Source organism: Sporosarcina sp. FSL K6-5500 (assembly GCF_038005665.1).
GTDB lineage: Bacteria > Bacillota > Bacilli > Bacillales_A > Planococcaceae > Sporosarcina > Sporosarcina psychrophila.
Genome location: NZ_JBBOTP010000001.1, coordinates 4,583,270 through 4,640,940, shown reverse-complemented (window position 1 = coordinate 4,640,940; position 57,671 = coordinate 4,583,270). Strand labels below are relative to the sequence as shown.

Annotated in this window: 51 protein-coding genes (2 of these 51 running past the window's edge); 41 read left to right on the top strand and 10 right to left on the bottom strand. The window is 40.2% G+C overall.

The genetic code is table 11. From position 1 onward, the window contains the following. On the top strand, window positions 1–813 hold the 3' portion of the coding sequence (locus MKX62_RS22395) for an IS256 family transposase (RefSeq protein ID WP_340741403.1). The gene continues 372 nt to the left of window position 1, outside the view; the window shows 813 of its 1,185 coding nt (coding positions 373–1,185); the start codon falls outside the window, past its left edge; the stop codon is at window positions 811–813. Window positions 814–1,470: 657 nt separating this feature from the next. Here the strand turns inward: MKX62_RS22395 and MKX62_RS22390 are convergent. Then, the gene (locus MKX62_RS22390; protein ID WP_067210690.1) at window positions 1,471–1,695 is read right to left on the bottom strand and encodes a small, acid-soluble spore protein tlp; all 225 of its coding nucleotides are present in this window, start codon (window positions 1,693–1,695) and stop codon (window positions 1,471–1,473) included. Window positions 1,696–1,983: 288 nt separating this feature from the next. Next, complete coding sequence (locus MKX62_RS22385; protein ID WP_067210688.1) at window positions 1,984–2,553, bottom strand: biotin transporter BioY; 570 nt, start codon at window positions 2,551–2,553, stop codon at window positions 1,984–1,986. Window positions 2,554–2,896: 343 nt separating this feature from the next. On the opposite strand from MKX62_RS22385, the gene MKX62_RS22380 reads away from it, so the two are divergent. Beyond that, window positions 2,897–3,823, top strand: coding sequence for a dipeptidase (locus MKX62_RS22380; RefSeq protein ID WP_340742384.1), 927 nt, complete (start codon window positions 2,897–2,899; stop codon window positions 3,821–3,823). On the opposite strand, the gene MKX62_RS22375 is transcribed toward MKX62_RS22380, so the two are convergent. Further along, on the bottom strand, window positions 3,808–4,185 hold the full coding sequence (locus MKX62_RS22375; RefSeq protein ID WP_067210682.1) for a DUF3899 domain-containing protein: 378 nt from the start codon (window positions 4,183–4,185) through the stop codon (window positions 3,808–3,810). The genes MKX62_RS22380 and MKX62_RS22375 overlap by 16 nt on opposite strands. Window positions 4,186–4,319: 134 nt before the next feature. On the opposite strand from MKX62_RS22375, the gene MKX62_RS22370 reads away from it, so the two are divergent. The 6 genes from MKX62_RS22370 to MKX62_RS22345 all read left to right on the top strand — a co-directional run bounded on the left by MKX62_RS22370 (window position 4,320) and on the right by MKX62_RS22345 (window position 11,820). Beyond that, window positions 4,320–5,969, top strand: a complete 1,650-nt coding sequence (locus tag MKX62_RS22370; protein ID WP_340742383.1) for a peptide ABC transporter substrate-binding protein — start codon at window positions 4,320–4,322, stop codon at window positions 5,967–5,969. Window positions 5,970–6,178: 209 nt separating this feature from the next. Beyond that, window positions 6,179–7,111 carry an ABC transporter permease gene (locus MKX62_RS22365; protein ID WP_067210678.1) on the top strand — a complete coding sequence of 311 codons (933 nt, stop codon included), beginning with the start codon at window positions 6,179–6,181 and terminating at the stop codon, window positions 7,109–7,111. A 53-nt stretch (window positions 7,112–7,164) separates the two neighbouring features. Beyond that, on the top strand, window positions 7,165–8,166 hold the full coding sequence (gene opp3C / locus MKX62_RS22360) for an oligopeptide ABC transporter permease (protein WP_067213991.1): 1,002 nt from the start codon (window positions 7,165–7,167) through the stop codon (window positions 8,164–8,166). Window positions 8,167–8,180: 14 nt separating this feature from the next. Beyond that, the gene (locus tag MKX62_RS22355; RefSeq protein WP_340742382.1) at window positions 8,181–9,200 is read left to right on the top strand and encodes an ABC transporter ATP-binding protein; all 1,020 of its coding nucleotides are present in this window, start codon (window positions 8,181–8,183) and stop codon (window positions 9,198–9,200) included. A 5-nt stretch (window positions 9,201–9,205) separates the two neighbouring features. Then, window positions 9,206–10,219 (top strand): ABC transporter ATP-binding protein, encoded by a 1,014-nt coding sequence (locus tag MKX62_RS22350; RefSeq protein ID WP_340742624.1) that lies wholly within the window; start codon window positions 9,206–9,208, stop codon window positions 10,217–10,219. A gap of 305 nt (window positions 10,220–10,524) precedes the next feature. Continuing rightward, entirely contained in the window at window positions 10,525–11,820 is a 1,296-nt protein-coding gene (locus MKX62_RS22345) for a serine hydrolase domain-containing protein (protein WP_340742623.1), read from the top strand. Between the two features lie 657 nt (window positions 11,821–12,477). Here MKX62_RS22345 and nagE read toward each other — a convergent pair. The 4 genes from nagE to MKX62_RS22325 form a co-directional block, all read right to left on the bottom strand. Continuing rightward, complete coding sequence (gene nagE, locus MKX62_RS22340) at window positions 12,478–13,938, bottom strand: N-acetylglucosamine-specific PTS transporter subunit IIBC (RefSeq protein WP_187045215.1); 1,461 nt, start codon at window positions 13,936–13,938, stop codon at window positions 12,478–12,480. Window positions 13,939–14,013: 75 nt separating this feature from the next. Further along, a complete protein-coding gene (locus tag MKX62_RS22335) occupies window positions 14,014–14,832 on the bottom strand; it encodes a PRD domain-containing protein (RefSeq protein ID WP_067210673.1) in 819 nt (272 codons plus the stop codon). A gap of 40 nt (window positions 14,833–14,872) precedes the next feature. Beyond that, window positions 14,873–15,355, bottom strand: a complete 483-nt coding sequence (locus tag MKX62_RS22330; protein ID WP_067210670.1) for a PTS sugar transporter subunit IIA — start codon at window positions 15,353–15,355, stop codon at window positions 14,873–14,875. A gap of 293 nt (window positions 15,356–15,648) precedes the next feature. Continuing rightward, window positions 15,649–15,912 carry a YqhV family protein gene (locus MKX62_RS22325; protein WP_067213988.1) on the bottom strand — a complete coding sequence of 88 codons (264 nt, stop codon included), beginning with the start codon at window positions 15,910–15,912 and terminating at the stop codon, window positions 15,649–15,651. Between the two features lie 477 nt (window positions 15,913–16,389). Between MKX62_RS22325 and MKX62_RS22320 the strand changes: the two genes are divergently transcribed. From MKX62_RS22320 to MKX62_RS22280, 9 genes are all read left to right on the top strand, one after another. Further along, entirely contained in the window at window positions 16,390–18,036 is a 1,647-nt protein-coding gene (locus MKX62_RS22320; RefSeq protein WP_340742381.1) for a glycerol-3-phosphate dehydrogenase/oxidase, read from the top strand. A gap of 46 nt (window positions 18,037–18,082) precedes the next feature. Further along, window positions 18,083–18,643, top strand: coding sequence for a glycerol-3-phosphate responsive antiterminator (locus tag MKX62_RS22315; RefSeq protein ID WP_067210665.1), 561 nt, complete (start codon window positions 18,083–18,085; stop codon window positions 18,641–18,643). 157 nt (window positions 18,644–18,800) lie between these two features. After that, entirely contained in the window at window positions 18,801–19,625 is an 825-nt protein-coding gene (locus tag MKX62_RS22310) for an MIP/aquaporin family protein (protein WP_340742380.1), read from the top strand. Window positions 19,626–19,679: 54 nt separating this feature from the next. Continuing rightward, window positions 19,680–21,173, top strand: coding sequence for a glycerol kinase GlpK (gene glpK / locus MKX62_RS22305; protein WP_340742379.1), 1,494 nt, complete (start codon window positions 19,680–19,682; stop codon window positions 21,171–21,173). A gap of 128 nt (window positions 21,174–21,301) precedes the next feature. Then, window positions 21,302–22,735 (top strand): 4-hydroxyphenylacetate 3-monooxygenase, oxygenase component, encoded by a 1,434-nt coding sequence (gene hpaB / locus MKX62_RS22300; RefSeq protein WP_340742378.1) that lies wholly within the window; start codon window positions 21,302–21,304, stop codon window positions 22,733–22,735. A gap of 354 nt (window positions 22,736–23,089) precedes the next feature. Beyond that, the gene (locus tag MKX62_RS22295) at window positions 23,090–23,650 is read left to right on the top strand and encodes a DUF1697 domain-containing protein (protein WP_340742377.1); all 561 of its coding nucleotides are present in this window, start codon (window positions 23,090–23,092) and stop codon (window positions 23,648–23,650) included. A 219-nt stretch (window positions 23,651–23,869) separates the two neighbouring features. Continuing rightward, window positions 23,870–24,304, top strand: a complete 435-nt coding sequence (locus MKX62_RS22290) for a YugN family protein (protein ID WP_067210656.1) — start codon at window positions 23,870–23,872, stop codon at window positions 24,302–24,304. A gap of 271 nt (window positions 24,305–24,575) precedes the next feature. After that, a complete protein-coding gene (gene cax / locus MKX62_RS22285) occupies window positions 24,576–25,709 on the top strand; it encodes a calcium/proton exchanger (protein WP_445683544.1) in 1,134 nt (377 codons plus the stop codon). 160 nt (window positions 25,710–25,869) lie between these two features. Further along, on the top strand, window positions 25,870–27,543 hold the full coding sequence (locus tag MKX62_RS22280) for a ribonuclease J (protein WP_067210653.1): 1,674 nt from the start codon (window positions 25,870–25,872) through the stop codon (window positions 27,541–27,543). 126 nt (window positions 27,544–27,669) lie between these two features. Here the strand turns inward: MKX62_RS22280 and MKX62_RS22275 are convergent, their stop codons facing one another. Further along, window positions 27,670–28,602, bottom strand: coding sequence for an MBL fold metallo-hydrolase (locus MKX62_RS22275; protein WP_340742376.1), 933 nt, complete (start codon window positions 28,600–28,602; stop codon window positions 27,670–27,672). A 352-nt stretch (window positions 28,603–28,954) separates the two neighbouring features. Between MKX62_RS22275 and MKX62_RS22270 the strand changes: the two genes are divergently transcribed. The 18 genes from MKX62_RS22270 (at window position 28,955) to paaX (ending at window position 51,306) form a co-directional block, all read left to right on the top strand. Next, window positions 28,955–29,722, top strand: a complete 768-nt coding sequence (locus MKX62_RS22270) for a formate/nitrite transporter family protein (RefSeq protein ID WP_067210647.1) — start codon at window positions 28,955–28,957, stop codon at window positions 29,720–29,722. Window positions 29,723–30,112: 390 nt separating this feature from the next. Then, a complete protein-coding gene (locus MKX62_RS22265) occupies window positions 30,113–30,610 on the top strand; it encodes a DinB family protein (protein ID WP_067210644.1) in 498 nt (165 codons plus the stop codon). A 1,073-nt stretch (window positions 30,611–31,683) separates the two neighbouring features. Further along, window positions 31,684–33,114, top strand: a complete 1,431-nt coding sequence (locus MKX62_RS22260) for an NAD-dependent succinate-semialdehyde dehydrogenase (RefSeq protein ID WP_340742375.1) — start codon at window positions 31,684–31,686, stop codon at window positions 33,112–33,114. A gap of 193 nt (window positions 33,115–33,307) precedes the next feature. Next, window positions 33,308–33,733: a hypothetical protein gene (locus tag MKX62_RS22255; protein WP_231885679.1), complete on the top strand. Its 426-nt coding sequence runs from the start codon at window positions 33,308–33,310 to the stop codon at window positions 33,731–33,733. 13 nt (window positions 33,734–33,746) lie between these two features. Next, entirely contained in the window at window positions 33,747–34,211 is a 465-nt protein-coding gene (locus MKX62_RS22250; protein ID WP_338656207.1) for a hypothetical protein, read from the top strand. Between the two features lie 708 nt (window positions 34,212–34,919). Further along, the gene (locus MKX62_RS22245; protein WP_340742374.1) at window positions 34,920–39,383 is read left to right on the top strand and encodes a S8 family serine peptidase; all 4,464 of its coding nucleotides are present in this window, start codon (window positions 34,920–34,922) and stop codon (window positions 39,381–39,383) included. A gap of 329 nt (window positions 39,384–39,712) precedes the next feature. Beyond that, the gene (gene paaA / locus MKX62_RS22240) at window positions 39,713–40,663 is read left to right on the top strand and encodes a 1,2-phenylacetyl-CoA epoxidase subunit PaaA (RefSeq protein ID WP_340742373.1); all 951 of its coding nucleotides are present in this window, start codon (window positions 39,713–39,715) and stop codon (window positions 40,661–40,663) included. 17 nt (window positions 40,664–40,680) lie between these two features. Then, window positions 40,681–41,028: a 1,2-phenylacetyl-CoA epoxidase subunit PaaB gene (paaB, locus tag MKX62_RS22235; RefSeq protein WP_067210636.1), complete on the top strand. Its 348-nt coding sequence runs from the start codon at window positions 40,681–40,683 to the stop codon at window positions 41,026–41,028. Then, a complete protein-coding gene (paaC, locus tag MKX62_RS22230) occupies window positions 41,025–41,837 on the top strand; it encodes a 1,2-phenylacetyl-CoA epoxidase subunit PaaC (protein ID WP_340742372.1) in 813 nt (270 codons plus the stop codon). The genes paaB and paaC overlap by 4 nt, the downstream gene beginning before the upstream one ends. Before the next feature lie 26 nt (window positions 41,838–41,863). Then, window positions 41,864–42,364, top strand: a complete 501-nt coding sequence (gene paaD / locus MKX62_RS22225; RefSeq protein WP_340742371.1) for a 1,2-phenylacetyl-CoA epoxidase subunit PaaD — start codon at window positions 41,864–41,866, stop codon at window positions 42,362–42,364. A gap of 17 nt (window positions 42,365–42,381) precedes the next feature. After that, window positions 42,382–42,684: an EthD family reductase gene (locus tag MKX62_RS22220; RefSeq protein ID WP_067210629.1), complete on the top strand. Its 303-nt coding sequence runs from the start codon at window positions 42,382–42,384 to the stop codon at window positions 42,682–42,684. Next, complete coding sequence (locus MKX62_RS22215; RefSeq protein WP_338656213.1) at window positions 42,684–43,460, top strand: enoyl-CoA hydratase/isomerase family protein; 777 nt, start codon at window positions 42,684–42,686, stop codon at window positions 43,458–43,460. The genes MKX62_RS22220 and MKX62_RS22215 overlap by 1 nt, the downstream gene beginning before the upstream one ends. A gap of 12 nt (window positions 43,461–43,472) precedes the next feature. After that, window positions 43,473–44,246, top strand: a complete 774-nt coding sequence (locus MKX62_RS22210) for an enoyl-CoA hydratase-related protein (RefSeq protein WP_340742370.1) — start codon at window positions 43,473–43,475, stop codon at window positions 44,244–44,246. A 15-nt stretch (window positions 44,247–44,261) separates the two neighbouring features. Continuing rightward, window positions 44,262–45,779, top strand: a complete 1,518-nt coding sequence (locus MKX62_RS22205) for an aldehyde dehydrogenase family protein (protein WP_340742369.1) — start codon at window positions 44,262–44,264, stop codon at window positions 45,777–45,779. Window positions 45,780–46,657: 878 nt separating this feature from the next. After that, complete coding sequence (gene ltrA / locus MKX62_RS22200; protein ID WP_338652480.1) at window positions 46,658–48,043, top strand: group II intron reverse transcriptase/maturase; 1,386 nt, start codon at window positions 46,658–46,660, stop codon at window positions 48,041–48,043. 238 nt (window positions 48,044–48,281) lie between these two features. Then, window positions 48,282–49,154: a 3-hydroxyacyl-CoA dehydrogenase gene (locus MKX62_RS22195; protein ID WP_340742368.1), complete on the top strand. Its 873-nt coding sequence runs from the start codon at window positions 48,282–48,284 to the stop codon at window positions 49,152–49,154. After that, complete coding sequence (locus MKX62_RS22190) at window positions 49,151–50,356, top strand: acetyl-CoA C-acyltransferase (RefSeq protein ID WP_340742367.1); 1,206 nt, start codon at window positions 49,151–49,153, stop codon at window positions 50,354–50,356. The genes MKX62_RS22195 and MKX62_RS22190 overlap by 4 nt, the downstream gene beginning before the upstream one ends. 59 nt (window positions 50,357–50,415) lie before the next feature. Continuing rightward, window positions 50,416–51,306, top strand: coding sequence for a phenylacetic acid degradation operon negative regulatory protein PaaX (gene paaX / locus MKX62_RS22185; RefSeq protein WP_340742366.1), 891 nt, complete (start codon window positions 50,416–50,418; stop codon window positions 51,304–51,306). A 684-nt stretch (window positions 51,307–51,990) separates the two neighbouring features. Here paaX and MKX62_RS22180 read toward each other — a convergent pair. Beyond that, a complete protein-coding gene (locus tag MKX62_RS22180) occupies window positions 51,991–52,512 on the bottom strand; it encodes a GNAT family N-acetyltransferase (protein ID WP_340742365.1) in 522 nt (173 codons plus the stop codon). Between the two features lie 310 nt (window positions 52,513–52,822). On the opposite strand from MKX62_RS22180, the gene MKX62_RS24510 reads away from it, so the two are divergent. The 4 genes from MKX62_RS24510 to MKX62_RS22165 all read left to right on the top strand — a co-directional run bounded on the left by MKX62_RS24510 (window position 52,823) and on the right by MKX62_RS22165 (window position 54,923). After that, window positions 52,823–52,963 carry a T7SS effector LXG polymorphic toxin gene (locus tag MKX62_RS24510; RefSeq protein ID WP_445683543.1) on the top strand — a complete coding sequence of 47 codons (141 nt, stop codon included), beginning with the start codon at window positions 52,823–52,825 and terminating at the stop codon, window positions 52,961–52,963. A gap of 12 nt (window positions 52,964–52,975) precedes the next feature. Continuing rightward, window positions 52,976–53,248: a T7SS effector LXG polymorphic toxin gene (locus MKX62_RS24505; RefSeq protein WP_445683560.1), complete on the top strand. Its 273-nt coding sequence runs from the start codon at window positions 52,976–52,978 to the stop codon at window positions 53,246–53,248. A 308-nt stretch (window positions 53,249–53,556) separates the two neighbouring features. Next, entirely contained in the window at window positions 53,557–53,979 is a 423-nt protein-coding gene (locus tag MKX62_RS22170; protein ID WP_340742364.1) for a toxin-antitoxin system YwqK family antitoxin, read from the top strand. A 299-nt stretch (window positions 53,980–54,278) separates the two neighbouring features. Next, the gene (locus tag MKX62_RS22165; RefSeq protein ID WP_340742363.1) at window positions 54,279–54,923 is read left to right on the top strand and encodes an alpha/beta family hydrolase; all 645 of its coding nucleotides are present in this window, start codon (window positions 54,279–54,281) and stop codon (window positions 54,921–54,923) included. An 827-nt stretch (window positions 54,924–55,750) separates the two neighbouring features. Here the strand turns inward: MKX62_RS22165 and MKX62_RS22160 are convergent. Further along, window positions 55,751–56,275: a gamma carbonic anhydrase family protein gene (locus tag MKX62_RS22160; protein ID WP_340742362.1), complete on the bottom strand. Its 525-nt coding sequence runs from the start codon at window positions 56,273–56,275 to the stop codon at window positions 55,751–55,753. Window positions 56,276–56,362: 87 nt separating this feature from the next. Between MKX62_RS22160 and MKX62_RS22155 the strand changes: the two genes are divergently transcribed. Both MKX62_RS22155 and MKX62_RS22150 read left to right on the top strand, forming a co-directional pair. Next, window positions 56,363–57,331 (top strand): NAD(P)H-dependent flavin oxidoreductase, encoded by a 969-nt coding sequence (locus MKX62_RS22155; RefSeq protein WP_340742361.1) that lies wholly within the window; start codon window positions 56,363–56,365, stop codon window positions 57,329–57,331. Between the two features lie 30 nt (window positions 57,332–57,361). Beyond that, window positions 57,362–57,671 carry the 5' portion of a thioesterase family protein gene (locus tag MKX62_RS22150; protein WP_067210598.1) on the top strand. Its footprint extends 86 nt past the window's final position, so the window shows 310 of its 396 coding nt (coding positions 1–310); the start codon lies at window positions 57,362–57,364; its stop codon lies off the right edge, out of view.

Genomic DNA, 57,671 nt, shown 5'->3' with positions numbered 1-57,671 from the left:
TATGGCCATCATTACACACGTCAAACAATATCTAATATGACACAGGTAGTGGGTGAACAAGTAGAGGCCTTTACTAAAAGGAAACTCAGTGCGCGCTACGTCTGTGTTTATTTAGACGCAACCTATATTTCTGTTCGACGTGAAACGGTCTCTAAAGAGGCTGTTTATATAGCTGTGGGCATTCGTGAAGATGGATCAAAAGAAGTAATTGCTTACACAATCGCTCCAACAGAATCAGCATTTAATTGGAAAGAGCTCTTACTAGAAACAAAAGAGCGTGGCGTTGAAGAAGTCCTTCTATTCCTTTCAGACGGCTTAACAGGTATGGTTGACACGATTACAAGCGTATTTCCTAAAGCGCAATTCCAAACATGTTTAGTGCATGTGGCGCGCAATATTTCACATAAAGTACGTGTTGAAGACCGTGCTGAGATTTGTGATGACTTCAAAACGGTTTACCGAGCTGATAATCAGGAAGCTGGGCAAGTCGCGTTAGATAATTTCTGTGAAAAGTGGAAAAAATCATACCCAAAGGTGACAAAATCACTCGCTACAAATGACCATCTACTTACCTTCTACAGCTTTCCAAAGTCAATTTGGCGAAGCATATACTCAACGAATTTAATCGAGTCATTTAACAAGCAAATCAAGAAATATACAAAGCGCAAAGAGCAGTTTCCGAACGAAGAAGCACTCGAACGCTTCCTAGTCTCGCAGTTTGAAGAGTACAACCAACGTTTCTCCACACGATGCCATATCGGTTTCGATCAAGCACGCGCAGAGCTGGCTGAGATGTTTGAAGTGAAAGAATAAAAAGTGTGATGATCATTAAGAAGAGGTCCGATTGTCATTTACACATAAATATTGACACTCCCCGAAGGAAGGGTTTGAAGAGAGAAGTTACAAAATAACAAGATACGTAACGAATAAATTTGTAGCGTAAGTATTTTACTAGGGGGTAAGATGATCAACTCTGGTTAGGCGGGTACGTTTATTTGATATTTAGATATTTGTATACTAAATTGATTTTGTACTGGTTTTTGTTTCACTATTTTTAAAAAATCTGGGCACCAGACCTTATGATAGAACGATCACGACGATATCTAATGGTAAAAATTCTACTATTCAAGATCGGACTATTATATAACTGAATCCGTTGTTAAATCGACAGAACTTGATGAGAAACGGTTAATTGAAACGTTGTAATAATTGAAGGATACTTATTTATATATATTTAGATACATAATTTGCTCGATTGTCTGTCTGGCAATTATTATTAATCAGTATAGGAATAGTCCTAGGCTTTATCTGTGGAAAAATATTCAATATAAAAATAACCCACCATGGTCCGCATTGTAAGAGGCATGGTGGGTTCTATTGTCGATACTAAACATATAGCTAAGAAATTGTGCGAAGCATACATACGTAGTAGAAATGCACAACTAGGCACAATATCGCCTAAATCTATACTTACATTCTTTTTTTATACCCGTTAATTCGTGATTCTTCTTCTGCACTTATTTCAGTTTGTAATCCTTCAATGCTTTCTTTACGTCGCTCGTTTTTCTCCTTGATTGCAGCAAGTTCTTTCCCCTCGGCGAATTCCATCGCTGCTTCGGCTGCTTCCATATTACTGATGGTTTTCTTTAGCCTATTTACATTGTCATCTGAATCATTCGGTTTGATGTTAGTCATTATACTTCCTCCTTCAACTTTTTTAAAAACCTTCAAGAGATAGCGTTCCCAAATTCACAATAATTATTTGTCGATTACAGTTCTCGGGAAGAAGACGATTACTACAATGATATTTTCCGTATGGCAAAGAATCCTCATATCTGGCGTTTAGAATATGTATGAAATAGTGGAATGGGACGTTAATCTACTAGAGTTTTATTGGGGTAGAAAGTAGGTTGGATAGCAGATGAAAAGTGTGAAATACCGAATTCCAAAACAATTACTAGCCGTTTTGGAATCCGGTATGATTTATTTTACTTCAGCGTTCCATGCATATATTAGATTTGTTGATTTCAACCTATTTCTAACAGTAATGCCAGCCCATGCTGCCAGTGTCGCTTTAATGAAGCCAACAAGAAGAAACGGTGCAAATCCACCTGAAAATGCTGCGGTCCAAGAAAGATTTGCAATGACTTTTAACCAAACCGTTCCAAAAGTTAATGCAATAAACATTCCGATTACGTTTGCGATGATTGCGTTTTTAACCGTAAAACTCGTTTTTTCAAGAAAAAAGCCAATGATAAGTGCAGTTGGGATGAACCCGATCAAATACCCACCAGTTGGCCCGACTAGAATCCCTAAACCACCAGACATCTGTGCGAATACCGGTATCCCTATTGCGCCCATACATAAATAAATGAGTACTGACAATGTACCATATCGTGCGCCCAATATTGTCGCAGCAAGTCCGATGGCAAGCGTTTGTCCAGTAATTGGTACAAGTGGTAATGGAACTGTAACTTGCGCTAATACACCAATAATTGCTGCGAATAGTGCTGAAATAATCATCATTCGTAGTTTGTAACTTGACTCAGTCATAGTGTGCAAATCCCCTTTTGTGTTAACTGAAATATAATAATAGTTGACTCATTAATTGTATAGTAACCCAACTGCTTTCGTCAACACGATTATTTTAAAATGAAATGTATTGTTTAGGTATTGACTAAACATACAGTACCTTTGTAAGGGATTAGTGTGAGTTGTGAAACCTTCATGACTGTTTATCGAATAGATACTCGAAATTCATCACTTGGACTATACAGGTGATGGATTTATTTTTTCGAATATGAAGTTGAAATCCAACTAGTTGTTTGCTACTATTTTTATTAACAGATAGTTCTAATTGTTGATTCTATTTGTGTATCTGAAAGGGGCAAATAAATTGAAAATTATCGACTTGCATTGTGATGTATTGCTTAGATTGTATGAATCAAAAGGGGAAATGAAGTTTCAAGATTCTTTGGAACTCGATACGAGTTATGAAAAACTAATAAAGGGTGGAGTAAAAGTACAAGCATTTGCTATATTCGTGTATCCGGAAATGAAGTCAGATCAGAAATTTCAAGCTGCTTTAGATCAAATCCATTATTTCTATACAGATGTGCTTGGGAACAATCCGAATATGAAACTGATCAAGGAGTGGAGCGATTTCGATCAGTTAAAAGACGGAGAAATTGGAGCGATGTTGACGCTTGAAGGTGTGGATGCAATCGGAAACGATCTACAAAAGCTATCTATTCTTCATCAATTGGGAGTCCATTCGATTGGTCTTACTTGGAATAATGCCAACTTGGCAGCAGACGGAGCGGGAGAACCACGTGGAGCGGGACTGACGTCGTTTGGCAAAGAGATTGTTCATTTCAATAATGAACATAAAATTTTGACCGATGTCTCCCATTTGTGTGAAAAGGCTTTTTGGGATGTCATGGAAGAAGCAAACTATCCAATTGCGAGCCATTCGAATGCCAGAGCATTATGCAATCATGTTCGTAATCTGACAGATGATCAGGCAAGAACACTGTTTGAAAAAAATGGGCTCGTCCATGTTGTCTACAATCCGCCGTTTGTGAAGGAACAAGGGGAAGTTGTGATAACAGACCTAATCGAACATGTTGACCATTTCTGTTCTTTAGGCGGAGAGAAACAAATTGGGTTAGGCTCAGACTTCGATGGTATCTCGTCGAAGATTGTTAATTTGGAAGATGCATCTATGCATCCGAATTTACTAAATGAGTTGCTAAAAAAATACAGTGAAGAGACGGTCAAAGGTTTTGCCTACCAAAACTTTATGGATCATCGTCCTAATTGAACGGTAATAAGAGAGCCAATCAAGCTGAGTGAGAAGTAGAAAGCGCCGAGGGGTAAAATATAGGCTAGTAAGGGAAACTGTTTTAAATAACTCGGGTTTTCTCCGTTTTTACCTTCTACGTCCTGTATAACTTGCTCGCGTTTGCTAAGGGTTGAATAGAAACGTCTCGAGTTGTTGATAAATCTAGTGAAAAAACCATCTTGGATGATGAGTAATACACTGCCGATTAGTAACATGATGATGCCGATATAGAAAAATAAATCAAGTAAAATAATGATATACTTTGGGGCCATAAATACAGTAGAGAATAAAATAACGAAAGATGTGATGCAAAAAGAAAGAAGTAAGCTTTTCTTTTTCATAGAGGTTAACAACTCCTACCTTATTTATAGATTAATAGGGATATATCTATTAATTAAAAATATTATTGCTATTGTGATTGTAAGCACTTACAATTATATATAGTTACTAGAATAGTACAAGGGGGGAATGGGAAATGAAGAAAAAAACATGGTTAGGCTTAATTTTCTTGGCCATTTTTTCTTTGATTGTTTCGGGTTGTAATTTCAGCTCATCAACTGAAGAGAAAGACGACAAGAAAGAGGATGAAAAAGAAGCAGACGGCAAGGTTGCACAAGTACTTAATTTGAGTGCAACGGCTGATATTCCAACATTGGATTCAACAAAAGCGCATGACGCTATTGCATTTGACGTTTTGAATAACGTGAATGAGGGGCTGTATCGTCAGGATCAAAGTAACCAATCTGTTCCCGCGCTCGCAGAGAAGCATGAGAAAAGTGAAGATGGCATCGTTCATACATTTACAATTAGAGACGCGAAGTGGAGCAACGGCGAACCTGTAACAGCTGCCGATTTTGAATACGCGTGGAAACGTGTTATGAAAGAAGCTGGTGCATATAATTACATGCTTGTTACTGCAGGCATCAAGAATTCCGAAGCTATCATGAACGAAGAAATGGATGCTGCAGAACTTGGTATTAAGGCAACAGGAGAAAAAACGCTTGAAGTGACACTTGAAAGTGCAAATCCATTATTTGAAACATTACTGGCATTCCCGACATTCTTACCGCAAAATCAAAAGTTTGTAGAAGAGCTTGGAGATCAGTATGCACTCGAAGCTGACAACATTTTAGCAAATGGTCCATTCAAACTTGTTAACTGGTCACAAGAACAAAGCTGGAAACTTGTTAAAAATGAAGATTATTGGGATGCAGGCACAGTGAAAATTGAAGAGGTAAATGTATTTGTCGTTAAAGACCCGTCTGCCGGGGCGAATTTATATGAGACAGAGAAAATTGACCGCGTCAAATTAACTTCTGCACTTATCGACCAATATGTTGAGGATAAAAACTTTAAAGTTGAAAAAGACTCAGGTATTGTCTTCTTACGCTTTAATCACAACCATCCAGTGCTTAAGAATTCAGAAATTCGCCGTGCGATTGGAATGGCAGTTGACCGTCAAGGTTTGACAGATGTTATTTTGAAAGACGGTTCTTCACCAATTTACGGAGTAGTTGGAGAAGGATTTTACTTCTCGCCTGAGAATAAGGATTACCGAGAGTTAAATGGAGACTTCAATAAAGGGACTCCTGAAGAAGCAAAAGCAATATGGGAAAAAGCTTTAGCTGAAGTTGGACAAACAGAATTGACAGTGTCACTCAATATTGCTGACTCGGATGAAATGAAAAAAGTAGCTGAGTACTTACAAGCGCAGCTTGAAGACAATCTTCCTGGATTTAAGCTTGATATTAAAGCTGTACCATTCGCTCAGCGTCTTGAAATTGAAAAAGCAGTCGACTATGAACTTTCTCTTTCTACATGGGGACCAGATTATAGTGACCCGATGACCTATTTAGATATGTGGGTAAAAGGCAGTTCTTCAAACCGTATGGATTATAGCAATCCAAAATTAGATGCATTAGTTCATGATGCACGCGGTGAGACGGATTTAAGCAAGCGTTACGAGATGTTGCTTGGTATTGAAAAGGTTTTGTTGGAAGAAGATGCAGCAGTTGCGCCTCTTTATCAACGAGGGTCTGCAATTCTTGTACGTGATAAAATCAAAGATTTAGCTAAACATCCAACGGGTGCTGAATTCACTTACAAATGGGCTCACATCGAATAAACATATGATTTAAGCAACAGATAAGCGAAGGTGTATCCAACTGGAGCATCTTCGTTTTCTGATTGATAAATAACTTGAGAAAAGAATATCTATTTAATCTGAGCGAAGGCGCCTTACAAGGGTTAGCCGAAGCGAATTCAATGGGATATTTTATATCAACATTTATAGAAGGAAAATCAAGAGCTTTTTAAGGAATTGGGGTGTCCGATTTGAAGCGCTACATAGTAAAAAGATTCGGGTTTATGATTATTACATTGTTTATCATTATCACAGCAACGTTCTTTCTTATGCAATTCCTTCCGGGAACACCGTTTACAAACCCGGAAAAGTTATCTGATAAGCAACTCGTTATTTTAAATGCCAAATATGGATTAGATCAACCGGCAGCAATCCAATACATTCGCTATTTAGGGAATTTAGTACAAGGCGATCTTGGCTATTCATTCCAATATGAAGGTCGAACTGTAAAAAGTATGATCGTTAATCGTATTGGCCCTTCTGCGCTCATTGGTTTACAAGCACTTGTATTTGGGACGATTGTAGGGCTAGTACTCGGTATTATTTCTGCATTACGACATAATACACTTCTTGACTATGGTGCTGTGACACTTGCAGTACTCGGGATGTCTATCCCATCGTTCGTTTTTGCAGCATTGCTACAATACTTCATTGGGGTGAAGTATGAATTATTACCTGTTGCTTTATGGGAAAGTTATGCGAGTACCATTTTACCGTCGTTCGCACTTTCAGTAACAGTTATCGCAACGGTCGCACGTTTCATCCGAAGTGAAATGCTCGAAGTATTAGGACAGGATTATGTGACGACAGCAAGAGCAAAAGGCTTGCACGAATCCACGGTTATGGCGAAACATGTCATTCGAAATGCGCTAATCCCTGTTGTTACGATGCTCGGTCCGTTAGCGGTATCGATCATGACAGGAACATTAGTTATTGAAAAGATATTTTCAGTACCTGGTCTCGGGGAACAGTTCACATTGTCAATTATGGTCCTCGATTATAGCGTAATTATGGGAATTACCTTGTTTTATAGTGCGTTGTTCATATTCGTTGTCTTTATTGTTGATATTTTATATGGTCTTCTGGATCCTCGGATTGATTATAAACAGGGGGGACAGGCATGAACAAAATCGAAAAAGATTCGTCCATTCAAAGCAAATCTACGGATAACTTTAAAATGAATACAGATGGAATTACAGCTGATCTATTCGTGCCCGCACCGCTGGATCCAATGGAACTGGAAGACATCAACTCGCCATCTGTCTCATTTTGGCAAGAGGCATTCCACCGATTATTTAAGAATAAGGGAGCAGTTATTTCACTGGTTTTACTCGTATTGCTAATCATTTTGGCTCTAATAGGTCCCTTAATGAATGAACATACGTACCGAAGTCAAAACTTGGTTCACTCTAATTTACCTGCAAAAGTCCCTGGACTTGGGTGGCTTGGTTTTGATGGAACAGATATAAAAGGTGTAGATGTTTATGAAAAAAGAAATATAGAAGCAAATTACTGGTTCGGGACAGATGAATTTGGCCGGGATTTATGGACAAGGGTATGGAAAGGAACGCAAATCTCACTCTTCATTGCGCTTGTTGCTGCGGCTTTAGATTTAGTTATTGGTGTCGTTTATGGCGGTATCTCCTCCTTCTACGGAGGCAGAGTAGATAATGTTATGCAACGAATAATTGAAGTATTAATGGGAATACCGAATTTGATTATCATTATCTTATTCATACTCATTCTTGAACCGGGTATTACGTCCATTATTTTAGCGATGGTGATAACCGGGTGGGTAGGAATGGCACGTGTTGTACGCGGACAAATTTTGCAATTGAAAAGTCAAGAATTTGTCCTAGCCTCCCAAACGCTCGGTGCATCAAATTCTAGATTGATTTGGAGGCATTTATTGCCAAACGTAATGGGGCCGATTATCGTTACCATCATGTTTACAATTCCTACAGCCATATTCTTCGAAGCCTTTTTAAGTTTCATAGGCTTAGGATTGCAGGCGCCACAAGCATCGCTTGGTGTGTTAATTGAAGATGGCTATAAATCTATGAGGTATTTCGCATACAAGCTACTATTCCCAGCACTTGTAATAAGTACGATTATGATTTGCTTCAATCTACTCGCTGATGGATTACGTGATGCGTTAGATCCGAAAATGAGAAAATAGGGAGTGGGTCTTTAATGAATGAAGAAATATTGTCAGTCAATAACTTACACATTTCCTTCCAGACCCAAACAGGTGCGGTTAAGGCGGTAAGAGGTGTGAATTTCAAGTTAAACAAAGGTGAAACGTTGGCGATTGTTGGTGAATCAGGTTCAGGGAAATCTGTTACCGCAAAATCAATTATGCGTCTTTTACCAAAGCATAATACATTAATTCCACAAGGGGACATCACTTACGAGGGGCGGGATCTTTTAAAACTATCGTTAAGTGATATGCAGAAGGTAAGAGGCTCAGAAATATCAATGGTGTTCCAAGATCCAATGACTTCCTTGAATCCGACGATGAAAATCGGGAAACAAATTATGGAGGGCCTCATAAAACATCAGAAGATGACAAAAAAAGAGGCCAAACAAAGAGCATTTCAAATGCTTAAAATGGTCGGTATACCGAATGCTGAAGAGCGCCTAGATGGGTATCCGCATCAGTTTTCAGGTGGAATGAGGCAGCGCGTTGTCATTGCAATGGCGCTTGCTTGTAATCCCAAAGTATTAATAGCTGACGAGCCGACAACAGCTCTCGATGTAACAATTCAAGCTCAAATCCTGCGGTTAATGAAGGACTTGCAAGAAAAAATGGATACGGCAATTGTTTTAATTACGCATGATCTTGGCGTTGTCGCAAACATGGCTAATCGAGTTGCTGTCATGTATGCGGGTGAAATCGTGGAGCAAGGGACGCTAGATGAAATTTTTTATGAACCACAACACCCGTATACGTTAGGACTTCTTCATTCCATGCCTAACTTGAATGCCAGTCGATCCGAGCCACTTATTCCTATTCCGGGTTCACCGCCAGACTTAGCAACACTTGGTACAGGCTGTCCATTTGCTGCCCGTTGTCCGTATACGATGAAGGTCTGTCATAACTTCCATCCAGAAACGACGCAGCTTGGTGAAAGTCACTCAGTTTCATGTTGGCTGCAAGATGTGCGAACGCCGGCCGAACATGTCCCGGAAAAAGTTAGGAGTGTAAAATAATGAATATGAATGAAGATTTATTAGTCGTTACAGAATTGAAAAAACATTTCAAGCTTAATAAGAATAGTACATTAAAAGCCGTTGATGGAATTAGTTTTACGATAAAAAGAGGGGAGACGCTGGGTCTTGTTGGTGAGTCAGGATGTGGGAAATCGACAGTCGGGAGAACCATTACTCAAATTTATGAGCCTTCGAGTGGCGAAATTCTTTTTGCTAATGAAGTAGTCCATTCAAAACGCGGTAAACAAGAGCAAAAAAAGAAGAAGCGCAATATGCAAATGATTTTCCAAGATCCCTATTCTTCATTGAATCCGCGTATGACTGTTATGGAAATCATTTCAGAGGGGCTAGTCATTCATTCAGCCGAGTTATCATTGAAAGAACGAGAAGTAAAAGTGAATGAGCTGTTAGAGCTCGTGGGCTTGAACAAAAAACATTCGCAAAGGTATCCTCATGAATTCAGCGGAGGGCAAAGGCAGCGTATCGGTATTGCACGTGCATTGGCCGTTGAGCCAGAATTTATTGTCGCAGATGAACCAATCGCTGCACTGGATGTATCGATACAGGCCCAAATCGTCAACTTATTGAAGAAACTCCAAAAAGAAAAAGAGCTTACTTTTTTATTCATTGCGCATGATTTATCAATGGTGAAATACATAAGCGACCGAATTGCAGTTATGTATTTAGGGAAAATTGTGGAGTTAACGGAAAGTGAAACGCTTTATGAGAAACCATTGCATCCTTATACTGAGGCTCTACTTTCAGCTATCCCATTGCCCGATCCGAACCTGGAGCGCTCTAGAAAACAAATTGTCCTGAAAGGTGACGTCCCTAGTCCAATCGACATTCCAAGTGGATGTAGGTTCCGGACGAGATGTCCGAAAGCGATGAAAGTTTGTGCGGAGCTTGAACCGGCGTTTATGGAAGTAGAGAAGGGCCACTATGTCGCCTGTCATTTGCATGATGAAAAAGTAATGTCCCGACAAGATGCAGTTCCAATTAATGTAGAGTTGTCCTGATTAGCAGGGGCAACTTTTTTGTTTGCTAAAGATCGTTTAAGATAACGTTATCTACTAGCATAATCCCTATAAATGTAATATCTATAATTAATTAAGCGAAGGCGCCTTAAAAGGGGTAGCCGAAGCCCTAAGACTGGCAGCAAAGCTGCTTGGCTTATGGCGGGAGGCATCCCCGAGCGCCGCAGCGGATTCAATGGTGTTCCAGATTTCAACCTATACAGTCTTATTATTAACACAATCATTTCCTGTCTAATACTACCTATCTACTTAATAACAATAAACTTACGAAGGGATTGATACAATTGATGCAGTGGGAACAATTTGAAAAGTTTATAGTGGAAGTAATGGAAAAGGAACAAATACCGGGTGTTGCAGTTGCACTTTCGAAAAACGGACAATCCATTTATGAGCGAGGATTTGGGACAAGGAATTTTGAAACGAATGAGCCGGTCACCCCAGAAACGATTTTCGGAATCGCATCAATCACAAAATCATTTACCGCACTTGCTATTATGAAACTGGCAGAAGAAGGACGTTTACAAGTTGAAGACGCGGTGATCGAGCATCTTCCTGAATTTCAATTAGTCGATTATGCCGATATAGAGGATATAAAAATACGTCATCTCCTTTCTCACACAACAGGTCTTGCAACAATGGAGCGAAAGGAACAACTCACGAAATTCGATGAACATCTTCATTATTTAAACGAAAAAGCATGGAGCTGGGTAGGGAAGCCTGGGGAATATATGTGCTATAACAATGATATGTTTCTCTTACTGGGCGCAATTATTGAAAAAATAACTGGCGAAAATTATCAGTCATATATCAATAATCAAATTATAAACCCCTTACAAATGACCAGAACGACATATAATCTTCTTGGATTACAGAGTTTTGAAAATGTCACAACACCATATGTGCTGGAGGATGGTAAGCCGGTAGCATGTCCGTGGCCGACGTTAGGAAATTATGCCGTTGGGGGTGGTATTCGGTCGACGGTAGTTGATTTGTTGAAATACGGAAACATCTATGTGGATGTACTTGAAAGGAATATTGTCAGTAGGGCGTATACTTCACAAATGGCACAACCCGTTCATCAAACGAATGGCAAGAGTTTTTATGGGTTTGCCCTTCAAACGACTCCAAATTACTCAGCGGTTACATTAGTCGAACATGGCGGAGGCCAGCCGGGTGTATCTTCTAATTTCGGTTTCATTCCAGAAAAGGGAATTGTTGCTGTCGTTTTAGCGAATATGAGCGGTGTAAGTGCCGACGCAATTTGGCTTGCGGCTGTGAATACTGCATTAGGTATCCCAATCGACCAAAAGAGAAACACAGAGCCTGAATTTGAAATGACTAAAGAACAAAAACAGCGTGTACTCGGGACATATATATCAGCTGAAGGGTCCCAAGTTGATATTTCATTAGAAGATCAAACCGTCATGGCAACAATTGATAATAAAACCTACACACTTCGCGCAAGTAACGAGACAACACTAATAATTATGCCGCTCGAGAAGCCGATTCGGTTCTTTATTGATGAAAAGAATGAAGCATGGGCACTATTTATTGGGCTAAGAATGCTAGTAAAGAGTAGGTAGTAATCACGAGTATGTATATAGTGAAATATTCCATCAAACACGCATCAGCTACCTCTTGTAAGGCGCATACGCTCAATTTATACAGGTATTCATAAGTATATATGTTGAATTAAAAAATACTATTGAATCTGTTGTGGCGCTCAATAATGAGAGAGGTGTGATTCGGGGTGTGTAGAACGCTTGACGCCTCGCATCCAGTCTCACGGCTTCGGCTACCCCTTTGCCGCGCCTACGCTAGCGTTGTTCATTGTTGAAGAGAGTTATGATTCGGAGTGTATATGCCGAGGTTATAATGTGATTATTTTTTGATGGTGATTTAATTCAAGAAAGACGCACTAGAGATTGCAGGTCTCATTTCGGTAACGAAATGCTCTTTCTCACATAGTCCATCCAGCGAAGGTGCGTCTTCGTGGTAGCCGGAGCGATGAGACTGAAAGGGGTCTTCTTTCTGGCTTATCGCGGGAGGCATCCACAAAGCGTCGAAGCGGTATTGGCAGGAATTCTAATTTGCTCTATGTAGTGGGGCTTTTTCAGTGGCCACCCAAAAGCCTTTGTAAAGCGTATACGCCGTATTCATTTGTTCGACATATATAGTTGTTTTTAAAATACAAAAAGACCAGGTCTGCAGAGACCTGGTCCATTCATAATCGCATGTTATCATTTGCGGATTTTTTCGATTTCATCCGCAACGAATTGTACATTTGTGCCAACAATAACTTGAATACTTTGTGGCCCTACCACGTTTATCCCTGGTACGCCTGTATCTTTAATTTTCTTTTGGTTGACCGCATTCATATCTTTTACTTCTACACGTAAGCGTGTTGCACAGTAGTCAACGGAAGTTACGTTAGCGTCTCCGCCTAACCCCTCAAAAATCGTAGCGGCCATGCCTGAGAATTTATTACCTGTTGTAGTACTTGCTACTCCGTCTACATCCTCATCTGCTACATCCTCATCGTCTTCTCTACCTGGTGTTTTTAAGTTGAATTTCACGATTAAGAAACGGAATAGGAAGTAGTAAATGACTGCAAAGACTAAACCTTGAACGATTAACATATAGGGTTGGTTAGCAAGTGGTAATCTGAAACTCAAGACTAAATCGACAAAACCAGCACTAAATCCAAATCCTGCTGTCCAGTGGAAAGTAGCGGCAATAAACAACGATAAACCTGTTAACGCTGCATGCACAACATAAAGAGCTGGTGCCAAGAACATAAATGCAAATTCAAGTGGTTCTGTAACACCTGTAAAGAATGCAGCGAAACCTGCTGCTAACATCAAAGATGCTGCTTGTTTTTTTCTTTTTGTTTTAGCTGTATGATACATTGCAAGTGCTGCAGCGGGTAGCCCAAACATCATAATTGGGAAGAAACCTGCCTGATACATACCGGTAACACCCTTCGTGCCTGTTCCAGCCCAGAAGTTACCAATGTCATTAATACCAGCAACATCAAACCAAAATACGGAGTTCAATGCATGGTGTAATCCGGTAGGGATCAATAGTCGGTTAAAGAAGCCGTATAATCCTGCACCAGTAGCACCTAATCCACTAATACCTTCACCAAAACTAACTAAAGCTGTGTATACAATAGGCCAGATAAAGAATAATGCTGCTGAAGCGACTAACATAGCGGCAGCTGTCATAATGGGAACTAAGCGTTTTCCACTAAAGAAGGCAAGTGCATCCGGTAACTGTACATGACTAAAACGATTGTACATAATGGATGCGATAATTCCAGACAATATCCCGATAAATTGGTTTTCAATTTTTTCAAATGCAGGATTTACATTAGCAATATCCGTGCTAAGTAACATAGCTACCGAATCTGTTGATAGCAATGTCGTAGTTACGAGGAAAGCGACCAAACCACTTAACGCGGCAGAGCCATCCTTATCTTTGGACATACCCAGTGCTACCCCGACTGCGAAAAGAATAGACATATTTTGGCTGTCGAGAATCGAAGACCCGGCTTTGATTAAGAAGGCAGCTAATACGTTTCCTGAACCCCAACCATCATGGTCAATCCAATACCCGATCCCCATTAAAATTGCCGCAGCAGGTAATACAGCTACAGGTAACATCAAAGAACGGCCAAGCTTTTGAAGGTATTTCATCATGTTAAACTCACCCCTATTCATAGTTTTTAGATAGTTTGTTCGGAAGAATATATATGATGACGACTCATGTTGACTTTATTGCTTTCTTAATCGTTCAATATGAAGTGCGATATAGCCCAACTCTTGTTCATGCAGCTCGACTGCATGTAACACAACTAATTCCTTTGCAACCTCGGTTGCACAATTATATGAAAGAGGAAACTTCTTTTTAATCATGACCAACATTTCCTCATCCATCGTGTGAAGCCCATACTGATTCATTCTTGTTAGGGTGGAGCGAAGATGCGTAATTAGGCGATGATAAGAAATATCGTCCTCTTCAATCGTGATCATTAAGTGTTCCTTGATTGTTTGGACCATGTCTCTAATAATCGCCGTTTGTCTTAGGGTTTGATGCAAATCACCTCCTTGCGGTTTCATGGTATGGATATGAAGTGCAATATAAGCGGCTTCATCCTCAGGCATGTCCACTTGACATCTTTCTTTTATATGTTGGATTGCCCAAAGCCCAATTTCAAATTCTCTTCTATAAAGTATTTTTATTTCATGCAATAACTTATTATTTAGATGAATACCATCTCTAATTCTTTCGATTGCAAATGACAGATGATCAGTAAGGACGATGTGAATATGCTCGTTTAATTTCGTGCCCATATACGCCTCTGCGTATGTAATAATTTCTTCTGAGATGGTGAAATGCTCTTCTGGAATTCGACTTAGAAGCTGCTGTAACTTGTCATTCTCCCTCATAACAAATAACTTTTCGATTTTTTCGACATTCACAATGTCGTTGCGTTTCTTATTAAAAGCAATCCCAGTGCCAACAGCAATCTTCTCATGCTGGCCATCTAGTACGACGACAGCGTTATTATTGAGAATCTTTGTTATTTTCATCGAAAGTCACCGCCTTCTTTTCACTGGATATACTCATGCATTACTTAGTGGAAATTGTCATTAACACTGTTTCTCCCATGATGCCTTCTTTTGCAACTTCGCACTTTACATTCCGTTCCGCACTATTTGTAATCACGATGGGTGTTATAATGCTTTTTGCATGTTCGCTAATATAATCCCAATCTACTTCAATAAGTGATTGACCGACCGAAACTGCGTCACCTGCTTTGACTAATACTGTAAAACCATTTCCTTTTAATGAAACCGTTTCCAATCCGATGTGAATAAGAATTTCTGTCCCATCACTTGAACGGAGGCCAATGGCGTGCTTTGTATCGGATACTAAGATGACAGTTCCATCTATAGGAGCATGAATACTACCTTTCTTTGGCATGATAGCGACTCCTTCGCCCAACATTTTTTGGCTAAAGACTGGGTCCGGAACTTGGTCAAGTGGGATTATTTCTCCATTAATAGGTGCGAATATCTGTAATTTACTCTTCTTGAATAATTTTGATAGCATGTCTGTGGACTCCTTTATTGTCGGTGATGTAGGGCTCGTATCCCTCGATTTATATTGTGCAATCACAACGAGCAAACAAGAAAAGGCATGGGGTAAAAAAGAAGATTTTAAAAAAACCTTCTAAGTTTACCACCATGCCTGATCGAGTCAGTAACATGTGATCCGCTATTAAACTTCTATTCGGATAATAACATTTAACTAATTATAATGCAATAGAAAAATAAACTTTTTTTTACAAGGCTGCAAGCTTATAGTTCTATCGGTTTATTCACCGAAGACGCCTTATGCTTTTCTTATTTAGATTTTAAGCTGATGAGGATGAGTAAAATTCCGCCAAAGAGACAAATCATCCTTACGAATGAAATTTTTTCAGTTAGTCCAACCAATGCTATTCCTGTCGTAATAATTAAAATACATGGACCTACTAAGGCCAGTAGGGTGTTGATATAAAAGGCTTTTTCTAAATCATTAAATTTAAACATAAACATTGCTGCTGTAATATCAATACTTCCTGATAAAATTCTCAATAAAATTATGAAAATAAGTGCTTTTTCCATCAATGAATAAGACGCCTCCACCCTTTGTTATCCAGCTATATTAGCCTGCCCCTAATCGTAGTTACTAAAGTGTATGTCTGCTTTCCTTCTATTAGTAGAGAAATATGAAAAGCTCTTAGATGGATCCTTCTATAATATGTTGAATAAATGAATACCTATATTTACCGATCGAAGGTGCCTTACAAGGGGGAGCCGTAGCGAATTCAATGGGATTCTTTATCTCACTCCGTTTGAAATAATGTTTCGGAATTAAATTGTTTTTTATAGATAAGTGAAGAAAAATGAACCCGGGTAGAGTGTTATTCGATGAAACAAACTATTATGTAATTCATTGGATATATGATAAACTAGATGTAAGTTAATATATTGGGTTTGAGCTAATGAGAGACCTCAGGGAATGGTTGCGTATCGCAACTTATTTCTTGAGGTCTCTTTTTTCACTTATAAAATACCATGATTTAGAAGGAGACGAGATAAATGACAAACTTTTCATCATTAGAACGGGAAGAGACATTAGACAAATTAGCAACAGAGGAATTTGATTTACTCATAATCGGAGGGGGAATTTCAGGAGCTGGAATCGCTTTAGATGCTACGGCACGTGGGTTGAAAACAGCGCTTGTCGAGATGCAAGACTTTGCTTCGGGTACTTCAAGCCGTTCGACAAAACTTGTCCATGGCGGATTACGTTATTTAAAACAATTTCAAATTAAAGAAGTAGCGGAACTTGGAAAAGAGCGGGCAATCGTCTATGAAAATGGACCACATGTCACGACTCCAGAATGGATGGTCCTTCCTTTTCATAAAGGAGGAACGTTTGGCAAATACTCGACTTCCTTTGGTTTGAAAGTATATGACTTTCTCGCAGGCGTTAAGAAAGCTGAAAGAAGAAGGATGTTAACAAAAGAAGAAACCCTTCAGAAAGCACCGCTTGTGAAACAAGAAGGATTATTAGGCGGCGGCATTTACGTCGAATACCGTACTGATGATGCTCGCCTAACAATTGAAGTTATGAAAGCGGCCGCTGAAAAAGGCGCAACCTTAGCAAACTATGCAAAAGCAGAAACCTTTATTTATAAACAAGAAAAAATTGCCGGTGTGCAAGTGTTAGATACATTAACAAATAAAAAAGTTGTTATTAAGGCGAAAAAAGTTGTCAATGCGGCTGGACCTTGGGTAGATGATGTGAAGGGGATCGAAGGCGAGGCTACAACAAAAGGAAAACACTTAATTTTATCAAAAGGTGTGCATCTTGTATTCGATCAAAAAGACTTTCCGTTGCACCAAGCAGTTTATTTTGACACACCCGATAAACGTATGATTTTTGCAGTGCCTCGCGATGGAAAAGCTTATGTGGGAACAACGGATACATTCTATGAAGGAGATCCGAAAGTGATGCAAATTACTGAAGAGGATCGCTCGTATATCTTAAATGCGATTCAATATATGTTCCCTAGTCTTAACTTGACAGCGGAAAACGTAGAGTCAAGTTGGGCAGGAGTCCGACCACTCATCCATGAGGAGGGCAAAGGTCCGTCGGAAGTATCGAGAAAAGATGAGATTTGGGAATCGGAGAAAGGTCTCATTACAATTGCAGGTGGGAAATTGACCGGCTATCGTAAAATGGCGGAAACTGTGGTGGATAAAATAGTTGATCAGCTTAGTCATGAAGAAATTCGTCATTTTAATAAGTGTGTGACGAAGAATTTGCCAATCTCAGGTGGTGATATTGGTGGTTCATCAAATATGAACCGTTTTATGGCCCAGGCGATTGAAAAAGGACAATTAGCTGGATTTACGGAACGACAAAGCCGACACTTGGCAACACTTTATGGCACCAATGTTGACCAAGTATTTGCGATTCCCTTTGAAGCAAACACAGCAATTCCACGTATTCTTTATGTGAAATTACGTTATGCAATTGAATCTGAAATGGTTGCCAAACCAACTGATTTCTTTGTTCGGAGAACTGGGGATATGTTCTTCAATATTGACAACGTTAAAGCTGGGAAAAAAGACGTGCTAGATGAAATGGCATTCATTTTCGAGTGGACAGATGCAGAGCGTCAGCAATACGAAAAAGAACTGGCTGATGAGCTGACAATTGCAACAACAGTGTTGTAACATGCTATATTGGAGACAGGAAGCATGAAAGGAGGCAGTGCAAAAGATGCCTTTTCACGATCAAAAGATATTGCCCGCTGCGCGAAGCTTAAAGCAGTTTGAACAGTTGCTAAAAAGCCCATTTGAATACATTGTTCTCTTAGAAGTGCATGTTGGCAATCTTAAAACGCTCAAAACAGAAGCAGAGAAATATGGGAAAAAAGTAATCATCCATGCCGATTTGATTCAAGGATTGAAAACGGATAATTTTGCTGCCGATTTTCTATGCAATGACATTAGACCAGCTGGCATTATTTCGACGAGGTCCAATATGATCATGAAAGCGAAAGCCAAAGGAATTATCGCTATTCAACGCATGTTTCTCTTAGATACAATCGCTTTGGAAAAAAGTTATTCCTTGATTGATCAGACAGTTCCTGACTATATTGAAATGTTGCCGGGGGTAATACCAGAACTCATTAGCGAAGTGTATGATAGAACAGGAATTCCAATTATTAATGGAGGCTTGATTCGGACAAAAAAACATGTCCAAGATGCATTGGATGCGGGTGCTGTCGCAGTAACAACATCAGACCATGAGCTGTGGGATTCATTCATCAAAGATTGACAGTCTTTTTTAATAAGAATATACTAATAGCAAGTCAATAGTAAGTGGTTGAGCTAAGGAGTCCACGTTTGAACCCTACGTAATGTAGGTGTTTAAACGTGGGCTTTTTCATGTCTAAATTCAACCATTACAAAATAGAAACGAAGGTGGATTAAAAATGACACCCTTTATAGCAGAGCTTGTTGGGACAATGATTTTAATTATTTTCGGTGCTGGAGTCGTCGGTGGTGTTTTGATGAAGAAGTCGAAAGCCCAAGACTCTGGTTGGATTGTAATCACAATTGGATGGGGACTCGCCGTTGCAATGGGGGTATATGCAGTTGGTGGTGTCAGCGGTGCACACTTGAATCCCGCGGTGACCCTCGGAATGGCTTCCATTGGTGAATTCCCGTGGGCTGATGTCCCCATGTATATGCTAGCTCAAATACTTGGAGCGATTTGTGGAGCAATCATTGTTTATTTCCATTACTTGCCTCACTGGAAGGAAACTGAAGACGAAGCGGCGAAGTTATCTGTATTCGCTACAATTCCGGCAATACGTCATCCACTCTCCAATTTAACGAGTGAAATAATTGGTACGTTCATTTTACTGCTTGGTTTACTAGCAATCGGTACAAATGAGTTTACGGAAGGCCTGAATCCACTAATTGTAGGTGCGTTGATTGTTGCCATTGGGGTCTCATTGGGTGGAACAACTGGCTATGCCATTAACCCAGCCCGTGATCTAGGCCCGCGTATAGCCCATTTCTTTTTACCGATTCCTGGGAAAGGGAAGTCGGATTGGAGTTACGCATGGATACCTGTCGTAGGTCCGTTATTGGGAGGAACATTTGGTGCGCTGTTTTATCAACAAGTGTTTGAAGGTGTTACTAGCATTGCATTTTGGATTGTTGGTAGTATTGTGTTAGCGGTATTGTTAGGTGCACAGTATTCATTAAGAAAAGAGTCGGCACAAGTCGCAAAACAAAGTATTACAGAGTAGCTAAGAAGATTCATACATTATGTAATAAAAACTCACTATATGGGGGACTAAATAATGACTAAAAAATATATAATGGCTCTTGACCAAGGCACAACAAGTTCGCGAGCAATTCTATTCGATAAAAGCGGTAAGATTTTACATACAGTCCAACAGGAATTCACTCAATACTTTCCTCAATCTGGATGGGTCGAACATAATGCAGACGAAATCTGGAGCTCCGTTTTAGCTGTTATTGCAGGTGTATTGTCAGAAAAGAATATTGCAGCTGAACAAATCGAAGGCATTGGCATAACAAATCAGCGCGAAACAACAGTTATATGGGATAAAAATACAGGAAAACCAATTTACAATGCCATTGTTTGGCAATCACGTCAAACTGCTGAAATATGCGACGATCTGAAAGAGAGCGGTTACAATGATCTGTTTCGAGATAAAACTGGCTTACTTATCGATGCTTATTTCTCAGGCACAAAAGTGAAATGGATTTTGGACAATGTACAAGGGGCAAGAGAAAAAGCGGAGCGTGGAGATCTTCTATTTGGAACAATTGACACATGGATTGTATGGAAACTATCTGGCGGGAAAAGGCATGTAACCGACTATTCCAATGCTTCGAGAACACTTATGTACAATATTCACGAATTAAAATGGGATGAGGAATTGCTCTCTATCTTAGACGTCCCTGCGTCAATGCTACCAGAGGTCCGTCCCTCTTCTGAGATTTATGCGCATACGGAAAAAAGTCACTTCTTTGGTCATGCTGCTCCGATTGCTGGAATCGCCGGTGATCAACAAGCCGCATTGTTCGGGCAAGCTTGTTTTGAAAGTGGGATGGTAAAAAACACATATGGAACTGGTTGCTTCATGTTAATGAATACGGGGGATAAAGCAGTCAAGTCAGATCATGGTCTATTGACAACCCTTGCGTGGGGAATCGACGGAAAAGTAGAGTATGCACTTGAAGGTAGTATTTTCGTTGCAGGATCTGCCATTCAGTGGTTGCGTGATGGACTTAGAATGTTCCGTAATTCATCTGAAAGTGAAGAATACGCTAAACGCGTAAAATCGACAGAAGGCGTTTACGTTGTGCCAGCATTTGTCGGCCTTGGAACACCTTACTGGGATAGCGATGTAAGAGGTGCCATTTTCGGATTGACACGTGGTACAGAGAAAGAACATCTTATTCGTGCAACATTGGAATCACTTGCATATCAAACAAAGGATGTACTTGATGCAATGGAAGCAGATTCTGGAATCTCTTTAAAAACGTTACGTGTAGACGGCGGCGCAGTTGAAAACGATTTCCTTATGCAATTTCAGGCAGACTTATTAAATGTACCTGTCGAGCGTCCACTGATTAGTGAAACAACTGCACTAGGAGCCGCTTACTTAGCAGGTCTTGCCGTTGGTTTTTGGACGGATCGCTCAGAAATCTCGGCTCATTGGAATCTAGACCGACCTTTCGAACCGAAAATGGAGCAGCAACAACGCGAAGACTTATACGCTGGGTGGCAAAAAGCAGTCAAAGCTGCTATCGCTTTTAAGTAAGATTTGCTGATAATACGCATGGGCATAGATATGACCTTGTAACAACTGAAAGAGCATAATAATAGTATACAACTAAAGAAATAGATGGATGCTAAAACAATCCGCTACTATCAGTTAGGGGTGTGTCTATGCCAGCGATTACAGGAAACGATTATCTTGAACGAATTGATCGGCTACAAACGAATGTATGGATAGATGGTAAACTTGTAACGGACAATATTTCTAAACATCCTGCATTCAAAGGTGTCATGGAAAGCCAGGCAGCGCTATATGATTTGCAATATGATGCGACATGTAAAGACGTCATGACCTATCCATCGCCATCAACTGGAGATTCAATAGGTCTGTCTTATTTACAGCCGAAATCAAAAGAGGATTTAGTTAAAAGGCGGGCAATGGTTCAACAGTGGGCTAAATCGAACAATGGTATGATGGGAAGAAGTCCAGACTATATGAATACTGTGTTAATGGCTCTTGCATCGTCTGTGGGTTTATTGGAAGGAAAAGAAAATTGTTTCCCGGAAAACATACTTGCGTTCTATGAATATGCACGTGAAAATGATTTGTCCATGACACATACATTTATTGACCCACAAGTAAACCGGGGGCAATTCTATTTTGAAGATTCAGAAGAGCCGATTGCTGCCAAAGTGATGGATAGAAACGAAGCGGGAATCATTATAAAAGGTGCACGGTTGCTGGCAACACAGGGCGGCATAACGGATGAAATCATGGTGATTTCAGCGGGTGGGGTTGATGATAAAGCGTATGGATTTGCGTTTTCTATCCCTAGTAATAGTCATGGTCTAAAGTTTGTCTGCAGAGAATCATTTGTTGGGGGCGACTCCACATTTAACTATCCATTAAGTTCGCGGTATGAGGAAATGGATACGATCGTTGTTTTCGACAATGTATTGGTCCCATGGGAGCGCGTGTTTTACTATGACAACATAGAAGTATCGAACAGTTTCGTGGCTTTGAGTTCGTTCTTACCATTTACATTGCATCAAGTTGTTTCTAGACAAATTGTCAAAACGGAATTTGTATTGGGAATAGTTCAGTCAATCATCGAGACCATTAATATCGGTGAATATCAGCATGTTCAAGAAAAGGCTTCTGAAATTATTGTAGCTTTAGAAACAATGAAGGCATTGGTAATGAAATCAGAAATTGAAGCTGAAATCGATGAATGGGGATTTATGCGACCCAATCGAACAACGCTGCAAATCGCGATTAATATATTTCCACGGGTTTACCCGAGATTTACTGAAATCATTCAGCTTTTAGGTGCAAGTGGATTGATGTCCATTCCAACAGAAAAAGCTTTTCAATCAAGTGTTAGAAAAGATTTAGATCAATATTTGCAGGCTAAATCCAAAAATGCAGAGGATCGCGTCAAAATATTTCGTTTAGCATGGGATTTAACGATGAGCTCTTTTGGTACTCGCGAAACGTTATATGAACGATTTTTCTTTGGCGATCCTATTAAACTTTCATGTGAATTATATCGTTCCTATGATAAGAAACCATATGTGAAGCGAGTGAATGATATATTGGGATAAATATTCAATGGAAATTGATTGGCTCTTTTTTAGGAGACAATCAATTTTTTTTTTGGAGAAAAAGGGCATGGCGAGCATAAACTCGTGTGTGGCGGTCATAATGTGCTTCAAGACGGTCATAAAGCCATTCATGGCGATTATAACTCCACTCAAGACGGTCATAACCCATCTCATGGTAATGATATCCTTTAACACGCAAAAAACGCGCAGCGTGACTTAATCGAAACCGTATTGTAATGACACGCTAGAGGAATTAGGCTAAATGAGTGGAATTTACTAATAGATTGGGTAGAGAAGATAGACACCTTTTGTTTGAATGAATTGTTGTTGTTAATAGAAAGGCGGGATATTGGGATGGGAATTAATATTGCATTACTACGCGGCATTAACGTGGGTGGGCATAATAAAATAAAAATGGTAGAACTACGACAGCTATTTGAAATGCTGGGCTTTAGCCGGGTGCAGACCTATATTCAAAGTGGTAACGTTTTGTTCGAATCAGATGAAAGTGAGCAATCCCTAATCAAGTGTATTCAAGGAGAGATTGAAAAAGTCTTCGGATTTTCGATCAATGTTGTAATCAGAACGGCTGCAGAGTTGGAATGGATTACTAAGAATTGTCCGTTTACTGAGGAAGCTGTAGCAGAAGCAAAACTTACTTCAGAAGGAGAAAGCCTTTACGTTTCTTTATTGCAGGACAAGCCTTCACAAGACAGAATCGATCGATTGGGTGCTTATAAAAGTGACAATGATGAGTATTTGATCGAAGGGCGGGAGGTCTATCTGTTGTTCCAGCGTGGTGTTCGAAACGCTAAGCTTGCGAATAATTTACAAAGACTAGAGGTACCTTCGACGATGCGGAATTGGAAAACAATCAACAAGCTCTCAATGTTAGCAAAAGAAATGGAGAATTAACGTTCTGAAATGGGGACATTATAGGAAATGCCTCGTAGGCAATCTAGTCGAACGGTTTGGAAATAATCTAATGCACTATGAATTTGATGCGGATAGGGAAGGGAATAAAGAGACTGCTTGCTGCATTTTTTCTTTTGTTGTCCTTGTAAATGTTGGTAGTATTTTTCCGCCTTCTTTTGTGAATGCTGTTTATAGAGCAATTTACAAGGAGGAAAAACAATGTTGAAATTACAAACTGAGCTTGATGGGCAAAGGGCTTCATTTGGTGTTGTGAGTGATTGTATTCAAGGGCTCGGCTATCACTTAGGTGGAAACTGGGATTATCATAAAGGATGTTTTGACCATATTTTATGCCGCGAAGGCGGTGAAACTATTTATGTGCGAATTCCATTTTTCGTAACGGACGGAGAACTTGATGAATATAATGCTTCCATAGAATTTGAAACACCTTATGTGATTAAGCATGTCGTGCATGTTGGTCTAGATAGTGATGAAAGTTCATTGTTAAATGCAACTGGTTTTAGCCAATTCCAAAAACCGATTGATCCAGATGGGAAAATCGTTGATAAAAATAGGTGGATTCATGCAGGTGAAGTTGCCGTAAAAGAACTTATAGATTGTTTGCATGCTCAAGAGCACCTAAAATCAAGTTAATGGAAATGTCATGATATATAGGTTGAAATAACCTTCCCATTGTATTCGCTTGGGGATTCCTCCCGACCTAAGCCAAGTCAACAGAAGTGATAGTAGAAAATAGTTAGATGTTAAAAATTAGATTAAAAAATCTGGGATTGACGTCGGGTGCATGAAATTTGTTGGTAAACAATTTACAAATGCATAAGGGAAACTAAGAACCAACCGAGAGTAATCCGGTTGGTTTTTTGAACTATCATTGCATTACGATATGGCTGCATCAAAATAAGTTATGAACACATTTTTAAGTTTGTTTTATCTTCATAAGGGAAAGATAGGGAGAAGATTTCAATTATCCCAAGAGGTGATTCTGTTGAATCGGTTATTTGCCATCCTTGTTATCACCGGTGTCCCACTCGTGATTGCTGGTGCATTCCTAAATTGGTCGGACATCATGATGTTCATCCTTTGTTGTATAAGCATCATTGGGCTTTCAGGATACATAGGTCGGGCTACAGAAAGCCTTGCTATCGTTAGTGGACCAAGGATTGGTGGGTTGTTGAATGCGACATTTGGCAACGCAGTCGAACTCATCATTTCCATTTTTACATTGAAGGCAGGAATGGTAGGCATAGTCTTGGCTTCGCTCACAGGCTCCGTACTTGGGAATCTATTGCTTGTGCTCGGGCTTTCCTTCTTCGCAGGGGGCATCAAATTCAAACGTCAAAATTTCAGTCTCCATGATGCACAATACAATTCGGGATTGCTGATTTTTGCTGTCATCGTGGCATTTGTCATTCCTGAGATTTTCTCCATGTCAATGGATACACAAACGACATTTAACTTGAGTATCGGCATCGCGGTTGTACTAATCGCACTTTATCTTGCAGGGCTGTTTTTCAAACTCGTCACTCATCGAGGTGTCTTCGCCTCTTCTGATAAGGTAGTGGAGGAGCAGGAAACGCCGGAATGGACAAAGCGCAAGTCGATTCTTGTACTATTTTTAGCGACGCTAACGGTTGCTTTCGTATCAGAGCAGCTGGTTCATACATTTGAAATGCTTGGTGAAAAGTTTGGTTGGACCGAATTGTTCATTGGCGTCATTATCGTTGCTATTGTTGGAAATGCAGCAGAACATGTGTCCGCAATCACAATGGCGGTCAAGAATAAGATGGATGTAGCTGTGGAAATTGCAGTAGGTTCCACGTTGCAGGTCGCCATGTTCGTTGCGCCAATCCTCGTACTCATTTCACTAACAATGTCGGAACCAATGGCACTTGTTTTCACTGTGCCAGAGCTAGTGGCGATGGTATCCGCAACATTTCTTGTCATTACACTGTGCAGTGATGGTGAATCAAATTGGTTCGAGGGTCTAATCCTCTTCTCCGCTTATCTGATTATGGCAATCGGTTTTTATTTACTTTAATGTCTGCAGATAGTTGGAAGAGGTAGCTCTAAAAAGAGTGACAGTCGAACTTATCATCAGCCAAACTGCTACTCGAATGTTCTCTTAAGAACCTTAAGTCATAAAAGAATTTTTTACGGGCATACTTTGAGTATTATTCCAAAGTAGGAGGCTATTAAATTTGATTAAAACTGAAAATAAATTATCAGTTTTTGCACTAGGTGGTATTAATGAAATTGGGAAAAATATGTATGTCCTACAATATGAAGATGATATCGTTGTGATTGACTGTGGTGCTAAGTTTCCAGATGAAAGTTTATTAGGAATTGATTTGATTATCCAGGATATTTCATACTTACAGGAAAATAAGGATAAGATTCGGGCGTTAGTTATCACCCATGGACATGAAGATCATATTGGAGGCATTCCGTACGTATTAAAGCAATTAAATATGCCGATTTATGCGACACGATTAACGCTGGGTTTAATTGGGCTTAAGTTAAAAGAACACGGACTTTTTAGGCAAACTGAGTTAGTTCTGATTGATTCTGATTCGGATTTGGAGTTTGGAACAGTGAAAGTAACATTTTTCAAAACAAACCACAGCATTCCTGATTGTTTAGGCGTTGTATTTCATACGCCAGAGGGGGCAGTTGTGCATACTGGTGATTTCAAGTTCGATTTAACGCCTGTCAATAATGACTATCCGGATATTCATAAAATGGCTAAAATCGGCAGTGATGGTGTGTTGCTATTGTTATCAGAAAGTACCAATGCGGAACGTCCTGGTTTTAATCCGTCTGAAATACTTGTAGGAGGGCATATTGAAGAAGCATTCCGCAAAGCCCGTCGGAAAGTATTTATTTCCACTTTCGCTTCTAACGTTCATCGTGTACAGCAAGTAGTAGATGCCGCGCAAAAAACGAACCGCAAGCTTGCATTGCTTGGCCGAAGTATGGTGAATGTAGTAGCGGTTGCTTCAGAACTCGGGTATTTGACTATCCCTGAAGGAATGTTAATTGATAAAAATGAAGTTAGGGGAATGGATCCGGAGAAGGTTGTTATTCTTTGCACGGGAAGTCAAGGAGAACCTATGGCGGCTCTGTCACGTCTATCCAGTTCAAACTTCCGTGAGGTAGAAGTCCACCCTGATGATACGGTTATTTTTGCTTCATCGCCAATTCCTGGAAATGAAAAAAGTGTATCACGTATTATTGATAATTTATATCTTTTGGGAGCCAAGGTGATCTATGGATCGGGGACTGTAACGGGTATGCATGTTTCAGGACATGCCTGTCAGGAAGAATTGAAATTAATGCTAACCTTAATGAAGCCGAAGTATTTCATTCCCATTCATGGTGAGTTTAGAATGCTTTATCAGCATCGTTTATTAGCAGAATCCGTAGGTGTGGAAAGAGAAAATATTTTCGTTATTAACAATGGTGATGTTGTCGATATTAACAACCGCGTTGCCCGCCAAACACGAAAAGTCCAATCGGGGAACATTTTCGTAGATGGATTGGGCATTGGTGATGTTGGAAACATCGTGTTACGTGACCGTAAATTGCTTTCTGAGGAGGGCATGCTCGTTATTGTTTTAACTCTAAGTAAAACAGATGGACAGCTAATTTCCGATCCGGATACAATTTCACGCGGATTCGTCTATAGGAATGATTCACAAGCACTTTTGAATGAAGTGAATCAGTTAGTCATTACGACCATTAACAACTCGCGAGGCGAAAGTGGAAACCAACGAATTAATCTCAGACAACACATAAAAAAATCGGTTGAAACACTTTTATATACGCGGACAAAAAGAAGGCCGATGATTCTTCCAGTCATTATTGAAATTTAATTTGATTTAGCAGAATTCAACCACTTCTACTGAATAACCAACATCCTGTTGACCCAAGTCTCCGGCGTTGTGGCCCATTAAAAAGAGCGAACCCCTTGAAAGTATAGGGAGTTCGCTCTTTTTAGCTCAAGTAGTTGGAGTCTCCATCTGAATAGTTTCCCCAAGTTTCAAAACAGTTAACTGCTTGCCATCTAACTTTCTTTTCTCCCATTCAGCTTGTAATCTATCAAGTGCTTCTTTAGGTGTGTCATCGGCTAACCTATAAGCGCCGTAATGCATCGGAATCATCACTTTCGATCGCGTATTGATGAAAGCTTTGACAGCATCTTCAGGGTTTACGTGTTGAGCAGCCATGAACCATTCCGGCTCATATGCGCCAATCGGCATCAAGCAATAATCAATGGCATACTTTTCTCCGATAGTGTGAAAGCCTTCGAAATAGCCGCTGTCTCCTACGAAATAGAGTGTTTGATTTGGATTTTGGATAATCCATCCCCCCCAATGTGAGTGATTTGTATCCGTCGGCGTTCTTTTTGACCAGTGCTGAGCTGGAACAAAGGAAATCGTTAATCCGCTTATTTGTTGCTCATCCCACCAGTTAAATTCCACAGTTTTGTTGAATCCTTTTCTTTTAAACCAGTTACCAAGTCCAATTGGTACAAAAAAAGTTGGATCACCTTTTAGCCTTTTAATAGAACCATAGCTCAGGTGATCGTAATGGCTATGTGAAATTAGGACCATATCGATTGGCGGTAATTCCTTAATTGGCAGTCCTGGTGGTGTCAGCCGTTTATCTGTGCCAAGACGATTTGCCCAGACTGGATCTGTTAGGATATTCAGTCCATTTAGTTGGATTAAAAATGTGGAATGGCCAATCCAAGTGATTGTTGGAATCGTCCGATTTGATTGCAAGAACGCAGTTTCCGTTTTATCTACTAGTGGCACTTGGAATGATAAATCTTTCAGTTTGCCTTTTCTTTCTTTGCGCCACTGTAGTAAATCTTTAAACGTGGCAAGTGATGCATTTTTATCCGTATTTTCATAGCGTGTTTTTTTCATAGATAGACACCTCAAATGATTTTAAGTACCCCTTAATGATAGGACAATGGGTTTAGGACTATGCCTAGTATACATGACAATCATACACTTGAATTACGAAAAGGTCTGTTGGCGTTACCCAGTGCCATGACTGTTGTCTTAGTAGAAGGTTTAGTTTAACGGGTGTATTGTCTGAATGACGAAAAACCAACCCCATATCTCGGATTGGTCGTTGTACTATCATCCGTTTTCTGTCGGAAGTACCGTATATCTGTGATTAGTAGTATAGTCGTTAGAGATAGAATATATACTTGGGTAAAAAAAGATACTAGGCATCCAAAAAGTCATGCTAATGGTAGTTGGAGGGAAAAAAATGAAAGCAACAATCGCTGTGTTGGGTGATACAGCCATTTCGAAAGTGAATCAATTACATACGAGTAAAAGTAGATACTTAACATTGACAATGATGGCTGGGGTTTTCGTTGGATTTGGAATCATACTTATTTTTACGATTGGTGGTTTGTTAGGACCAACTGATTTTGCAGGAACGAAAATTATTATGGGCGTTACATTTGGGATTGCGTTAAGTTTAGTGTTAATGGCAGGGGCAGACCTTTTCACAAGTAATAATATGATCATGACGATTGGTATATTGACGAAGAAAACGACTTGGTATGAAACCATACAAATTTGGACATTCAGCTATGTTGGCAACTTTGCAGGCTCTATTCTCGTTGCGGCACTTTTTGTCTATTCGGGACTGGCCATAGGTGGGACGGCGGACTATATCAATTCAGCGGCAAGCGCCAAGATGAATACGCCATTTGTAGAGTTGCTTATGCGTGGAATTCTGTGTAATATACTCGTTTGTCTGGCTGTTTGGTGCGCATTTAAACTTAAGGATGAAACAGCAAAATTGATTATGATTTTTTGGTGCTTATTTGCTTTTATCACTTCGGGGTTTGAACATAGTATCGCAAATATGACCTTGCTTTCCCTCTCGTTGATGATCCCTCACCCGGACACTGTTTCATTGGCCGGGATGACGGCAAACTTAGTACCAGTAACAATTGGCAATATAATTGGTGGAGCTGTGTTCGTTGGGGCGGCATACTGGTTCGCGAATTCTGAAAAGAATTAGGGAACTTTTCATCGATAACGAGAGGAATACTTTTTAAAGATTGAGTGTATTCGAGTAGTCGATGTCCTAGTATTTATCCCGCATTAACGGGCTGTAAGAACCCCCCCTGATTGTAGATTAACTTTATCTGGATAATTACTAAAAAAAACGAATTGAATAATCCCTCATTTTAAACGACATAAAAATGTCTTTAGCAAAAGTGTTTTTCACTAAATCACTTGCGAAAAAAGAGAAAAGCTTCTATTGTAGGTAGGGAAACAAAAAGATGACTAAATCAGTTCCTACACTATCAAATAGGTGTACACATTAACTGTACTATCATGTGAAACGTACCACTTGCAAACAACAATAACGGAAAAGATTTCTGAGGTTATCAAAGGAGATATTTAAATGATTTTAGGAAAAAATACTATCATCCGAAAAGAGTTATTTAAAGCAATTGAAGGGTTAACGGATGAACAATTCAATAAAATACCTTCAAATGGCGGATGGTCTCCGAAACAAATATTTGAACACCTTGTACGTATGGAGACAGTCATTGCGACAAATATAGCCAAAGAACTAACAAATCCTGATAGCCCGAAATCGATGAAGAAACCAATTGCACTTTCTACGATTCGTTTCATAAAAGTGGAAGCTCCAGGCTATACTGCACCAACGAAAGAGTACAAATCAAAAATAGAGATGAAAAATGCACTCTATGATTCGCGCCTCTTTTTATTAGATGTATATGAATCAAGTACAAAGGACGTACTTCGTGAAAAATCATTCAAACACCCAATTTTTGGGCAAGTGCCACTGATTCAGTGGTTTCCTTTTGTTGGATTGCATGAAAAACGCCACTTAAAACAATTGAAGAAAACGATTGTAATGGACTATAAATTATAACAATCTAATTGAGTACGATGACTTTTGATAAGGTAATAGATTAACCTTATAATACAACTATATAATTTTCTGTCCGGCTTATTGTGGGAGGCATCCCCTAGCGCCAAGTGTTGTTTGGTAGGAAGCTTTATTACAACATATATAATAGGTAGCAGCACTTCTGTTGATTACCCAGTTTTTTGCATAAAATACTGGTGAGTCGGGTTTGATGACCTACATTTTCACTGCACTATTTTCGGCCCGCTTTCGACAAACTATTCATGATAGATTTACTGCAAGAGTGTTGCGAATAGTTGCCTATCGCGTTCCTACACTATTCAAGTGAAAAATGCAGTTGCTTTGAAAGAAATGAGTAGATGACTTTCTACAGAGAGTGTAAGTGCCCGAAGATACAATTTCGGGCACTCTAGCACTTTGTACAATGTGTTCCTTGCTTACTTTTAGTAAAGATTATGCATCAAACTCATGTGATGTCTTATAGAAAGCATAAGCCGCCAAAATTGCATCTTTGGCGGCTTATTTCCAGTTAAGAAGACAGCTATTCTTTCGTAAAAAAAAGTTTCAGCACTACGAGTACTTACGCATTTGGAGCGCGATGGATGAAGGACCACCATACGATTACCGAAAAAACTGTGTAGGGATGCGAGTATTTGTATAGAAGTCATTCAATTCGGAGCACTCGAAAATGCAACTATACAAGTAGCGTCTAGTAGGAAATTATGATATTCACTGGTTACTTTTGGTTAATCAACAGATGTGAGCTAGTAGCCATTTATAAAGACGAGATTTTGCTTTACAATCTCTTGTCTTTGTAAGTGGCTCTATTTAGTTGGATTGATTCTATTTCCATCAGGGGCATTTTTACTGTGGGGCTGCTCTTAATTCGAAAAAAACACTATTAGTCTGACTTTTACGAATCATCAAACTAGGATAGGGCTAGTAGGTAGTGATGTGGAACTGCGAAGTCTCATGAAGAGATGAAGCAAGAAATAAAGCGTATACTTAGGGAATAAATAGGGTAGTAAAGAAATAGATAGGTTTGTTGAATAAATAGAGAGTGGAGGTAATAGGAAATGAAACATCATTTAATGTATATAAACGGTGAATGGCTTGGGGGAGATCTAGAAAAATTAGATGTTATCAATCCAGCTAATGGTCAAATCGTAGGTAGTGTGCCAATTGGTGGGGAAGAAGAAGCAAACGTGGCGATTGACGCTGCTTATGATGCATTTCAAACGTGGTCACAAACGACAGCTTATGAGCGTGCGAACTATTTGAAAAGGCTCTATGAACTGATGATAGAACATCGTGATGATTTGGCTCAAACGATGACGATGGAAATGGGCAAACCAATTAATGAATCCATAGGAGAAGTGACAAGCGCCGCTGCTTTTCTAGAATGGTTTGCTGAGGAAGGCAAGCGCGTTTACGGTGAAATCTTGCCTACACATACGACGAGCAAACGTTTGCAAGTGTGGAAAAAACCAGTTGGCGTTGTAGCCGCTATCACTCCTTGGAATTTCCCAGCCGCTATGTTAGCGAGGAAAATGGCGCCGGCTTTAGCAGCGGGGTGTACCATTGTTATTAAACCTTCAAGTGAAAGTCCGCTGACAGCCATTAAAATGATAGAGTTATGTGAAAAAGCTGGGTTCCCTAAAGGTGTCATTAACTTGGTGACTGGATCTTCAAGCAAAATAGGGAAAGCAATCATGGAAAATGAAAAAATTCGAAAAGTTACCTTTACTGGATCTACCGAAGTCGGTAAAATTTTAATCGAACAAAGTGCTCATCAGGTAAAACGATTATCACTCGAACTCGGTGGTCATGCGCCTTTGATTGTATTAAATGACGCCAATGTAGATCTAGCAGTGAAAGGTACGATTGCGTCAGCATTCAGGAATGCTGGACAAACATGCGTTTGCGCTAATCGTATTTATGTACAGTCAGGTATTCATGACGAGTTTGTAGAAAAGTTTTCTGAAGCAGTTAGCCAGTTGAAAGTAGGAAATGGTACAGATGTAAATGTAGATATTGGACCATTAGTAAATCGCGCAAGTCTTGAGAAGGTGTCGCATCATGTTGAGGATGCACTGTCTAAAGGCGCTACCCTTATGACAGGAGGCAAGCTAATTACAAAAGATGGGGGGACTTTCTATGCCCCAACAGTCCTTAGTAACGCGGATCCGTCCATGGTTATTATGAAAGAAGAAACATTTGGACCTGTGGCTCCTATTCAGAAAGTGGACACAATAGAAGAAGCAATCGTATTAGCAAATGATACACCATACGGTTTGGCTGCTTATGTATTTACGGATAGCATTGCTATAGGGACACGTTTAATCGAACAACTTAACTTTGGTATTGTGGGTTGGAATGATGGAACACCTTCTGCAGTACAAGCTCCCTTCGGTGGGATGAAAGAAAGTGGGGTTGGACGTGAAGGTGGACGTGAAGGGATTGAAGCCTTCTTAGAGTCGCAGTATGTTTCAATTGCGATTAGTTAACTGAAATAATAGTGGGGTGTTTTCACTGCCATGCGATGAAGTGATATCTTTTGGTTGATAAATGACTAACAAACAATTCATCAGAATAAATCGGTGCCAAGTACCAACGCAATTTTAAATTGTGTTGGTGCTTGGCATTTTTTTGATTCTTTTACTCCCCGTTTTCATACAATGTCGTGAGGAGGGAATCCGTTTGTCGGCATGGATTTGGAGCTTGTTAATTTTTCAATTTCTACTTGCTGGTGTCACTTATCAGTTTTTATACAGGCGAAGAAAGTTGATAGATTTTCATCTGGGCATGAATATCGCCATGGTAGCGGGCGGAGGACTGGCTCTTGGAACGGGCGTCCTCTTGATTTATGAATTCCCGGTCTATTATATGGAAGTGACCGTAGTAGCTGCTTTGACAGGGATGCTGGTGGGAAGTTTGTTCGGAGGAATTTTTGACAATCAAACGTTGCTCACCGGATATATTAGCGGGCTTATGACGGGAATGATGGCACCGATGATTGGAGCTGCTGCGTCATATAGTATTCCGTTTGCCATCATGATGGAATTATTCGTCTTGTGCTCATTTATGATGTTGTTTAAAGCGACAAAGTCTTCTCGAAAAACATAAGGAGAGGCATACGATGATCTTATTTGGATTATTTTTGCTCGTGTTAAGTAGTTTGTTGGGCGTTTATATGTATGCATTATTCTATAAGTTACGTTTTGGAATCAGCGACCGTCTCAGATTTACAGTTACCTTAGCCGCGGGGCAAATTACCAGTTTTGTCATCGCGATCACATTATATTTGGTTTTTCCGATGGATTTTACTGTTATCTGTACGGTTAACCTATGGATTGGTATTGTAATAGGCACTCAATTCAGTTCGGTGGCAAAGAAACAATCGGTTCTTGCCGGTTTTTTTAATGGAGGAGTAGCAGCAATCATGGGGACGATGGTAGGTGCTATCTCATTCGACCCGACCCTTTGCGGTTTGCCTGCATCGACCCTAACATTACAAAACACGGGTATTGCGGTTGGGATCTTCGGATTGTTGTTGCTTTGTGCCACGACATTGTTAGTGAGATTTTCGTTGATGAAAAAGTGAAGGGCGCTAGGTAATAAAATGGGTTTAAACTATTTTATAACCGAGTAAAAAGTTATGCCGGGATCATTCTAGAACCCGGTTTTTTTGTGCTTTTATAGTCAATAAATAGTTCGCCATTACTACTTTTTTATCGTTCTCCAGAACTTCAAATCCTTTCAGTGGTGAAATTCCCCCTAAAATGAAAATTCACGTCTGGGCATCTACATTACTGAGAATAGGAATTAAATCGATGAAATATGATCGTATTAGTACTTTATGCATGCTTAGTTTATATTTATACAAGTTACAAATACCTACTTATTCCTATCTGTATAATTGGAAATTGGCATTAATTTATCATACCTAGTCATATCTATGTATTTATTAATTATGATGCAAAAAAATGGTAATCTATCTTCAATTCAAGTCATCAAGAAAACGCAATGATACCAAGGGCGTAGCATACTCATTTGTCGAAGTGCTAATTATTTCCATAGAACTTTTCTACTGGAATAAATAGGGTTAGAGTAGATAAAAACTATCAATTGGTAAAGTTCTGTCAATATTCGACAAAAAGAGATTTAGTATCCGTGTATGTTTAGTAGTATCAACTAGATTTTCACAAGCGACACCGTCGGGTACCTACACTAACTTTTAGGAAGGGGGCAAGGGGTGTTTTTTATTGAGTTAAAAAATGCAGTTCAATCGTTGTAAAAATCGGAGGGAGGAATGAAGTTGAAGAAGCGTAGTCGAATAAGAATGTTCAGCATTATTGCATCGTTACTCATGGTGTTTTCCCTGGTCACACCTGGAGTTGCGAACGCAGAGCCGAATAAAAAACTCCACGAATCTGTAAATAATTCTAATGTAATTTCAAAGGACAAAGTAAGTGATCGCTTGCTGGAAAGCTTCGGAAAAGCTGACACCGTCACTTTTTTGATAAAATTTAAAGAAAAAACGGATACGGAAAAAGTAGCGAGTGAAGCAAAAAAACATGCAATTAATGCAAATTTATCGGCACAAAAAGTGGAACTTATGCAACGATCGGCTGTCGTATCCGAGCTGAAAACAACATCTATCGAAACACAACAAAATGTTAAACAGTATCTTGAACAGCAAGTTAAAGCAGGAAACGCTAAAGACATCACCTCTTACTTTATCGTAAACGGTATGGCTGTTACGGCCACGAAGGAAGTCGCGCAAAAGGTAGCGACATTCGCAGAGGTTGAAAAAGTGCTACCCAATGAAACGCGCGAACTTTTTGCAACAAAAACTGAAAATGCAGTTGCTCCTGAATCTAAAATTGCAAATGTAGAATGGAACGTTGAGCGTGTCAATGCACCGCAAGTTTGGGACATGGGCATTGACGGTTCCGGTACGGTTGTTGCGAGCATCGATACAGGTGTTCAATGGAACCATCCCGCATTGAAAGAACAATATCGAGGGTATAATGCGGCATCAGGTGATGTGAACCATGACTTCAATTGGTTTGACGCAACTGTAGGACAAGCTACACCATATGATGATGTCGGTCATGGAACACATGTTACTGGCACAATGGTCGGTAGCGAACCGAATGGATCTAACCAAATCGGTGTTGCTCCAGGTGCTAAGTGGATCGCTGTTAAAGCATTCACTACGGCTGGTGGGTCAGATAGAGATTTACTGGCTGCAGCTCAATGGATTTTGGCACCGACAGACGCCAACGGTAATGTACGCGTCGATCTAGCGCCAGATGTCGTGAATAATTCATGGGGAGGTGGACCAGGACTTGATGAATGGTATCGTGATGTTGTCAAAAACTGGCGAGCAGCAGAAATTTTCCCAGAGTTTTCTGCAGGAAACACGACGCTATCTAATCCAGGCGGACCCGGATCAGTTGCAGCTCCATCGAATTACCCTGAATCTTTTGCAACTGGCGCAACGGACATTAATAACAAAGTAGGCAGCTTTTCTCTACGTGGTCCATCTCCATATGCAGAAATTAAACCCGACATTTCTGCACCGGGTGTGAATATTCGTTCATCCGTTCCAGGCAGCGGTTATGAAGGCGGTTGGAATGGAACATCAATGGCAGGACCGGCTGTATCGGGCGTGGCAGCGCTACTTCGCCAAGTAAACGCCAACTTAACAGTCGATGAAATGGAACAGATTTTACTTGATACAGCGACACCGTTGACTGACGCAGTATATCCACAGTCTCCGAACCACGGCTATGGATATGGACTTGTCGATGCTTACGAAGCTGTTTCATCAATCGCTAGTGGCCTTGGGAAAATGGAAGGTCAAGTTTCAAAACAAGGTGACGATCATGAAGCACCAACATACAAGCATGATGCGCCTGCAGAAACATACGCGGGAATGGATTTAGATTTGAGGGTTCAAGCGACAGATAATATTAGTATCGCGTCTGTCACATTGAACTATAAGGACGCAGCTAACAAGTGGCAAGCGGTGGAAGCTAGCCGTAAGTCGGGTAATTACCAGTCAGGTGAATTTGGAGCAACGATTGCGGGCGAAAGTATCGCAGGCAATACATTCACTTACAAATGGACAATCAATGATTTTGGGAATAATGAAGTGACAAGTGAAGAATACACGATTCAAGTGAAGCCGGGCATCACAATCGGCTTCTCAGAAGACTTTGAAACAACGCCGATTGGTTGGACTTCATTTGGCGAGAAGAACAGCTGGGAGTGGGGCGTACCAACATCTGGCCCAAATAGCGCCTCTTCAGGTGAAAAAGTATATGCGACAAATCTTACAGGCACATATGAAACTAATATGAATGCAACACTTGTCATGCCTCCAGTTGACTTGCCAGAAGGGGATTCCTTCTTGCAATTTAAACAATGGCATAACTTCGAGCAATCTACATCCGGCAGAGCATGGGATTACGGTCATGTATTCATTTCCATAGATCAGGTGGAATGGACCCAACTACTCATGGTTCAAGGTCAATCGGACGGTTGGATTGACGGTGAAGTTGACTTGTCGGAATATAGCGGTCAACGTGTTTACATCGGTTTCAATGCATTTTCCGACGCTAGCGTTGTAAAAGATGGCTGGTATATTGATGATGTAGTACTGACAACTACTTCAAAAACGGGCAAAATGCAAAAAGGAACTACACAAGATAGTAACGGAAGCAATGAGAAAAATAGCGGTAAAAATCTTGAAGCTATTAAAACCGAATCTGGTAAAGACCTCGGTATTATTAAAGAAAAAGAAAAAGATGCATTCAAAGAACCTATCGATCCGACAAAAATTCACCCGGTAGTTCCTAAGAAAGAACAACCGCCAGTCCAAGACGAAAAGGCAAACCCTACACTGCTTCCTTTAAGTGCACAAGTCAGTGTGCTTGAAACAGGGCGTTCGGTCTATTCGAGCCCTGCTGATGGAAAATATTCACTGACGCATGGAGCAGGAACATTTACGGCGAAAGCAGAAGCATACGGATTCCAATCTGAAGAGCAATCCGTAACAATCGAAGCAGACAGTTCAACGAAAGTTAATTTCACGCTAAATGAAATTACACAATCCACGGTAAGCGGTACAATTACTGATCAGTCAACAGGTGAAGCAATTGGTGGAGCAACATTGCTGCTAATCGAAGATGCAAACATTACACCTGTCGAAACAGATGGAAATGGGAATTATTCCATCACCGCTTATGAAGGCGACTACACGTTGAAGGTGATTGCACGTGGCTACCATAGTCAAGAAGCGGCTATCACAATTGGCGACGGCACGACTGAAAAAGATTTCGCACTAGAACCATTTTACACATATCCAGGCGGCGAAATTGGGTATGACGACGGCACAGGCGAGAATGCGCGTGCATTCTACGATGCAGGTAATGGCTGGGGAGTGAAAATGTCTCTTCCAGAAGGTAAAGAATCCGGAATTGTCACAGACGGCGTACTCCGCTTCTGGGATACGGAATGGCCAGTTCCAGGAGGGACGGCTTTTGCAGTAGAAGTATGGGATGCAACGGGTGCTGACGGAACTCCTGGCAAGAAACTTGCAGGACCAATCGATGCACAGGCTCTGCGTAACGGAGAGTGGACAGTTGTAGATTTAACTGAGCACAACATAGTTGTCAGCGGTGACTTTTACATGGTTTACATCCAGAAAGATCCAAGTCCAAATTCACCTGGTCTCGCGACAGATGAAACTGGAACGAACGCGGGAAGAAGTTATCAATATGTATCGGGCGCGTGGTCAGCAGCACCTGCGGCGGAAGGGAATTACATGATTCGTGCACGTGTCAGCTATGAAGTCCATGCACCAATTATTACTTCACCTGCAGAGAACTTCACGACAAATGAATCAAGTATTACGATCGAAGGGACAGCATCTCCGACGACAACAATCCAGCTGAAAAACAACGGAGAAGATGCAGGTACGGCAGTGGTTGGAGAAGACGGCAAATTTACAATCAAAAATGAGCTTGCAGAAGGAGTAAATGAGTTCAAGGCAGTTTCCACGCTTAATGGCAAAGTGACAGGCGAATCTGCTCCAGTTACAGTGACATTAGATACTGAAAACCCTGAACTGACAATCGATAACCCGAAAAACGGTGATAAATCGAATCGTGAAACGGTTATGGTTGAAGGGACGGTTTCTGATGCTAACCTTGATTGGGTAAAAGTAAACGGCCAAAATGCGGAAGTCGTAAATGGAAACTATTCCAAACGTATTTTGCTTGATAATGGTGAAAACGAAATAACGGTTGTTGCAAGTGATAAAGCGAATAACCAAACTTCGAAGACGGTGGTAGTTACAGCTCAATATAATGCACCATCAATCGAAAATTTAACACCAACTAATGATGTCTACTTAACAACAGGCAAAAGTGTAAAAATAGAATTTGACAGTGCCCCAGGACTAAAAGCTAGTTTTGTAATCCACATGCCACTGACAAATGTAGGCAACGAAGTGACAAATGCCACCGAACTTCCATTTAGTGAGACATCACCAGGTCACTATGTAGGTTACTGGACAGTACCGTTTGGTGTCACTGCTGACGGAGCGCGTATTGAAGCAAAAGTTATTGACAACTTCAAAAACGAAGCGCGTAAAATGGCGGAAGGCAAGTTGTTTATAAACATGGAGAATGGAGAAAAAGTGGAAAATGGTGAGGTCATTCAAGACATTGAAAGCATCGAGAAAAATAGCATGAGCAATTGATTTACGTATTAAAAATGGACATCGGCAGAATTTTGCCGGTGTTTTTTTGTTTTTGGGAATTGTCCCAGAAGGTATTCAAAGTATAGAAATGAAGGAACAGCAGAAGTACCTGAACATCTTCTTGAAGATTTAGAAGATGCATAAGTCGGATGTCCGACAGATTCTATTAAAGTGGGCGACCAAGCATTAAGTAAAGCGACTGTTTATGGAAAAGGCACACGGTATTATCGGATTGGTATGTCTATAAATATAACTGAGTTTTAGATTAACGTTATGTAAGTGTTATATGTTTAGTCGGAAACACATACCTTAAACTAGGGGGCTGTGAAATGACGGGTTTATACAATTCGGAAGTAGAAAAGTTAGCTCACTTTATGCAGAGGATTGAAGCAGGTGACAAAATTGAAGCCGATGATTGGATGCCTGAAGAATATAGGCTGACATTGATTAAATTGATTTCCATGCATGGAATGAGCGAAATAATGGGGGCTCTCCCAGAGAAAGAATGGGTACCAAAAGCCCCATCCCTTTCTCGTAAGTTAGGCATTATGGCCAAGGTGCAAGACGAAATCGGCCACGGTCAACTGCTTCTTCGGGTAACTGAAGATTTACTTAAACCATATGGCAAGAATCGCGGAGATTTAATGCAGGACTTATTCAATGGAGACTTGAAATTTCATAATGTATTTCACATGAAAACAACTACATGGGCAGATGCTGGAATAATCGGTTGGCTCGTTGATGGGGCTGCAATTATTACACAAACAAATATGCTTGGGGCTTCTTATGGGCCTTACGGGAGAGCGTTACAGCGTATTTGCGCTGAAGAAGTGTTTCATGCACAGCATGGTGAATCTATTATTATGGCACTTGCGGAAGGTACAAATGATCAAAAATCGATGATTCAGGAATCAATCAATTATTGGTGGGAATCTCTGTTAATGTTCTTCGGACCTGCGAGTAAAGAAACAACAGGTTCTTCGAAACAAGATTTGACTATTAAATATAAAATCCGGACAAAAACAAACGAAGAGTTCAGGCAAATCTTTTTTGATAAATATATCCCGCGTATTTTATCTCTTGGTCTAACAATCCCAGATCCGACCATAAAATTCGATGCTGAAAGCAAAATATGGACGTACAAACAACCGGATTGGAATGAATTCAAGAAAATTATTAGAAATGAAGGACCTCGTTCTCAGGCACGCCTGAACCTGCGTCGTACATCTTATGAAAATAATACATGGGTGCGAGATGCTTTAAGTGCAGTCGTTAATTAATGGAAGGAGTCAGTAAAATGACTGGAGAAAAAACATTTTATCAAGAATATGAAGTGTTCAGTAAGCGGACACCGAGCTCGGCATTCCAACACCAATTCAGCTTACTGGCTCCAAATGAAGATATGGCACTTATTTTGGCACAGGAAAATTTCATGCGCCGTGAACCAGTTGCAGACATTTGGATTATAAATCGAAAGAATGTTAGGAAAATGAATGCCGAAGAGAAGATGACGCTCACCAGGCTAGACAATAAAGAGTACAGGACGACAAAAGGTTATGGTTACTTAAAGAAAAAATGGCGTCAATATGAACAGCAAGTGCTTGATGAAAAAGAAATTTTGTCATGGGGAGGGGAGCGGAAATGAGCATAACAGACAATGGCATGAGCATGGAATATAAAGAAGCAATCACTAGTTTGTTGTTCCAATTAGCAGATGATGATTTTCTGTACGCATTCCGCGGATCTGAATGGCTCGGACTCGCTCCTCACATTGAAGAAGACGTAGCTTCCTCATCCATTAGCCAAGACAGTATGGGGCATGCGGCGATGTACTACAAATTACTTGAAGAGCTTGGAGCTGGAAAAGCGGATGACTTGGCCCATTTACGTCCGACAGATGAAAGAAAGAACAGCATTTTGACGGAACGGGTGAACGGCGAAGGTTATTATATGGAAACACCCAATTATGACTGGGCCTATCAAGTCGTAAGGAGTTATTTTTATATACAAGCGAAAAAGGTAAAAATGGATTCGTTATGTGAAAGCTCATACAAACCTATTGCTGAAGTGGCGATAAAAGTGAAAATGGAACTTTATTATCACAAGTTGCACTGGGAAACGTGGTTTAAGCAGTTAATGAGTTCTACGGATGTGGCAAAAAAGAAAATGAATGATGCAATTACGCTTGTTTTGAATGATTTTGGAGATGTATTTTCTTTTGGAAATCAGAAACAAAAGATTGAAAGCAGTAACTTAATAGACAGTGAGGAAGAAATGAAGAAACAATGGCAAGCTATCATCGGTCCGGTGTTCGAAACCCTTCAAATGGAAGTACCGTTGATCCCGAATCATCCCGTGATGAACGGACGAAACGGTGAGCACACAAAAGACTTGGATGAAGCACTCGGCACGCTTTCCGAAGTTTACAAGCTTGACCCGGCAGCTGTCTGGTAAACGGTACCAGGAAAGAGGTGAATAATATGACTGCTTCTGTAGATGTTTCAACTGAGCGTATTTTTGAAGTACTTATGAATGTGAAAGATCCGGAAATTGATTCGGTGAGTATTATTGATCTTGGAATGGTAGGCGAAGTCACAAACGAAGGAAATAACGTGAAAATCACACTTCTACCGACTTTTTTGGGATGTCCGGCGCTCGAATTTATTAAAACGAATACAGTAAATGCTGTGAAAAAACTACCGGAAGTTGAAACGATTGAAGTAGAATTCGTCTTTCATCCGCCATGGACATCAGACCGTATAACGGAACAAGGTCATGTGAATCTGAAAAAATTTGGGATTGCTCCCCCGCCCCGCTATTTTGAGGAAGATGGATCATGGCATGTGGATTGTGCCTATTGCGGATCTGGCTATGTATCAATGGAAAATATTTTTGGACCAACGGCTTGCAGAAGTATTTTGTATTGTAAGAGCTGTAAAAACGTATTTGAGGCAATGAAACCTGTGTCTACATTAATGTAAAGTGAGGAGAAGAAAAAATGGCTAAACTAATTGCTTTGTACAAACACCCAGAAAACAAAGAGGCTTTTGATGATCATTATTTCAATGTACATTCACCGCTAACAGCAAAAATCCCAGGTCTCCGTGAAATGAAGGTAACAAAAATATCAGGATCTCCAATGGGAGGTGAAGGGAAATATTACCTCACATGTGAGATGAAGTATGACAATCTAGAAGCGTTACAGGCAGGTTTGCGCACAGCTGAAGGAAAGGCATCAGGCAAAGATTTGATGGGGTTTGCGGGTGATCTTGTTACATTAATGATTGGTGAGGATGCCTAGTGTATAGTTTTGAATTCATTGAAACGACAGTAAAGGGAAACATCGCGGTGATTGAACTGAATCGTCCTCGCCAGTTAAATTCGTTGAATCGGAAAATGGTTTGTGAAATCGTTACTGCAATGGAAATGTTTGATCGAGAAGAAGAAGTTCGCATTATCGTCCTTACTGGAAAAGGCCGTTCATTTTCAGCTGGGGCTGATATTGATGAAATGACTGGAGATGACCCAGTCAGCCTTGAACTCTTGAACCAATTTGCTGATTGGGACCGTTTTACACTTATTAAAAAGCCAATCATTGGTGCAGTAAAAGGCTTTGTTTTAGGAGGGGGATTTGAACTTGCATTGTGCTGTGATATTTTAATTGCAGCAAGCGGTACAGAATTTTCATTCCCGGAAGCAGGCCTCGGCGTCATGCCAGGTGCAGGAGGGACACAGCGGTTGACGAAACTTGTCGGACGTACGAAAGCGCTGGAATGGCTTTGGACAGGAGAGCGTATTTCCGCAGAAACAGCACTCAAACATGGAGTCATTAACAAAGTTGTTGCTCCTGAACTATTAATGGAAGAAACGCTGAAGTTTGCAAATCGACTAGCCAAACAACCACCGCTCTCACTGCGCCTTATTAAAGATTCGGTTAATAAAGCAGTGGATTATCCCTTGTATGAAGGAATGCAGTATGAACGGAAAAATTTCTACCTTCTTTTCGCATCACAGGATCAAAAAGAAGGTATGAGCGCATTTGTTGAGAAAAGAAGGCCGGATTATCAAGGAAAGTAAGGAGTGTGCTAAATGTTTGAGACAATTCGTTACGATGTCAAAGATGGAATTGCGTGGCTCATCTTAAATAGACCTGACAAACTGAATGCTTTTATCTCGCAGATGAATCGTGAAGTAAAAGATGCAATCAAAGCGGCATCATACGATGAACAAGTGCGCTGTGTTGTCATTACAGGTGAAGGACGGGCATTTTGTTCCGGACAAGATTTATCAGAAATTGATGAATTTATGGATCATGGTCAAGTGTTAAGAGATCATTATGGACCGATGATCCAGCAAATCAGAAAATGTGAAAAACCGATCATTGCAGCAGTAAATGGTGTAGCAGCAGGAGCGGGGTTTAGCCTTGCGCTTGCTTGTGACTTTAGACTAATGTCTGAGCGTGCCAGTTTATTAAATGCATTCATCCATGTAGGGCTTATTCCGGATTCAGGTAATCTTTATTATTTAACACAATTAGTCGGACAATCTAAAGCTGCAGAATTAGCCATTTTAGGAGAAAAAGTGCCAGCTACAGAGGCGGTTGCAATGGGTCTTGCAAACCGACTGATTCCATCAGAAACATGGGAAGAGGATGTATCTGCATTTGCAACACGAATAGCCGCTTTACCAACAAAAGCAATCGGATTAATCAAAGGCTCATTGATGACGATATCAGAACTTTCTTTTGAAGAATATCTTGAACATGAAGCTCAAGGACAGCGAATAGCTGGTTTAACAAAAGATCATGGCGAAGGCATCAATGCATTTATGAAAAAAAGAAAACCTGTTTTTACAGGCCAATAGGGGGAAGTAAACCATATGACAAAAACCCATGAAATCGAAATCGAACAAGAAACGATAAAGCGTGATTTCTATAAACTTTTTATCAACGGTGAACAAGTCGAAAGTAGCAGTGGCGAGCGCACAAAGATTTATAATCCGGCGACGGGTGAACTACTTGCTGAAGTAGCGAAAGCGACGAAAGAAGACGCTGAAAAAGCTGTTCAAGCTGCCAGGGATTCATTTGATAATGGAAAATGGAAAATAACTCCTGCAGGACGGCGTGCACGTGTACTAAACAAAATTGCAGCAATTATGGGCTCCCGCTTTAATGAGCTGGTAGAACTAGAAATTTTGAATACGGGTAAATCACTTGCAGCTGCTAAAGGGCAGATTTCACAAGCCATTGAAGACTTTGAATTTTATGCGGGCGCTATTGTTGGACATGGGGGTTCTGTGAATAATGTACCTGGTCAATTCCATAATTACACAGAAAAAGAACCACTTGGTGTATGCGCGCAAATTATTCCGTGGAACTATCCACTTATGATGGCTGCTTGGAAGATTGCTCCAGCTATTGCAGCAGGGTGCTCCGTCGTTATTAAGCCAGCGTCTCTCACGCCACTTACAGCTATTATTCTTGGAGAAATTTGCTACGAAGCAGGGGTTCCAGCAGGCGTCGTTAACATTTTGCCAGGATCTGGATCTGAAATCGGTAATTACTTGGTAGAACATGAACTAGTGAATAAAGTTGCATTCACGGGTTCTACACCAATTGGAAAAGACATTATGGCAAAAGCAGCAGGAACAGTAAAACGCGTAACACTAGAACTTGGTGGAAAATCCCCAAGCCTTGTTTTTGAAGATGCAGATATTGAAGCAGCCGTTGATGGTTCACTCTACGGAGCTTTCAATAACACAGGTCAATCGTGTGATGCGCGTACACGCATCTATATTCATGAAAATGTGTACGATGAGTTCGTTGAGAAATTTATTGCTAAAACAGAAAAACTTGTAATTGGGAATCCATTTGATAAAGGAACACATATGGGCGCAGTTATTGATCAGTGCCAGTTGGACACAGTGAAAATGTATGTTCAATCTGCAATTGATGAAGGTGCTGAAATCCTTACTGGTGGTAAAGAATTAAAACCAGAAGGCTTTGAAAACGGATTTTGGTATGCGCCGACAATAATCGGAAACGTAACACAAGACATGAAAGTTGTTCTTGAAGAAATCTTTGGACCAGTTGTCGTTGTATCGAAGTTTAAAAACGAAAAAGAGGCAATTGCATTAGCAAATGACTCAGATTTTGGGCTAGCTTCTTCTATTTGGTCAAAAAATACTGCAACTACAACACGTGTTGCGAACCAAATTCAAGCGGGAATCGTTATGATCAACACGCCATTCTCTGCATTCCCAGGTACACCATTCGGTGGCTATAAACAATCCGGATTTGGCCGTGAACTATCTATCGGATCGCTTGATCTTTACACTGAAACAAAAAGCATTATGTCGTACTTTGGCAGTCGTCCAGTAAATCCATTTGGGCTATGAAAAGCGCAAGGCGCCGTTTAGCCCCGACAGGCATAAGTCGATCTAGCGACGTGGCGCTCTTTGCCACATAGCTGGATTGCTTATGACCGAGGGGTTGGCGCGAGGAGCTAGACACAAAGAAAAGCGCAAGGCGCCGTCTAGCCCCGACAGGCATAAGACGGTTTGCGAGGAGGCGTACTTCAGCCACCACAGCAAAACGGCTTATGACCCGAGGGGCTGGCGCCTGGAGCTAGACACAAAGAAAAGCGTAATAGATAGTCGGCACTTAACAAATAGAATGTTCTTCCAACACCGCTTAGTCGCTTGGTGATGGCCTCACGCAATAAGCCCGTCAGAAGATCACTAGGGAGGGATTGAACTGCTTCCCTCCTTGGTCTTATTGCTCCGGCGCCTGCAGGTGTGCAGCCTTTGCCGCAGGACGCGGCGAAATTGGGCTGCCTTTCATGTGCGCCCTGCATGGGCGAATACTCGGTGGTGAAAGTCCACTACAGGCTTGGCAGTAGGAACTGTTAGCGAAAGACAAGGTGGCTATCGTGAGGTAGTGGCTGAAGGAAGTCGGACGCAAACTCCTGAACTGACGAACAGAAACTAGATAGAAGGCTGAATTAGGTCGGATAAGGTTGCATGACAAACCGAAGTCCAATACTGCCCGAAACCTATACAGTAAATCTAGCAGTTACATGGGAGGAAAGTATTCGCTCTTACCGGGGGAGGTCTTACGAGGGCACAGTGCAAGTTAAATGATAACGAACCAGTGCAATCTCTGTGGTGACATGAAGATGAATCGTAAGAAGTCAGCAGAGGTCATAGTAGTGTTCACTGACAGGACATGAAGGACTGAACAATAATAATTTTGAGGATACAAGGAGGTGTGGAAATTGCGAAAACCGCAGAAAATAGGGAAACCTAGCTACCGTCAGAGAGATAATGTGGAACATGAAGGGTATGACGGAGTGCATAGTAATTTCCATGGTGAACTGAACAATCAAAATGGTGTACATCTGTTTGAGAAAATCCTCTCAAGGAATAATCTCAATCAAGCTTACCTACAAGTTGTCAGAAATAAGGGAGCCGCAGGCTCAGATGGTATAACCTATGACCAGCTACTCCCATACTTGAAGGAGCACAGGGAAGAATTACTAGTGAAATTACATAACGGAACTTACCGCCCGCAACCCGTGTTGCGGGTTGAAATTCCTAAACCAGACGGTGGTGTAAGAAAACTAGGAATTCCAACTGTAATCGACCGGATGATTCAACAAGCAATCAATCAAGTCTTACAACCCATTTTTGACCCTACGTTCTCCGATAATAGCTTTGGGTTTCGTCCAAAGCGTAGTGCACATCAAGCTATCACCCTAGCGAAGTCGTACTACGAACAAGGATACAAATATGTTGTAGATATGGATATGAAAGCTTATTTTGACACAGTAAACCACGATAAACTTATGCACTATATTGAGGAAAAGGTTCAAGATAAGCGTGTTTTACGTCTTATCCGCCAATATCTCAAAAGCGGTATTATGGTAAACGGTTTATTTCAAGCATCCGAAGAAGGAACCCCGCAAGGGGGGAACTTATCGCCGCTATTAAGTAATATTTACTTGAATGAATTCGATAAACTCCTCACAACACGTGGGCACAAATTCGTCCGTTATGCGGATGACTGCAATATTTACGTCAAAAGTAGACGGGCAGGTTATCGAGTGATGGAGAGTTCAACCAACTTCCTTGAAGGCGAACTAAAATTAACCGTAAATCGTGAGAAAAGTGCGGTAGGAAGTCCACTGAAACGAAAGTTTCTAGGGTTCTGCCTATTGGCAACTAAAAACGGCGTCAAAATTCGACCACATCAAAAGGCGAAATCTACTGTGAAGCAAAAGTTGAAGAAAATAACAAAGCGGAACAGAGGGAGAAGCATTGAAGTTCTATTCAAGCAAATCAAGCAGCTAATGACGGGGTGGATAAACTACTACGGTATTGGTGAAATGAAAAGCTTTATGAATGAATTAAACGGTTGGTTGAAACGACGAATCAGGCAATACATTTGGAAACAGTGGAAAAACCCACGAACGAAATGTAAAAATCTAATTCAACTAGGTACCGAAGAGCGAAAAGCCTTTGAATGGTCAAATACCCGAAAGGGTTACTGGAGGATTTCTTCCAGTTATATCCTTCATAGGTCTTTAACAGATAGAAAACTGGCACAACTCGGATATATGGATATATCCGTGAAGTACCAGTTTGTACACTCAAATTATTGAACCGCCGTATACGGATCCGTATGTACGGTGGTGTGAGAGGGACGAACGAATCAAATTTCTGATTCGTTCACTCTACTCGATTAGTGTCGCTCCTTCGCTAGATTTGTTCGTTATACGGGTGAGGTATATCACCTAATTAATTCTAAATAAGTAGTGCCGAATATATAGATGAAAGAATACGGACAGGGATGTATGATTTCCTGTCCGTATTCTTTCATCATAAAAAGGAGGATCACTTATGATTAATCAAATAGTTGTTGTCGGTTCCGGTGTGATGGGCAGAGGTATAGCCTATGTCGGAGCGATTGGAGGATATACAGTTACAATTGTCGACATTAATGAATCCGCATTGGAAAATGCGCAACTAGATATTGATAGTCTCTTTGAAAAAGGTCTCGCACGCGGAAAGATATCAGCAAATCAGGCTGAACAAGCGCATCGTAATTTAAATTATGAAAGTGACTTGGCTAAAGCTGCTGGGAATGCGGATTTAATCATTGAAGCTGTTCCTGAAAAGGCTGCCATTAAAAAGCAAGTATTTGAAACGATTGAAGAATATGCACCAGCACATTGTTATTTTGCAACGAATACATCGACGATGAGTCCGACGGAAATTGCTTCTTTCGGTAAACGCCCAGAAAAAACAATCGCCATGCACTTTTTCAATCCCGTACATAAAATGACTCTTGTTGAAATTGTCCGGGGCTTGGAAACGAGTGATGAAACGGTAGAGACGATTAAACAAGTTGCTGTCAATATGGGGAAGGAAACGGTTGTTATTAATGAATTTCCTGGGTTTGTAACAAGCCGGATTAGTGCGCTTGTCGGCAATGAAGCATTTTATATGCTGCAAGAGGGACTTGGAACAGCAGAAGAAATTGATAAAGCAATTAAGCTCGGCTTAAATTACCCCATGGGTCCATTCGAGCTCGTGGATTTAGTGGGTCTTGACACACGTTTGAACAACTTGAACTATTTATATGACAAGCTTGGAGAAAAGTACCGTCCAGCGCCTCTCCTAGAACAATACGTAAAAGCGGGGCGTCTTGGACGGAAAAGCGGCAAAGGTGTCTACGATTATACACAAGGAGAAGAGTTGATTACGAAATGAGAGAAGTAGTCATAGTAGACGCTGTTCGTACACCTATTGGCAGGTACGATGGCGCGTTAAAAGACGTACGTCCAGATGATTTAGGAGCCGTCGTTATTAAGGGACTTATTGCTCGAAATCCTGAACTTCCCGCAGAGCAGATCGAAGAGGTCGTTCTCGGAAACGCCAATCAGGCTGGAGAAGATAACCGCAATGTTGCACGTATGGCAGGTTTGTTGGCGGGTCTTCCAGTCGAGGTGGGGGGCACGACGATTAACCGTCTTTGTGGTTCAGGTCTTGACGCTGTTATTTACGCTGCAAGAGCAATTGCAGTTGGGGATGGTGATATTTACATTGCAGGCGGAACGGAAAGTATGACGCGTGCCCCGCTTGTTATGGCAAAGCCGGATAAGGCAAATCCACGAGGTAATATGGAACTGCAAGATACAACAATTGGCTGGCGCTTTACAAATGAAAAACTGCAAGAAATGTACGGAACGGATTCGATGCCGCGTACCGCTGAAAACGTCGCGCAGCGATACACGATAACGCGAGAAATTCAGGATTTGTTTGCGTATGAAAGTCAACAACGTGCAAAGGCAGCAATAGAAGCTAACAGATTTTTCGAAGAAATTGTTCCAGTTGTTTATACGGATAGAAAAGGCAATGAAATCACTGTAGATCAAGATGAACATCCGCGGCCGGACATTACGCTTGAGAAACTGGCACAATTAAAACCATTATTTGAGGGCGGTACAGTTACAGCAGGCAACGCATCAGGTGTTAATGATGGCGCGTGTGCATTGCTTCTTATGAGTGCCGAAAAAGCAAAGGAACTAAATCTTAAACCTTTAGCAAAATATGTTACGGGGGCAACGGCGGGACTTGAACCGGCTGTCATGGGGCTTGGTCCGATTAGTGCTTCAAGAAAAGCGCTAGTACGTGCGGGACTGACGATGAATGATATAGGACTCGTCGAATTGAATGAAGCCTTCGCTTCCCAATCACTTGAGTGCATTAGACAGCTAGAGTTAGACGCTGAAAAAGTAAACGCCAATGGTGGAGCAATCGCTTTTGGACACCCTTTAGGCGCGAGCGGTGCCCGAATTTTAACGACACTCTTATATGAAATGAAAAGACAGAATGTTCGATATGGACTCGCAACAATGTGTATCGGGGTAGGCCAGGGAATTGCGGCAATTGTTGAGAATGTCTCGGAATAATAAAAAACTGTCGAATCGTGATACACCGATAAGGAACGAAAAAAGAAAGAGTGAGTATCATGGCAAATACACAATCAATGATTTTTACAATCTACGGTGATTATATCCGTCATTACGGCAACAAAGTATGGATTGGCAGCTTGATACGATTATTGAAAGAATTTGGTCATAATGAACAATCGGTTCGAGTAGCTGTCTCAAGAATGATGAAACAAGGATGGATTCAATCCGAAAAACAAGGCAACAAAAGTTATTATTTCTTGACGGTGCGTGGGGAAGCACGGATTGAAGAAGCGGCAATTCGTATTTTTAAATTAAACCCAACTGAGTGGGACGGTAAATGGCGCATGCTTATGTATACGATTCCGGAAGAAAAAAGACAAATTCGTGATGAACTTCGAAAAGAGTTATTATGGAGCGGATTCGGAAGTTTTTCAAATGGATGCTGGATTTCGCCAATTGATCTCGAAAAAGAAGTGAATCTTCTTATTGAAAAGTATGATATTCAGTTTTACGTGGATTTCTTTGTATGTGACTACAAAGGACCGCAAGCGGACAAGTTGCTCGTTGAAAAAAGCTGGCCACTTCAAGAAATTGAAGGGAAATATCAAGAATTCATTGCGACGTACAGCAAAAAATACATTGTCCACCAAAGTATAATAAACGAAGGTAAAATGACGGATGCAGAGTGTTTCGTGGAGCGCACCAACCTTGTGCACGAATACCGAAAGTTTCTCTTTACAGATCCAGGTCTCCCAAAAGAGCTGCTGCCTGAAGTGTGGTGTGGTAATCACGCCACTCTGTTATTTGAGCAATATTATAAATTGCTGGCACAATCAGCAAGCCGTTTTTTCGAAGGAGTATTCCAAGAAGACAACGACATGCGAAGGAAAGATAAAACGTATGACGCAGATGACCACCCACTTATTAGTGACTACTTAACAAACTAAAAAGTAACTGGCTGCCCAAAGTCACGGGTTCTTTTCGGCTGATAAAAGGTCATTTAACAGATCAAACGGTGTCCCCATCGGCACGCTTTTAGAGTATCAATTAGCATCGCATTTAGCGATGCTTTTATTTTTTTCTTATATAATCCTGCATCTCGGCTATAAAGAGCGCTTGCCTTATGTCTTTGTAACTTTAGTTATTAAAATATTGAAATAGAACAAGACTTATGGATCGTTTCCCCTTAAATAGGAAACTTATACCTCTTTATATTTGTATGACATGATAGATAAGTATTTATATTTATTAGATTTTTGAATGCGACGGGAGAGGGATGTTTATCGTTAGGGGATTATTGGCTACTAAAAGAGATTGGGAGCAGTTGATGTTGGTTTGGAATAAAGCTTGATCTAAAATATCCCCAAAATCCATATTTTAAGTTAAATGATAAGAACTCGTTTTGAAAAATGATTGATTAAAACGGGTTAATTCATTGTGAAATAGTATGCGATTTTTATAATAAAATTTGATCATTTTCTACATAGTAATTCTAAAAAAAACGCGCCCGATTACGGTATAAATATTATGATTTTGCTAAGACAGAGTTAAAAAAATCGGAATTCTCTTCTGGATATTTGTGTCTACTATGGGTCAAGACGTTGATAGCTTACATTTCTTTGCGGGAGATCCTATTCTACTAAGGATTCTGTTATTTTCCCATCTAGATTTTTAATCGCCAACATCGAATTATCCTGAATGATTCCTGTATCTACGAAACCAAATGAAGCGTATAATGTTTTAGCTATGACATTACTTGTTCGATAAAAGAGGGCTACATATTCTGCTTCTCCATCTGGCGTAGTTTCAATATCCATCAACATTTTTTCAAAAGCAAGTTTGCCATAACCTTTCCCCTGGTAACTCTTTTCAATCATAATATGCCAAATGAAATAGCTCTTCTTCCCGTAAAAAACTTCATTTTCAAACGATTCATGATCCAACGTATCATAAATATACATCAAAAACCCAACCGCAACTTCATCGGCATAAATGGCAAAGGGAGTTGCTGGTATACCGTCTGAGTTCAACATATGAGCATCTGCAAAGCTTCTAAGGTTAGTAGTTTCTATTAAGTCTTCCTGGTTTTCTTCAACTTCAAGTGCTACTATTTCATCTATGTTATCCCCGGTTATCTTTCGTAATCCAATCATTTTTTTCTCCTCTCCTAAGACAAGCCACTTCTACACTTGGCCTAAAACACTCCAAATATCATTTCCATAATTCTCGAAATAGGGTACACAAAATATTCACCAATGCTAACTCTTTTTCCCCTGTGATTTCTAAACCTTGTTCCGCAAAATGGCTCGTTTGTTGAATTGTCATAATCCATCTTGTCAATGCAATTGTATCAAACCTTTTTACAAATTATCGGACTTTATTACAAATGATCAATCTTTATTTTAAATCTACAGTTGAAAGTAATTGTCATTGTTGCCGGATAATCGGGGGCGGGGATGCTTTTTGAAGGTACTTGATGTTCATCCATTAAAGAATCGACTCCATCGGAACATCACCATGCTTGATCGTCTAGGAAACAAAATGGAAACCATCGATCGAGCGGTTCAAGGACTCGTTGCGATAGAAGATTCGTTGACAGGCTAAGGGGGCAACGCAATTCGTACATTTTACGCGGATTGCCACTTGCCGTTCCTTCAGTTTTTCAAGCTATTTCAGAGCCGTTTTACATACGTCCTAAAACAGATGGACGCTGCCCTTGATGCACCCGAACCAGATTCATCAGGTTTCATTCGTGAGTATTTCCTAGGCGTAGAAATTGAACGTGGGTTGAAGAACATTGCGCAACTGACGGAGAGTCTAACGGATGAAGCGAACAGCTTCATGAATCGAGTTGTGGACATCATTGACCCTTCCGCATCTCAATTATAACGAAGTGCAGGAAGGCGTTCACACTGCTACAATTAAACGAGAAAATACGCTCACACAATTGCATGAATTCGATGCGAATAAAATAGAATCAGAACTTTGTTGATCGAACAACTATAGAAACTTGATAATTGCTAATGAATTAAATAGTCCCCTAAAGAGGAATCTTGATGCTCGAATAGAAGAATTGAATGTAAATGTGATAAGAACAGGAATTAATAGGACTAAACCTGGTGGAATTATGTTAAAAAGCTGTCCACACTGTATGTGTTTACTAGACGGATTTGAAGTAATATCGGAGGTGCCTAAGGTTGGAAGATAAGATAGTAGATAAAGAATATGTTGTGAAAAATGGTGAAAAATACGGGAGCAGTTTTGGTTATGGAGGGGATGAATATGATTCCTTTATAGTAGAATATGATCAAGACGATAATGAACATTTATTTACTGGTATAATTTATGACTGTTATGAAAATGGTGATTTAGCAAATTACTATGTAGTTAAGGGAGGGGTTAAGAACGGAGAAATGCTTTATTTTTATCCTAATGGACAAGTTAAAGAAATTAAATATCTAGCTAAAAATACATTAGAAGGTATACAAAAAGAGTACTATGAAAATGGCGTTTTAAAAGTAGTTGAATATAGAGTTTTAGGTAGATTAAAGACTTTTAAAAAATATGATGAACATGGCAATGTGTTAGAAGGAAAGATAGAACCAACAGAATCAAATTAAACTTATGCTAGAAAAATGGGGGACAATGGTAAGAGAAGAAGTGTTTCAAACGAAGGTGGATGTAAATAGTATTATGTATTTGTCCGTGACAAGTAGCATTATTAAAGACTTTTTTTCGGTGGTAATTACTTATTGATGTGCATTTTTGTTTTTGTATTTTCTAAGATGTGGTAGTTCGATTGTTGAAAGGCAGTTGAATTGAATAAAAAAACGCGGACACAAAAAACTGATAAATTGAAATATTTATATATTAAGTTTGGGACAATATGTATAATTGATAAGGAATGGGGGAGATATCAATGTTGAAAACAAATACAGAAAGCGTGAAGGGGTATAAAGAAATAAATATTTCTTATACGTTGTTGAGAACCGAAGAAAACTCGGGAAATTTGACCATCTTTCTTCCGGGTGCAGGATATACCATTCGGAGTCCTCTTTTTCATTACTCAACAGATATATTTTTAAATAAAGGCTTTGATGTATTACAAGTTAATTATCAATACAATGATAAAGTCTATGCAGAATTTAGTATGGAAGAAATAAGCGAAGCAATTAAGTACGATGTGAGAACAGTAATTGATACTGTTTTAAAGGAAACTTCGTATGAAAACTTTTATATAATCGGCAAATCTCTTGGGACAATTGCTATGAGCTCAGAGTTAAGGAGGGATATCTTCGAAGAAGCTAAAGCAGTATGGTTAACTCCGTTGATTCAAAGGGATGATGTTTTCGATGAAATGGTTAGCAGTACTAATAGGGGGTTATGTTTCATCGGAGATAATGACCATTGTTACACAGAGGAAAGATTTAATCAATTGACAAACAACCCAAAAATGGTTGCGAGACTCATTCCTAATGTCAATCATAGCTTGGAATACGAACATAACACAGTCGAATCAATTGAGGTTTTAAAAAGTGTAATAGATGACATTAATAACTTTTAAAAGCATAGCTAATTGTTATGCTTATTTGTTGTAAATTTGCAGTCGTCGGCATCTGATGCAAAAAAGGTCAGAGAATTGTTACCACATTCCATATTTTTAGTTCCTGGGCTGAGGTACAAGGTGGAAATGCTGAAGATTAAGCCGAATTCTATGATGAAAAAGGGCTAGGGGCCTAAAAGTGCGGACTGCCAGAGAAAGTGTCAAGCGAATTAAGAACCACCAGTTTCTAAGCCGGTGATATTGAAATGCATCCAAAACGTTGAACCTGAATAGTTCAGCGTTTTTTTGTCGTTAATAAATCACGTGTTTTGATTAACTAACATTAACCAGGAAATAACTTAATCAACACTAGGCAATTCGTGTACAGTATGTTTGATTAATTTGGATTGAACGACGTCTATACGATTACCGAGATGTCTTGATAAAAGCAGCCAAAGATACAATTTTGGCTGCTGAAGCATTTTCTATAGTTTTGTCTTTTTTAAATTTAAGGAAGTGTCACTTTCTTATAGACCATCGAATGATCAGAGGCATAAACATTGCTTAAAGTAAGCGAGAAACACATTGTACAACGTGCAAGAGTACCTGAAATTGTATCTTCGGGCACTTACAATCTCTATAGAATGTCATCTACTCTTTCATTAAAAAGCAAATGAATTTTTCACTTGAGTATTATAGGGACGCGACAGGCCACACTTGCCCTTGGGGAAAGATGTTGTCATGAATATTTCGCCGAAAGCGAACCGAAAATGATCCAGTGAAAATGCGGGTGTTCAAGCCCTTCTCACTAGTGTTTTACGCAAGTAAATGGTTAATTAACAGAAGTGTTATTGTCCTTCGTTTTTAAAAATCTCCCGATAGTCATAGCCTTTTTGAACATATGAATCGATCGATAATTGAATGATCTCGAAGTCTTTGTCGTTCAATTCCCTTACTACTTTTCCTGGAGAACCGACAACCAATGAACGAGGGGGGATTTTCTTGCCTGGTGGGATTAATGTGTTGGCGCCAATAATACATTCTTCACCAATTTCTGCGTGGTCAAGAATTGTAGAACCCATTCCAATAATCGATCGCTTTCCGACTTTGCAGCCATGCAGGATAACGTTATGCCCAACGGTAACTTCATCTTCTATAACGACTGGAGCATCTTCATATAAGTGAATTGTTGAATTATCCTGGATACTGCATTTATTACCGATTGTAATCGGCCCTTCATCTCCCCGCAAGACCGTGTTAAACCAAATAGTAGATTCTGCCCCAACTTGAACTTCTCCAATAATTTTTGCACCCGGAGCGACGAAAACCGAAGGATCAAGAACAGGGCTTTTTCCTTTAAATGTGATTAACAAAACTATTCCCCCTCAAATTAGTTTACTAATCTTAATTATCTTTTAACTCTTCTTAGCATAACATAATTGCACAGGGGTGGAAGAAAAATGATATACGTTTGTAAAGTGCTTCAAATCACTCTTCCAATTATACAAGGTGGAATGGGGAATATCAGTAACGCAAAACTGACAGCGGCTGTTTCAGAGGCAGGGGGACTCGGCACAATTGGATGCGGAACAATGACTCCAGATGAAGTAGAAAAAATAATAGTTGAAACGAAAAAACTGACAAACAAGAATTTCGCAATCAACATCGCAATCAGTATTTCACCATACGTAACAGAGCTGATTAATCTTGTCATTAAACATAATATATCAGTTGTTTCGCTATCAGCAGGAAATCCAGTACCTTATATTCCCCTACTACATGAACAAGGCGTGACAGTCATTGCGCTTGTAGCCTCAGTAAAACACGCACTTAAAGCTGAGGAAGCGGGGGCAGATATTCTCGTGGCAGAAGGGTTTGAAGCAGCTGGCGTCAACTCTAACTTGGAACTGACGACATTTACGCTACTACCTCAAATAGTGAAGAATGTTAACGTGCCGGTAATTGCTGCGGGGGGAATCGGTGACGGTAAAGGTTTGGCAGCTGCGCTGACGTTAGGGGCGAGTGGTGTGCAAATGGGTACCCGTTTAATAGCGACAAAGGAAGCTCCATTTCATGACACGTACAAGCACAACCTTGTGAATGCAAGTGATACCGAAACGTTACTTATTGGACGCAGTGTAGGGCGGCTGAGACGGATATTAAAAACGCCATACGCAATGAAACTAAAAGACTTAGAAAAAGCAGGAATGACATTGGAACAATATAGTGAAATGACTTCGGAACAACAACATGTCTTGGGTGCAATCGAAGGCGATATGGAAAATGGTTTTGTCAATAGCGGCCAAATTGCAGGATTAATTGAAAACATCCCGACTGTGAAGATTCTACTTGATAGCATGATGGAAGAAGCAGAAAATCAGCTGAATAAATCGATAGAAGAAATTAAGGACATAAGGAAAAATGAGTAATTTAAACTATAACTTAAGTAGGGATAGCGGATGAAGTGTGGGTTAAACATTGGTAGAGAAGAGACGATCGAAATAATTGTGACAGAGGATATGTTTGCTTCTTTTGAGGGGAAAGTTGTACATCCCGTCTATTCAACAGTAGCAATGACATATCATATGGAGTGGGTTTCTCGAAAAATTATTCTTCCATTTTTGGAAGAGCATGAAGAGGGAATGGGTGCATCAGTCCAACTAAAGCATCTTGCTGCGTCTCCACTTGGATCTAGAGTAACCTTGACAGCCAATTTAATTGAGTTTCGTGACAATAGGGTTGTGACAAAAGTCACTGCAGAAAATCATT

What these genes read in the sequence shown, in the direction of transcription:
- paaC (WP_340742372.1), top strand. Translation starts at nt 41,025, where the DNA reads ATGAGCATAACAGACAATGGCATGAGCATGGAATATAAAGAAGCAATC.
- paaB (WP_067210636.1), top strand. Translation starts at nt 40,681, where the DNA reads ATGACTGGAGAAAAAACATTTTATCAAGAATATGAAGTGTTCAGTAAG.
- MKX62_RS22260 (WP_340742375.1), top strand. Translation starts at nt 31,684, where the DNA reads ATGAAACATCATTTAATGTATATAAACGGTGAATGGCTTGGGGGAGAT.
- MKX62_RS22370 (WP_340742383.1), top strand. Translation starts at nt 4,320, where the DNA reads ATGAAGAAAAAAACATGGTTAGGCTTAATTTTCTTGGCCATTTTTTCT.
- MKX62_RS22390 (WP_067210690.1), bottom strand. Translation starts at nt 1,695, where the DNA reads ATGACTAACATCAAACCGAATGATTCAGATGACAATGTAAATAGGCTA.
- MKX62_RS22250 (WP_338656207.1), top strand. Translation starts at nt 33,747, where the DNA reads ATGATCTTATTTGGATTATTTTTGCTCGTGTTAAGTAGTTTGTTGGGC.
- nagE (WP_187045215.1), bottom strand. Translation starts at nt 13,938, where the DNA reads ATGATGAAATACCTTCAAAAGCTTGGCCGTTCTTTGATGTTACCTGTA.
- MKX62_RS22180 (WP_340742365.1), bottom strand. Translation starts at nt 52,512, where the DNA reads ATGATTGGATTACGAAAGATAACCGGGGATAACATAGATGAAATAGTA.
- MKX62_RS22245 (WP_340742374.1), top strand. Translation starts at nt 34,920, where the DNA reads ATGAAGTTGAAGAAGCGTAGTCGAATAAGAATGTTCAGCATTATTGCA.
- MKX62_RS22355 (WP_340742382.1), top strand. Translation starts at nt 8,181, where the DNA reads ATGAATGAAGAAATATTGTCAGTCAATAACTTACACATTTCCTTCCAG.
- MKX62_RS22155 (WP_340742361.1), top strand. Translation starts at nt 56,363, where the DNA reads ATGATATACGTTTGTAAAGTGCTTCAAATCACTCTTCCAATTATACAA.
- MKX62_RS22210 (WP_340742370.1), top strand. Translation starts at nt 43,473, where the DNA reads ATGTTTGAGACAATTCGTTACGATGTCAAAGATGGAATTGCGTGGCTC.
- MKX62_RS22310 (WP_340742380.1), top strand. Translation starts at nt 18,801, where the DNA reads ATGACACCCTTTATAGCAGAGCTTGTTGGGACAATGATTTTAATTATT.
- MKX62_RS22325 (WP_067213988.1), bottom strand. Translation starts at nt 15,912, where the DNA reads ATGGAAAAAGCACTTATTTTCATAATTTTATTGAGAATTTTATCAGGA.
- MKX62_RS22385 (WP_067210688.1), bottom strand. Translation starts at nt 2,553, where the DNA reads ATGACTGAGTCAAGTTACAAACTACGAATGATGATTATTTCAGCACTA.
- glpK (WP_340742379.1), top strand. Translation starts at nt 19,680, where the DNA reads ATGACTAAAAAATATATAATGGCTCTTGACCAAGGCACAACAAGTTCG.
- MKX62_RS22190 (WP_340742367.1), top strand. Translation starts at nt 49,151, where the DNA reads ATGAGAGAAGTAGTCATAGTAGACGCTGTTCGTACACCTATTGGCAGG.
- MKX62_RS22270 (WP_067210647.1), top strand. Translation starts at nt 28,955, where the DNA reads ATGAAAGCAACAATCGCTGTGTTGGGTGATACAGCCATTTCGAAAGTG.
- MKX62_RS22275 (WP_340742376.1), bottom strand. Translation starts at nt 28,602, where the DNA reads ATGAAAAAAACACGCTATGAAAATACGGATAAAAATGCATCACTTGCC.
- paaD (WP_340742371.1), top strand. Translation starts at nt 41,864, where the DNA reads ATGACTGCTTCTGTAGATGTTTCAACTGAGCGTATTTTTGAAGTACTT.
- MKX62_RS22375 (WP_067210682.1), bottom strand. Translation starts at nt 4,185, where the DNA reads ATGAAAAAGAAAAGCTTACTTCTTTCTTTTTGCATCACATCTTTCGTT.
- MKX62_RS22205 (WP_340742369.1), top strand. Translation starts at nt 44,262, where the DNA reads ATGACAAAAACCCATGAAATCGAAATCGAACAAGAAACGATAAAGCGT.
- hpaB (WP_340742378.1), top strand. Translation starts at nt 21,302, where the DNA reads ATGCCAGCGATTACAGGAAACGATTATCTTGAACGAATTGATCGGCTA.
- MKX62_RS22290 (WP_067210656.1), top strand. Translation starts at nt 23,870, where the DNA reads ATGTTGAAATTACAAACTGAGCTTGATGGGCAAAGGGCTTCATTTGGT.
- MKX62_RS22345 (WP_340742623.1), top strand. Translation starts at nt 10,525, where the DNA reads ATGCAGTGGGAACAATTTGAAAAGTTTATAGTGGAAGTAATGGAAAAG.
- MKX62_RS22295 (WP_340742377.1), top strand. Translation starts at nt 23,090, where the DNA reads ATGGGAATTAATATTGCATTACTACGCGGCATTAACGTGGGTGGGCAT.
- MKX62_RS22330 (WP_067210670.1), bottom strand. Translation starts at nt 15,355, where the DNA reads ATGCTATCAAAATTATTCAAGAAGAGTAAATTACAGATATTCGCACCT.
- MKX62_RS22165 (WP_340742363.1), top strand. Translation starts at nt 54,279, where the DNA reads ATGTTGAAAACAAATACAGAAAGCGTGAAGGGGTATAAAGAAATAAAT.
- cax (WP_445683544.1), top strand. Translation starts at nt 24,576, where the DNA reads ATGAACACATTTTTAAGTTTGTTTTATCTTCATAAGGGAAAGATAGGG.
- paaA (WP_340742373.1), top strand. Translation starts at nt 39,713, where the DNA reads ATGACGGGTTTATACAATTCGGAAGTAGAAAAGTTAGCTCACTTTATG.
- MKX62_RS22335 (WP_067210673.1), bottom strand. Translation starts at nt 14,832, where the DNA reads ATGAAAATAACAAAGATTCTCAATAATAACGCTGTCGTCGTACTAGAT.
- MKX62_RS22315 (WP_067210665.1), top strand. Translation starts at nt 18,083, where the DNA reads ATGCCTTTTCACGATCAAAAGATATTGCCCGCTGCGCGAAGCTTAAAG.
- MKX62_RS22220 (WP_067210629.1), top strand. Translation starts at nt 42,382, where the DNA reads ATGGCTAAACTAATTGCTTTGTACAAACACCCAGAAAACAAAGAGGCT.
- MKX62_RS22195 (WP_340742368.1), top strand. Translation starts at nt 48,282, where the DNA reads ATGATTAATCAAATAGTTGTTGTCGGTTCCGGTGTGATGGGCAGAGGT.
- MKX62_RS22350 (WP_340742624.1), top strand. Translation starts at nt 9,206, where the DNA reads ATGAATGAAGATTTATTAGTCGTTACAGAATTGAAAAAACATTTCAAG.
- paaX (WP_340742366.1), top strand. Translation starts at nt 50,416, where the DNA reads ATGGCAAATACACAATCAATGATTTTTACAATCTACGGTGATTATATC.
- MKX62_RS22320 (WP_340742381.1), top strand. Translation starts at nt 16,390, where the DNA reads ATGACAAACTTTTCATCATTAGAACGGGAAGAGACATTAGACAAATTA.
- opp3C (WP_067213991.1), top strand. Translation starts at nt 7,165, where the DNA reads ATGAATACAGATGGAATTACAGCTGATCTATTCGTGCCCGCACCGCTG.
- MKX62_RS22265 (WP_067210644.1), top strand. Translation starts at nt 30,113, where the DNA reads ATGATTTTAGGAAAAAATACTATCATCCGAAAAGAGTTATTTAAAGCA.